The sequence below is a fragment of the Actinoplanes ianthinogenes genome (assembly GCF_018324205.1).
Taxonomy (GTDB): Bacteria; Actinomycetota; Actinomycetes; order Mycobacteriales; family Micromonosporaceae; genus Actinoplanes; species Actinoplanes ianthinogenes.
The window spans coordinates 4704770-4761507 of record NZ_AP023356.1 but is presented as its reverse complement, the minus strand read 5'-3'; the positions used below and the strand labels follow the sequence as shown (position 1 = coordinate 4761507).

At 69.9% G+C, this 56738-nt stretch carries 53 protein-coding genes and 3 tRNA genes (2 of these 56 running past the window's edge); 20 read left to right on the top strand and 36 right to left on the bottom strand.

The window, feature by feature from the left end; translation table 11 throughout:
* The 4 genes from Aiant_RS21410 to Aiant_RS21395 form a co-directional block, all read right to left on the bottom strand.
* A protein-coding gene (locus Aiant_RS21410; protein ID WP_189331971.1) for an FtsW/RodA/SpoVE family cell cycle protein crosses the window boundary here: on the bottom strand, positions 1–1042 show its 5' portion. Its footprint begins 416 nt before the window's first position; the window shows 1042 of its 1458 coding nt (coding positions 1–1042); it begins with the start codon at positions 1040–1042; the stop codon falls past the left edge of the window.
* A gap of 76 nt (positions 1043–1118) precedes the next feature.
* On the bottom strand, positions 1119–2489 hold the full coding sequence (locus tag Aiant_RS21405; RefSeq protein WP_189331972.1) for a PP2C family protein-serine/threonine phosphatase: 1371 nt from the start codon (positions 2487–2489) through the stop codon (positions 1119–1121).
* On the bottom strand, positions 2486–2968 hold the full coding sequence (locus Aiant_RS21400; RefSeq protein WP_185038479.1) for an FHA domain-containing protein FhaB/FipA: 483 nt from the start codon (positions 2966–2968) through the stop codon (positions 2486–2488). Before Aiant_RS21400 ends, Aiant_RS21405 begins: the two co-directional genes overlap by 4 nt.
* 5 nt (positions 2969–2973) lie before the next feature.
* Entirely contained in the window at positions 2974–3771 is a 798-nt protein-coding gene (locus Aiant_RS21395) for an FHA domain-containing protein (protein ID WP_185038478.1), read from the bottom strand.
* A 253-nt stretch (positions 3772–4024) separates the two neighbouring features.
* Between Aiant_RS21395 and Aiant_RS21390 the strand changes: the two genes are divergently transcribed.
* The 3 genes from Aiant_RS21390 (at position 4025) to Aiant_RS21380 (ending at position 6069) form a co-directional block, all read left to right on the top strand.
* Positions 4025–4107, top strand: a tRNA-Leu gene (locus Aiant_RS21390).
* Positions 4108–4440: 333 nt separating this feature from the next.
* A complete protein-coding gene (locus Aiant_RS21385) occupies positions 4441–5256 on the top strand; it encodes a WecB/TagA/CpsF family glycosyltransferase (protein ID WP_189332325.1) in 816 nt (271 codons plus the stop codon).
* Between the two features lie 189 nt (positions 5257–5445).
* Entirely contained in the window at positions 5446–6069 is a 624-nt protein-coding gene (locus Aiant_RS21380) for a hypothetical protein (protein WP_229830339.1), read from the top strand.
* A 364-nt stretch (positions 6070–6433) separates the two neighbouring features.
* Here Aiant_RS21380 and Aiant_RS21375 read toward each other — a convergent pair whose 3' ends face one another.
* Both Aiant_RS21375 and Aiant_RS21370 read right to left on the bottom strand, forming a co-directional pair.
* Positions 6434–6883: a hypothetical protein gene (locus Aiant_RS21375; RefSeq protein ID WP_189331974.1), complete on the bottom strand. Its 450-nt coding sequence runs from the start codon at positions 6881–6883 to the stop codon at positions 6434–6436.
* 192 nt (positions 6884–7075) lie between these two features.
* Positions 7076–7300 (bottom strand): DUF397 domain-containing protein, encoded by a 225-nt coding sequence (locus Aiant_RS21370; protein WP_189331975.1) that lies wholly within the window; start codon positions 7298–7300, stop codon positions 7076–7078.
* A gap of 703 nt (positions 7301–8003) precedes the next feature.
* On the opposite strand from Aiant_RS21370, the gene Aiant_RS21365 reads away from it, so the two are divergent.
* On the top strand, positions 8004–8306 hold the full coding sequence (locus Aiant_RS21365) for a hypothetical protein (RefSeq protein WP_189331976.1): 303 nt from the start codon (positions 8004–8006) through the stop codon (positions 8304–8306).
* A gap of 22 nt (positions 8307–8328) precedes the next feature.
* Here the strand turns inward: Aiant_RS21365 and Aiant_RS21360 are convergent, their stop codons facing one another.
* Complete coding sequence (locus tag Aiant_RS21360; RefSeq protein ID WP_189331977.1) at positions 8329–9123, bottom strand: Stk1 family PASTA domain-containing Ser/Thr kinase; 795 nt, start codon at positions 9121–9123, stop codon at positions 8329–8331.
* 152 nt (positions 9124–9275) lie between these two features.
* On the opposite strand from Aiant_RS21360, the gene Aiant_RS21355 reads away from it, so the two are divergent.
* On the top strand, positions 9276–10652 hold the full coding sequence (locus tag Aiant_RS21355) for a Hansenula MRAKII killer toxin-resistant protein 1 (RefSeq protein ID WP_189331978.1): 1377 nt from the start codon (positions 9276–9278) through the stop codon (positions 10650–10652).
* Positions 10653–10658: 6 nt separating this feature from the next.
* On the opposite strand, the gene Aiant_RS21350 is transcribed toward Aiant_RS21355, so the two are convergent.
* Both Aiant_RS21350 and Aiant_RS21345 read right to left on the bottom strand, forming a co-directional pair.
* Positions 10659–12131, bottom strand: a complete 1473-nt coding sequence (locus tag Aiant_RS21350) for a glutamate-cysteine ligase family protein (protein WP_189331979.1) — start codon at positions 12129–12131, stop codon at positions 10659–10661.
* 163 nt (positions 12132–12294) lie between these two features.
* Entirely contained in the window at positions 12295–12867 is a 573-nt protein-coding gene (locus tag Aiant_RS21345) for a YceI family protein (protein WP_189331980.1), read from the bottom strand.
* Positions 12868–12975: 108 nt separating this feature from the next.
* On the opposite strand from Aiant_RS21345, the gene Aiant_RS21340 reads away from it, so the two are divergent.
* Complete coding sequence (locus Aiant_RS21340) at positions 12976–13461, top strand: MarR family winged helix-turn-helix transcriptional regulator (RefSeq protein ID WP_189331981.1); 486 nt, start codon at positions 12976–12978, stop codon at positions 13459–13461.
* Between the two features lie 251 nt (positions 13462–13712).
* Here the strand turns inward: Aiant_RS21340 and Aiant_RS46575 are convergent, their stop codons facing one another.
* The 12 genes from Aiant_RS46575 to Aiant_RS21280 all read right to left on the bottom strand — a co-directional run bounded on the left by Aiant_RS46575 (position 13713) and on the right by Aiant_RS21280 (position 29743).
* On the bottom strand, positions 13713–15041 hold the full coding sequence (locus tag Aiant_RS46575) for an ATP-binding protein (protein WP_268248767.1): 1329 nt from the start codon (positions 15039–15041) through the stop codon (positions 13713–13715).
* An 84-nt stretch (positions 15042–15125) separates the two neighbouring features.
* Positions 15126–16280, bottom strand: a complete 1155-nt coding sequence (locus tag Aiant_RS21330; protein WP_189331982.1) for an acyl-CoA dehydrogenase family protein — start codon at positions 16278–16280, stop codon at positions 15126–15128.
* A gap of 20 nt (positions 16281–16300) precedes the next feature.
* Positions 16301–17824 carry an acyl-CoA carboxylase subunit beta gene (locus tag Aiant_RS21325; RefSeq protein ID WP_189331983.1) on the bottom strand — a complete coding sequence of 508 codons (1524 nt, stop codon included), beginning with the start codon at positions 17822–17824 and terminating at the stop codon, positions 16301–16303.
* Positions 17825–17946: 122 nt separating this feature from the next.
* Positions 17947–19188 carry a chaplin family protein gene (locus Aiant_RS21320; protein ID WP_189331984.1) on the bottom strand — a complete coding sequence of 414 codons (1242 nt, stop codon included), beginning with the start codon at positions 19186–19188 and terminating at the stop codon, positions 17947–17949.
* 251 nt (positions 19189–19439) lie between these two features.
* Positions 19440–20363 (bottom strand): hypothetical protein, encoded by a 924-nt coding sequence (locus tag Aiant_RS21315; protein ID WP_189331985.1) that lies wholly within the window; start codon positions 20361–20363, stop codon positions 19440–19442.
* A 152-nt stretch (positions 20364–20515) separates the two neighbouring features.
* Positions 20516–21394, bottom strand: coding sequence for a hydroxymethylglutaryl-CoA lyase (locus Aiant_RS21310; protein WP_189331986.1), 879 nt, complete (start codon positions 21392–21394; stop codon positions 20516–20518).
* The gene (locus tag Aiant_RS21305) at positions 21394–22728 is read right to left on the bottom strand and encodes an acetyl-CoA carboxylase biotin carboxylase subunit (RefSeq protein ID WP_189331987.1); all 1335 of its coding nucleotides are present in this window, start codon (positions 22726–22728) and stop codon (positions 21394–21396) included. The genes Aiant_RS21310 and Aiant_RS21305 overlap by 1 nt, the downstream gene beginning before the upstream one ends.
* Positions 22729–22837: 109 nt before the next feature.
* Complete coding sequence (locus Aiant_RS21300) at positions 22838–23443, bottom strand: TetR/AcrR family transcriptional regulator (RefSeq protein ID WP_189331988.1); 606 nt, start codon at positions 23441–23443, stop codon at positions 22838–22840.
* A 32-nt stretch (positions 23444–23475) separates the two neighbouring features.
* Positions 23476–26241, bottom strand: coding sequence for a tetratricopeptide repeat protein (locus Aiant_RS21295; RefSeq protein ID WP_189331989.1), 2766 nt, complete (start codon positions 26239–26241; stop codon positions 23476–23478).
* The gene (locus Aiant_RS21290; protein ID WP_189331990.1) at positions 26238–27977 is read right to left on the bottom strand and encodes an HSP90 family protein; all 1740 of its coding nucleotides are present in this window, start codon (positions 27975–27977) and stop codon (positions 26238–26240) included. Before Aiant_RS21290 ends, Aiant_RS21295 begins: the two co-directional genes overlap by 4 nt.
* 75 nt (positions 27978–28052) lie before the next feature.
* The gene (locus tag Aiant_RS21285) at positions 28053–28952 is read right to left on the bottom strand and encodes a sulfurtransferase (RefSeq protein ID WP_189331991.1); all 900 of its coding nucleotides are present in this window, start codon (positions 28950–28952) and stop codon (positions 28053–28055) included.
* Positions 28953–28972: 20 nt separating this feature from the next.
* Positions 28973–29743, bottom strand: coding sequence for an SGNH/GDSL hydrolase family protein (locus tag Aiant_RS21280; RefSeq protein ID WP_189331992.1), 771 nt, complete (start codon positions 29741–29743; stop codon positions 28973–28975).
* Positions 29744–29876: 133 nt separating this feature from the next.
* Between Aiant_RS21280 and Aiant_RS21275 the strand changes: the two genes are divergently transcribed.
* From Aiant_RS21275 to Aiant_RS21260, 4 genes are read left to right on the top strand one after another with little or no spacing between them, the layout of a single operon-like run.
* Complete coding sequence (locus tag Aiant_RS21275) at positions 29877–31610, top strand: proline--tRNA ligase (RefSeq protein ID WP_189331993.1); 1734 nt, start codon at positions 29877–29879, stop codon at positions 31608–31610.
* A gap of 28 nt (positions 31611–31638) precedes the next feature.
* Positions 31639–32028 (top strand): CBS domain-containing protein, encoded by a 390-nt coding sequence (locus Aiant_RS21270; protein WP_189331994.1) that lies wholly within the window; start codon positions 31639–31641, stop codon positions 32026–32028.
* A gap of 36 nt (positions 32029–32064) precedes the next feature.
* On the top strand, positions 32065–32493 hold the full coding sequence (locus Aiant_RS21265) for a SufE family protein (RefSeq protein ID WP_189331995.1): 429 nt from the start codon (positions 32065–32067) through the stop codon (positions 32491–32493).
* A gap of 54 nt (positions 32494–32547) precedes the next feature.
* Complete coding sequence (locus tag Aiant_RS21260) at positions 32548–33189, top strand: DsbA family oxidoreductase (RefSeq protein ID WP_189331996.1); 642 nt, start codon at positions 32548–32550, stop codon at positions 33187–33189.
* 41 nt (positions 33190–33230) lie between these two features.
* Here the strand turns inward: Aiant_RS21260 and Aiant_RS21255 are convergent, their stop codons facing one another.
* Positions 33231–33782, bottom strand: coding sequence for a YbaK/EbsC family protein (locus Aiant_RS21255; protein WP_189332327.1), 552 nt, complete (start codon positions 33780–33782; stop codon positions 33231–33233).
* Between the two features lie 132 nt (positions 33783–33914).
* Here Aiant_RS21255 and Aiant_RS21250 point away from each other — a divergent pair, with 132 nt between their 5' ends.
* Both Aiant_RS21250 and Aiant_RS21245 read left to right on the top strand, forming a co-directional pair.
* A complete protein-coding gene (locus Aiant_RS21250; protein WP_189331997.1) occupies positions 33915–35111 on the top strand; it encodes an acyltransferase family protein in 1197 nt (398 codons plus the stop codon).
* A gap of 156 nt (positions 35112–35267) precedes the next feature.
* On the top strand, positions 35268–35705 hold the full coding sequence (locus Aiant_RS21245) for a hypothetical protein (protein WP_229830341.1): 438 nt from the start codon (positions 35268–35270) through the stop codon (positions 35703–35705).
* Here the strand turns inward: Aiant_RS21245 and Aiant_RS21240 are convergent.
* On the bottom strand, positions 35621–36115 hold the full coding sequence (locus Aiant_RS21240; RefSeq protein ID WP_268248768.1) for an NUDIX domain-containing protein: 495 nt from the start codon (positions 36113–36115) through the stop codon (positions 35621–35623). The genes Aiant_RS21245 and Aiant_RS21240 overlap by 85 nt on opposite strands.
* A 261-nt stretch (positions 36116–36376) precedes the next feature.
* On the opposite strand from Aiant_RS21240, the gene Aiant_RS21235 reads away from it, so the two are divergent.
* Positions 36377–37240: a calcium-binding protein gene (locus Aiant_RS21235; RefSeq protein ID WP_189331998.1), complete on the top strand. Its 864-nt coding sequence runs from the start codon at positions 36377–36379 to the stop codon at positions 37238–37240.
* A 54-nt stretch (positions 37241–37294) separates the two neighbouring features.
* Here Aiant_RS21235 and Aiant_RS21230 read toward each other — a convergent pair.
* The 6 genes from Aiant_RS21230 to gyrB all read right to left on the bottom strand — a co-directional run bounded on the left by Aiant_RS21230 (position 37295) and on the right by gyrB (position 43378).
* Positions 37295–37367: transfer RNA gene (locus Aiant_RS21230), tRNA-Ala, on the bottom strand.
* Between the two features lie 10 nt (positions 37368–37377).
* Positions 37378–37506 carry a DLW-39 family protein gene (locus Aiant_RS21225; protein WP_212847121.1) on the bottom strand — a complete coding sequence of 43 codons (129 nt, stop codon included), beginning with the start codon at positions 37504–37506 and terminating at the stop codon, positions 37378–37380.
* A gap of 219 nt (positions 37507–37725) precedes the next feature.
* Positions 37726–37799, bottom strand: a tRNA-Ile gene (locus tag Aiant_RS21220).
* Between the two features lie 76 nt (positions 37800–37875).
* Complete coding sequence (locus tag Aiant_RS21215) at positions 37876–38781, bottom strand: DUF3566 domain-containing protein (protein ID WP_189331999.1); 906 nt, start codon at positions 38779–38781, stop codon at positions 37876–37878.
* A 3-nt stretch (positions 38782–38784) separates the two neighbouring features.
* Positions 38785–41199, bottom strand: coding sequence for a DNA gyrase subunit A (gyrA, locus tag Aiant_RS21210; protein ID WP_229830435.1), 2415 nt, complete (start codon positions 41197–41199; stop codon positions 38785–38787).
* Between the two features lie 226 nt (positions 41200–41425).
* Positions 41426–43378, bottom strand: a complete 1953-nt coding sequence (gene gyrB, locus Aiant_RS21205; RefSeq protein ID WP_189332000.1) for a DNA topoisomerase (ATP-hydrolyzing) subunit B — start codon at positions 43376–43378, stop codon at positions 41426–41428.
* A 526-nt stretch (positions 43379–43904) separates the two neighbouring features.
* On the opposite strand from gyrB, the gene Aiant_RS21200 reads away from it, so the two are divergent.
* Entirely contained in the window at positions 43905–44471 is a 567-nt protein-coding gene (locus Aiant_RS21200) for a hypothetical protein (protein WP_189332001.1), read from the top strand.
* Between the two features lie 275 nt (positions 44472–44746).
* Here Aiant_RS21200 and Aiant_RS21195 read toward each other — a convergent pair whose 3' ends face one another.
* From Aiant_RS21195 to dnaA, 7 genes are all read right to left on the bottom strand, one after another.
* Positions 44747–44896, bottom strand: a complete 150-nt coding sequence (locus Aiant_RS21195; protein WP_189332002.1) for a hypothetical protein — start codon at positions 44894–44896, stop codon at positions 44747–44749.
* Positions 44897–45351: 455 nt separating this feature from the next.
* Entirely contained in the window at positions 45352–45870 is a 519-nt protein-coding gene (locus Aiant_RS21190) for a hypothetical protein (RefSeq protein ID WP_189332003.1), read from the bottom strand.
* A 141-nt stretch (positions 45871–46011) separates the two neighbouring features.
* Positions 46012–46575 (bottom strand): DciA family protein, encoded by a 564-nt coding sequence (locus Aiant_RS21185; protein ID WP_189332004.1) that lies wholly within the window; start codon positions 46573–46575, stop codon positions 46012–46014.
* Between the two features lie 503 nt (positions 46576–47078).
* Positions 47079–48209 carry a DNA replication/repair protein RecF gene (recF, locus tag Aiant_RS21180; RefSeq protein WP_189332005.1) on the bottom strand — a complete coding sequence of 377 codons (1131 nt, stop codon included), beginning with the start codon at positions 48207–48209 and terminating at the stop codon, positions 47079–47081.
* Between the two features lie 3 nt (positions 48210–48212).
* Entirely contained in the window at positions 48213–49085 is an 873-nt protein-coding gene (gene gnd, locus Aiant_RS21175) for a phosphogluconate dehydrogenase (NAD(+)-dependent, decarboxylating) (protein ID WP_189332006.1), read from the bottom strand.
* Positions 49086–49124: 39 nt separating this feature from the next.
* Entirely contained in the window at positions 49125–50258 is a 1134-nt protein-coding gene (gene dnaN, locus Aiant_RS21170; RefSeq protein WP_189332007.1) for a DNA polymerase III subunit beta, read from the bottom strand.
* A 1444-nt stretch (positions 50259–51702) separates the two neighbouring features.
* Positions 51703–53508, bottom strand: coding sequence for a chromosomal replication initiator protein DnaA (gene dnaA, locus Aiant_RS21165; RefSeq protein WP_189332008.1), 1806 nt, complete (start codon positions 53506–53508; stop codon positions 51703–51705).
* A gap of 556 nt (positions 53509–54064) precedes the next feature.
* On the opposite strand from dnaA, the gene rpmH reads away from it, so the two are divergent.
* From rpmH to rsmG, 6 genes are all read left to right on the top strand, one after another.
* Complete coding sequence (gene rpmH, locus Aiant_RS21160; protein ID WP_014695313.1) at positions 54065–54202, top strand: 50S ribosomal protein L34; 138 nt, start codon at positions 54065–54067, stop codon at positions 54200–54202.
* A gap of 36 nt (positions 54203–54238) precedes the next feature.
* Positions 54239–54595, top strand: coding sequence for a ribonuclease P protein component (gene rnpA / locus Aiant_RS21155; protein ID WP_189332009.1), 357 nt, complete (start codon positions 54239–54241; stop codon positions 54593–54595).
* Positions 54592–54849 carry a membrane protein insertion efficiency factor YidD gene (yidD, locus tag Aiant_RS21150; protein ID WP_189332010.1) on the top strand — a complete coding sequence of 86 codons (258 nt, stop codon included), beginning with the start codon at positions 54592–54594 and terminating at the stop codon, positions 54847–54849. The genes rnpA and yidD overlap by 4 nt, the downstream gene beginning before the upstream one ends.
* Position 54850: 1 nt before the next feature.
* Positions 54851–55879: a membrane protein insertase YidC gene (gene yidC, locus Aiant_RS21145; RefSeq protein ID WP_189332011.1), complete on the top strand. Its 1029-nt coding sequence runs from the start codon at positions 54851–54853 to the stop codon at positions 55877–55879.
* A gap of 138 nt (positions 55880–56017) precedes the next feature.
* On the top strand, positions 56018–56620 hold the full coding sequence (locus Aiant_RS21140) for a Jag family protein (RefSeq protein ID WP_425322683.1): 603 nt from the start codon (positions 56018–56020) through the stop codon (positions 56618–56620).
* Between the two features lies 1 nt (position 56621).
* On the top strand, positions 56622–56738 hold the beginning of the coding sequence (gene rsmG / locus Aiant_RS21135) for a 16S rRNA (guanine(527)-N(7))-methyltransferase RsmG (RefSeq protein ID WP_212847119.1). The gene runs 834 nt beyond the window's last position; only the first 117 of its 951 coding nucleotides appear in the window; its start codon is at positions 56622–56624; its stop codon lies off the right edge, out of view.

Below are 56738 nucleotides of genomic sequence, written 5' to 3'. Positions count from 1 at the left end.
CGGGCACGGACAGCGGCGAGCCCGCGCCCGGTCCGGTGCCGAACAGGCCGCCGGTGCCCAGCCCGAGCAGGCCCTGGACCAGCTGATAGCTGTTGCCGCTGACCCGCTCGTAGTTGGCCTGCGAGAACGGGTCCAGCCAGATCTGGGCGCGGTCGTAGAAGTTCGCGAACGGGCCGCCGACCGAGGCACCCAGAAGATATGCCAGGTAGACGCCGCCGAAGAACAGCAGCAGGCCGATGATCAGCCAGCTGGACCGCTCGGTGGCGACGTAGAGCGTCACCACGAACAGGCCGAAGTAGAGCAGCGCGGTGCCGAGGTCTTTCTCGAAGACCAGGACCAGGAGGCTGAACAGCCACACCGTGACGACCGGGCCGAGGTCACGGCCGCGCGGGAAGTCGATGCCGAGGAAGCGCTTGCTGGCCAGCGAGAGCACCTCGCGCTTGCGGACCAGGTAGTACGCGAAGAAGGTGACCAGCATCAGCTTGGCGAACTCGCCGGGCTGGATCGAGAAGGCGCCCAGCTTGATCCACAGCTTGGCGCCGTTCACCTCGGAGAGGCTGCCGGGCAGCACGGCCGGGATCATCATCAGCACGATGCCGGTGAGACCGAGCGTGTACGCGTACTTCGACACGTTGCGGTGGTCGCGGATCAGCAGGAGCAGCGCCGCGGCCAGGATCAGCGCGATCAGGGTCCAGGCGAGCTGGCGACCGCCGATCCCGGAGAAGATCCCCGGCGGGCCCTCCTTGTCGTTGATCGCGTTGGCGATGTCGATGCGCCGCAGGAACGCCACACCGATGCCGTTGATCAGGGCGACCATCGGGAGGAGTACCGGGTCCGCGTAGGGCGCGACGTAGCGCACCACCAGGTGCAGGCCGAGGAAGAGGATGCTCAGCAGTGCGGCCGGGACCCAGAAGTTCGGCTGGAGCTTGTCGTACTTGTTCGCTTCCACGGTCGCGCCGAACGCGGCGACGAGCAGCATGGCCAAGGCCAGCAGCCCGAGCTCGGCATTACGGCGAGTCTTCAACCCCGGGATACGCGACATCTCACCCGTGGAGGCGGGTGAAGGAGCCGGTACGGCGGGCGCTGTCAAGAAAATCCCCAGACGTTGTAGGCCGTGCTCAGTCAGCGGTCCGGCAGCCGTTGTCGGCAGCCGTCGACCCGCTCTCGGACGGTTGAACGCTCGGCGCGGTTCCCGGAGCTGACGTGGCGGTGGTCACGGCCGGCCGCACCGGGGTCGACGCGGTCGGCGTGGCACCGGCCACCGCACAGACCGGCTTCAGGTTCGGATTGGACGGCTCGTCGTTCGTCAGGTCGGTGAGCGTGTTGCGCGCCTCGACCTGGCTGCCGGCGTGAATACCCTCCTTGACCCGCTCCTGGGCGACCGTGGTCAGGTCGTCGAGGCGGACGGTGCTGGTCTCGCTCACCGTGGAGAGGTCGAGTCCGGCGATCTGTCCCGGCACGCCGCGGAAGATGGCCAGCTGGCCGCCCTCGGTCGCGCCGACGTAATACTGATCCTGGGTGTACTGCCAGCCGGCCCAGAGGCCACCGCCCAGCACACCGAGCAGCACCAGGACCAGCAGGGTGGTCCGGACCGGATGACCGGCCGGCTCCGGATCACGGTCGAAGGTCTCGGTCTCCGGCTGGGCCGGGCGCGGCGGCGGCTGTTTCAGCGCGGCCGCCCGGGATGCCGGGGTGGAGGCGTCCGCCACGGTGGTGTTGCCCCGGTCGAGGGAGGCCGCACCGCCGACGATCGGCGCCTGCTCGACGATGTCCGCGTCGGTCGCGTCGGCGATCACCACGGTGATGTTGTCCGGGCCGCCGCCGCGCAGGGCGAGCTGCACCAGCCGCTCGACGCACGCTTTCGGGTCGGCGATCTCCCGCATCGTCTGGCCGATGGTCTCGCCGCTGACCACGCCGGACAGGCCGTCGCTGCAGATCAGGTACCGATCGCCCTTGAGCACCTGGCGCACCGAGTACTCCGGGTCGATGTCGCGGCCGTCCAGCGCCCGGGTGAGCAGCGACCGCTGCGGGTGGCTGCTCGCCTCCTCGGGACTGACCCGGCCCTCGTCGACCAGCATCTGAACGTACGTGTCGTCCTTGGTGATCTGCGCGAACTCACCCTTGCGGAGCAGGTAGGCCCGCGAGTCGCCGATGTGCACCATGCCGAACTTGCTGCCGGTGAAGAGCACCGCGGTCAGCGTGGTGCCCATCCCCTCCAGCTGAGGGTTGGCGTCGACGGTGTCCCGCAACTGCTGGTTCGCGGTGCCGACGGCGTGCCGCAGCGCGTCGACCAGCGCGTCCCCGGGGACGTCGTCGTCGAGTGGCGCCATCGCGGCGATGACGATGTTGGAAGCGACATCACCGGCGGCCATGCCGCCCATGCCGTCCGCGACAGCAAGCAGCCGCGGCCCGGCGTAGACGGAGTCCTGGTTCAGGTCTCGGATCAGACCGCGGTCGCTCTGAGCGGCATAGCGCAGGGTCAGGGTCATGGCCGTAACTCGAGAGACGTGCGTCCGATCCGGATCGGGACGCCAAGGGGGACTGGGGTGGGTCCGGAGACCTTACCGCGATCGAGGTAGGTGCCGTTGGTCGAGCCGAGGTCCTCGACGAACCACTGACCGTCCCGAGGCACCAGCCGGGCATGCCGGGCCGACGCGAAATCGTCGGTGATGACCAGGGTCGAATCCTCGGCGCGACCGATAGTGATCGGGGCCTCGCCGAGGGTGATCCGCGTGCCGGCCAGCTGGCCGGCGGTCACCACCAGTTGCCGTGCCGCCTTACCGCGCTTGGCCTTCGCCGGCCGGCCCTGGAGGATCGCGCCACCCACCCCCCGAGGGCTGGCGACGATGCTCTTCGACCGGGCCCCCGCGAAGAGGTCCCGCCGGATCACCCCGACCACTGTGAACACGAAGATCCACAGCAGGATCAGGAAGCCGAACCGGGCGACGGTGAGGACGAATTCGGGCAAGACCGCTAGCCGTCCACTCGGAAGGTCAGCGTGGTCGTGCCGAGCTGGATCATGTCGCCCGGGTTCAGCGCCACGGCGGAGACGCGCTGGCCGTTGACCATCGTCCCGTTCGTGGAGCCGAGGTCGGTCAGCACGACCTGGTTGCCGTCGTAGTCCAGTCGGGCGTGACGACGCGAGATGCCGACGTCCGGCAGGCGCAGGTTCGCCTGGTCGCCTCGGCCGATCACGGTCGAGCCCATCTGGAGCGGGTAGGTCCGGCCGTCGCCGGAGACCAGGCCGACGCTGCGCGGGCCGCCGTGACCACCGTGCGGCGGCGGGTAACCACCGTGACCGCCGTGCTGGTCATAAGGCGAGTACTGCGGGCCGGCGTCGTAGGCCGGCTGCTGCACCGGGGCGACCTCGCCACCGGTGTAGACCTCCGCGGTCACCCGGAACATGCCGGTGTCCAGGCCGTCACCGCGCTCGATCTCGACGATCACGTCGCCGTAGACCGTCCAGGCCTGCTCGCCGATGAACTCGGCCTGCGACTGCGCCAGCTCCTGCGCCAGGGCAGCCGCGTAGGGCGCCAGACGACCGTGGTCGTAAGGCGACAGATCGATCACGTAGCGGTTGGGCACGAGGGTGCGGCCACCGGCGAGGATGGCCTTGTGTGCCTCGGCCTCCCGCTGCATGGCATTCAGGATCTCCACAGGGTGCACGACACCCTTGAACACCTTGGCGAAGGCCCCCTCGACCAGGCCTTCCAATCGCTTCTCAAAGCGCTGCAGCACGCTCACCGGCTCCTCCTCGGGTTCCGAGGACATGATGGTATCCGGCGACCGCTTGCGCATCTGTAGCCCAAGAGCAGCCGGCACTTCTGACCCTCGTATGACGCCCCACAGCGTCGTGCTAGTGTTTCCTCCGTCGCGGGGCGATATCAACTCGCTTGGTACTCAACTCGCTTAGTGACGTGCGACAGCGTAGTCTGTCGCAGGCAGTAACCAGAAACAGCCCCGCAGGGGGCGGTTTCAAAGGTCACCGAGACCAGCTATATGATCTTAGGCGACCAAGTCACATGGGGATGTGGCGGAATGGCAGACGCGCACGGTTCAGGTCCGTGTGTCCGAAAGGACGTGGGGGTTCAACTCCCCCCATCCCCACGAGAAGGCCGGGGGCCCTCTGTCCGCGAACAGCGCGGACCGGGGGCCTCTCGTCATATCTGCTCCGGGGGCCGAGCCCCCGGAGACCCCGCGTCACGGTGGGCGCGGCGGGTGGCGATCGTCACGGTCCGCTTCGGTGGGGGCTCGTCCTTCGGACATCGAAATCTTCGATCAAGATCCGGTTTCCGTACGGCCTGGGCGCACGTTTCTGGCTCTCTTTCGTGAGGTCGTCCTTTGGTGGGGCGTCAACGATGGGGTGAAGTTGTGGGCGGCGGTATGCTCGCCCGCCTGTCGGGAAGTTCCGTTCGAGCGTGGGGTGTGGTCGTGTCCGCTGTGCCTGCTGGAGTTGACCAGGGGAAGCGCAACGTCCTTGGGGTGCTGGTGGATGCGACGGACTATGCGTCGGCCACCGAGCGGATCATCGCGGCGGCCCGCGAGGGGCGGCCGTACGCGGTCACCGCGCTGGCCGTGCACGGGGTGATGACCGGGGTGCAGGATCCGGCCCACGAGGCCCGGCTGAATTCGTTCGACCTGGTGACGCCGGACGGGCAGCCGGTGCGCTGGGCGCTGAACCTGCTGCACGGGGCCGGGCTGACCGACCGGGTCTACGGGCCCACCCTGACCCTCAAGGTGGTCGAGCAGGCGGCGGCCGAGGGGCTGCCCATCTATCTGTACGGCTCGACCCAGCCGACCCTGGACCGCCTGGTGCCGGCGCTGCTCGGGATGTTCCCGGCACTGAAGATCGCCGGGGTGGAGGCGTCCAAGTTCCGGGGCGCCCAGCCGGGTGAGGAGGTCGAGATCGCCGAGCGGATCAAGGCGTCCGGCGCGCGGGTCGTGCTGGTCGGGCTCGGCTGCCCGCGGCAGGAGGTCTTCACCTACGCGATGCGGCCGCTGCTGGACATGCCGCTGCTCGCCGTCGGCGCCGCGTTCGACTACCACGCCGGGCTGCTGAAGAACCCGCCCGCGTGGATGCAGAAGTACGCCCTGGAGTGGCTGTGGCGGCTCGGCCTGGAGCCGAAGCGCCTGTGGAAGCGATACGTGCTGCTGAACCCGGCCTATCTCTCCCGGCTGGCCGCGCAGAAGACCGGCCTGTGGAAGGCGACCCCGGCCGCGCCGAGCGGCGAGCAGGTCCACGGCTTCGCCGTCTGATCAGAATCGTCCGGGAACCGACACTGGGGCGCTGATCACACCCCCGGTTGCCGGTTCGTCCACAAAGGCCGTTCGGACGGTGGCGCCGAGTGCTCGGATGCTTACTGTCCGCAGCACGTAACCCCTACGGGTAGGTGCTGGGGGCATATCCCGGTTTCGCCGCGGGCCCGCCGGGTGAACGCTGTCGATGTGGACACCGCTGTGGACGTGACTCTGATCGGCACTCTCGCCGTCGTCTGGCTTACCGCCGGACTGCTGGCCGACGGGCTCTCGACGGCCGGCACCGCGCTGCACATGCGTCGCCGGGCCCGGCTGCTCACCGGCCTGATCGCCGCGGGCGCGGCGGTCTTCGTCGCGGTGCCGGTGGTCACCGCGCTGACTCCGGGGGTCTCCGCGGCGCCCACGGCGGCACTGCTCCCGGCCGTGCCCGCGCTGATCGTGCTGACCGCCGGACTGCGCCGGCTGAGCCGGGTGCGCCGCGGGGCGGGCGCCTTCGCGACCGCGCCGCTGGCGCCGGTGCCGCCGGGCCTGCGGGCCGCCGCGGCGCACCCGCTGATCGCCGCCCCGCTGCAGGTCGCCGGCCTGGCCGCGGTGGTCGGTCTGCCGCTCGCGGCCGGCCTGGTCCACCTGCCCGGCGACGGCGTCCCGGCCACCACCGGGTTCACCGGCTTCGCCGGCGTCGCCATCACGCTGGTCGCCGCCGCGGTCGTCACGATCGGCGTCCGTGCCGTCCTGCGCCACAGCCGCCTCGCCCCGCTGGTGCTCGCCCCGATCGACCGAGCCCGCGAACGCGTGCGAGCCGGCGCCTTCTGACGGACTCGCCGCTGGTGCCGGCCCTGATCGAACGCGTTCGCGTCGACGCTTGCTGACGCGCGGGGTTTGGTTTTGGCGGATCGTGACCACCCGCGGACGTCGCCCTTTCGGGTCGGGCGTCCTGGACGCGCCAGCGGCCAGCCCGGCCCGGAAGGGTCTGTGCCTACTGGCTCCGCTTCGCTCCGCGGCAAAACGCCTAGTAACCGGTGAGGAGGCAGGCAAGTTTCCGCCACCGGCACACCCCGCCGGCGTCGCAAACTCACTTGCCTCCTCACCGGCGGCGTTTTGCGGCGGGAGCGACGATCAGTGATCAGCGCGGATCCGAGTCAGCATGTCCTTGATCTTGAATCTTTGACCGGCGCGGTCAGTGCTGCTTCTTGGCCTCTTGGACATAGAGGAGCTCCAGGATGGACCGCGCCGCCTCGAACCAGCGGTCCAGCCAGTCCGACTGCGGCAGCGTGCCGCGCGCCGGCAACTCCAGGAGCAGGCCGCGGAGCAGCGGGTGGTCGGCCATCGAGCTGTTCGGCGAGCTGTCGCCCCAGCTCGCCGAAGCGAAGACCGGTTCGGTCAGACCCTGGAGGTCGAGGGAGGGCAGCTTGGCCGCCCGGTCGAGGGCGCTGGTCGGCTCGATGCTGTGTGATCGCCCGGGCGACCGGGTCGGCAGGCCCGAGCTGCCGCGCGAGAGAAGCTCGCCGTCCCCGTGATCGCCGTTCAGCGCTTCGCGCCGGCCCTGCCGGTACGCACTGACGCCCCCGCTGAATCGGTCCTGCGCCGTCGACGAGCCGTTGCTGAGGTTCTCCGAACCAATCGTCATCTGTCTGCCTTGCCTCGTGGAGGATCTGTCCCGGCCGTCAGCGCGGTCCGGTCCGCGCTTGGAACATTCAACGAGGCGCGCCGCTCAGGGCGACGGGAAAATCGGGCAAATAGCCCCACCCGACGCGTCGGCGCAGGTCAACGCGCCGACGCGGAAGGCTTCGAAAAGATCGAACCAGACAGGTCCGGCGGTTCAGAGGTCGAATTCGCCGTCTTTGGCGCCGCCGACGAAGGCGTCCCACTCGGCCTGCGTGAAGATCAGCGCAGGACCGGCCGGGTTTTTGGAGTCTCGCACCGCGATGGCGTCGTCGACGAACGCCACCTCGACACAGTTGTCGCTGTCCGCCCCGCTGCGGGTGCTCTTGAACCACTCCGCCCGGCTCAGGTCGATCCGCAGCCCTTTGACCTCGAATTCCACGATGGCTCCTCATGTCGGGGGTGGGTACCGATCTCGGCGGGATACGGAGTCGTCCGATCCGCCTCCATCGAGTCCCACCAAAAGATCGATGGGACCGTTCTGAATGGCGTAACGAACGGGGGTACGCCGAGACGCGCCGGAGGGTTGAGGTTCTCCGAACGGGGTAAACCCATCGGACAAGTTGGATCCTGGCAGCTCAGCCGCGTTTGGACAGTGATTGTCAGCGTTTGACGGTTATTGTCCGAAATGCTCCGAGCAATGTGGATCATGCGGCCAAAACTGTACACATCGGCGCCACCAGCGGAAGCTCCTAGATCACCCAGCGAGATGCCATGATCACGGACGATCACCAAAGTGGGACATGCAACTTGCATCGACGACACTGGTGGTGCAATCTTTCCGTACGGCTTGCATCACGCAACGTTCTTGCGTGAGGCGGCCAAGTCCGACGAAACACACCAAAGCGACGTCCAACATGGGGCGCCGAGCCACCGGAGGTCTCACGTGGACTTCCCCCGAGACAGGGTGGCGGGATCGGCGATGGTGACGTTCCGCAACTCCCTTCGATGGTTGGCACCGTTGAAGGCTTGCAAAGGTGCATGAGCCGGGCAGACTGGTGCATCTGTGTCACAAGTCCATCCCGCTGGGGTCTGCCGGGCAGACCTCAGACCATCAGGCAAAGATTCTCAGGGCAGGAGATGACGTGCTACTTCCTCGGTCCGGTGATGTCATTCACGTGACGAAGGCGGCGAGCGTCCAATTCGTCTCACCGATGCTGTTCCGGGTCATCCGGGTACACGACTGGCCGACGTACGAGGGTTGGGTCTGGCTCGACGGCTACGAGCTCAATGCGGCGGGGGACGCCGTGGAACGCCGCTCCATCTTTGTGCAGGTCAACGGCCTGCGACCGGTCGGCAAGGCCCCGGATCCCCGGGCCCGCAACGCCCGTCAGCCCGCCGCGCGTACCAATGCGGCTCCGACCCGATCGGTCCGGGCACACCGCTGAGCCGACCCGACGACGAGCGACCTTAGTCCTCGCCGGGCCCGGCGGTGGCGTCTCCGTTCGGCGCCGTCGTCGCCGTGGTCGGGCTGTCCGTCCGCTCGGCCGCGACGACGAGGGTGATCCGGGTGTCCGGCGGGACCACCTGGCCCTCGGGCGGATCACTGTCGATCACCGTGCCCGGCTCCGCGTCGCTGGGCCGGAAGATCACCCGGTAACCCAGTCCGGAGCGGGCCAGCGCCGCCTTCGCGTCGTCCACCGGCATGCCGCGCAGCGCCGGCACGGTCGCCTCGGTGGCGGCCGGCTCGGTCGTCGCGACGGTGCTGACCGTGGTCGTGGTCGTGGTCGCGGCGCTGGTGGGCTCGGTCGTCGGCGCGGTGGTCACCGGCTGGGTCCGTGTCGGAGTGGGCTGCGGCGTCTCCACGTCGGCGGCGGAGTTCCGCACGATCAGGTAGATGCCGAACCCGAGCAGCGCGAGCAGGATCAGCCCGACGACGCCCACCACGATCGGCATCCACCAGCGGCCGGCCGGCTCCTCCTCCGGCGCGATGACGCTCCAGTCCTCGCCGGGGTAACCGTTCTCGTCCGGGCGGGGCGGGCGTACCGCGGCGCGGCCGGTCCAGGCGCCGTCGTCCGCGGCGCGCGGGTCCGGATCCCAGTCGCCCACCGGCGGCATCGGCGTGGTCGAGGCCGCCGCGGCTTCCCCCGATCGGGTGGCATCGGCCGCCGGGCCCGCCTCGACCCGGGGGGTGTCGGCGACGGTCTCGTCCGCAGCCGGCATCGGACGGGTCTCGTCCGGCCGGGGCTCGCGCTCGTCCGGCATCGCCACTCCCTCCGCTCCGTACACCCACACTCGTCGCAGCGTCAAGGTATCGAATCTTGGTGTACCCGGGGGAGACGCACACGCAACGCCACCCTCGCGCTGACCAGGATGAGCAGTTCGCGGACATCGGCATCGGCCAGTACAGTGCGCGCATGGCCGAGAAGGGCTGGACAGCACAGACCGCCGCCGCGGCCGGGACAGCCGCCGGCGCCGGCGCCGCACAACTGGGTCTCGGCTACGGCCTGGGCGTCATCGAATGGCCGACCACGATCGCGGCTGCCGACAGCACCTGGCTCAACAGCCTCGGCTGGGCCACCTGGATCACCGCGAGTGCCACCGTGCTCGGCGCGGTGATCGCCGGCCGGCTCCGCCCGGATCGCGCGGGCCGGGGTCGCTGGCGCGTGCTCTGGCGACTCGCGCTGGCCGCGTCGGCCGGCCTGGGCGCCCTGGTCTCGGTGGCCCTGGTCGCCCTGCCGGCCCGGTCCGCCGCCCCGGCGCACAACCTGTTCTCCCACTCGCCCCAGCTGGTGGCCGTCGGCTATTCACTGATCGGCCTGTTCACCGGCATGGTCGTGGCGTTCTGGGCGGTCTCGTCGGCGCCGGTCGCCGCGAACCTGCTGGGCACCGCGGCCTGGCTCTGGGCGCTGGCCATCGCCGGGGTGGTGGCCGAGCTGATCACCCACCGCGACCTGGACACCTACCTGACCAGCTGGCAGTTCACCGAGTCCGGTGCGCCCACCCAGTACGGCGGCGTCTACTGGCCGAGCGCCCTGCTGACGCTGGCGGCCGCGTTCCTGATCGGGCTGGTCGCGGCCTGGCCCGCGACGCGCCGCGGTGACCTGGGTGTGGGGACCGCGACCTCGGGGGCGGTCGGCCCGCTGCTGGTGGCGCTGGCCTTCCTCGCGCTGGCGCCGCTGCTGACGAAGGCGACCGGGCCGCTTCAGTCGGCCTATCTGATCGCGCCGTACGCGGTGCTGGCCGGGCTGGGCGGGTCCGCGTTGATCGTGGCGCTCGGGCAGGCTCGGCAGAACCGGGCCGGAGCCGCGTCGCCGACCGGTCCGCGGGAGCTGGGGCCCGCACCGGGTGCGACGCCGGACGAGTCGGGTGCCGCGGTCGGCGTGGCCAAGCCCACCGGGCGGGTCATCCCCAAGCCGGCCCCGGCTGCAACCCCGGCCCCGGCCCCGGCACCGACCCCGGCCTCGCCGAGTCCGAAGCCCGCTCCGAGACCCGAGCCCTCGGAGGAGCCCTCCGACCAGCTCGGCCGTCGCAACTGGGTGCTGTTCGGAAAACGGCGTGCCGTCGAGAGCATCGCGGAGTCCGTGCCGGAGCCGACGCCGCCACCCCGGCCGCGTAAGGCCCGGCCCGCTCCGGCGCCCGGCGACTCTTTCGACGAAGAACTCGCCGCCGCGGCCCGGCCCAGCAAGTCTCCGGCGAAGCGCGCCACCGCCCGCAAGGAAGCGGCGGCTCGCCCCACCATCACGCCTCCGCCGGACAACCCGCCGGTCGCCCGGATCAACCCCAAGGACTGACCGGGCTCACCGCGGCCAGGTGTGCACCGGCTCGTTGAGCACGTGCAGGTCGAGGTAGAGCCGAGTCATCTCGCGCAGGGCGGCGGGCCGGGACAGCCCCCGGTGCTCCGCCGCGCAGACCGCCGCCGTCTGCCAGGTCGCGCCGTTGCGCCCGGTCCGGCAGCGGCCCTCGATGATCCCGAGCAACCGGTCCCGGTCGCCCGCGTCCACGCCGAACCGGTCCAGCCCCTCGTAGGCCATCGGCAGCAGGGTCTCCAGCACCAGTTCGGCGATGGGGACCTCGCCGAGCCCGGGCCAGCAGACCATGGCGTCGAGTCCGTCCCGGGCGCCGGCCCGGAAGTTGGCTCCCGCCGTGCCGAAGTCGAGCTGGGACCAGACCGGCCGCTCGGCCTCGGCGAGCCGGCGGACCACCCCGAAGTAGAAAGCGGCGTTGGCCAGCAGGTCGACCACGGTCGGGCCGGACGGCAGCACCCGGTTCTCGATCCGCAGGTGTGGCCGGCCGTCCATGACGTCGTAGACCGGCCGGTTCCACCGGTAGACCGTCCCGTTGTGCAGGCAGAGCTCGCCCAGCCGGGGCACCGCGCCGGATGTCCGGACCTGGTCCGGGTCCTCGTCGCTGAGCAGCGGCAGCAGCGGCGGGAAGAACCGGACGTTCTCCTCGTAGAGGTCGAACACCGAGGTGATCCAGCGCTCGCCGAACCAGACCCGGGGCCGCACGCCCTGCGCTTTCAGCTCGTCCGGGCGGGTGTCGGTGGCCTGCTCGAACAGCGCGATCCGGGTCTCCGCCCAGAGCCGGCGGCCGTGCAGGAACGGCGAGTTGGCGCCGAGCGCGACCTGTGCCGCCGCCACCGCCTGGGACGCGTTCCAGTAGCGGGCGAACCACTCCGGGGCGACCTGGAGATGGAACTGTGTGCTGGTGCAGGCGGCCTCCGGCACGATCGTGCCGCTGACGCTGCGCAGCCGTTCCACCCCGCGGATGTCGACCGGGAACTGCTCGCCGCGGGCGGCGACGATCTCGTCGTTGAGCGCGCGGAACCGTTCGTTGTCGGAGAGGTTCGCCAGGGTGAGGTGCTCCGGGGTGAGCGTGGGCAGCATGCCGATCAGGGCGAGGCGACTGTCTGCCTTGCCGGCGCGCTCCCCCGCCGTACGCAAAGCCTCTGAAATGTCTTTTTCGAAAGCGCCGAAACCGTCCGGGGCGATCTGCCGCGGGGGGACGTTGAACTCGATGTTGAACCGTCCGAGCTCGGCCTGGAACCGGGGGTCGCCCAGGTCGGCGAGCACCTCGGCGTTGCGCATCACCGGGCCGGCGTCCGCGTCGACCAGGTTGATCTCGATCTCCAGTCCGGTCATGCCGGTCCCGGGATCGAACACGTCGGTGTCCAGCAGCCCGCCGAGCACGTCCAGGCAGCGGCGCACCTTGTGCCGGTAGCGGATCCGATCCTCGGGCGAGAAGACCGCGTGTGCCAGACCTTTGCCCATGTGCCCTCCCGTGACGGTCGGGGACGAAACGGACGCCGATCACCACGCTGTGAACGAGCGGATACGTTCGGTCCACCTTCCCATCCCGGGGCGGCTACCGCCAGACGAGTCGAGGCGCCGCCCGGAGAACCGGACGGCGCCTCGACTGTGGACGGTGCGGGGATCAGCCCTGCTGGAGGACGGCCTCGCCCTCGATCTCGATCTTGATCTTCTTGCCGACCAGGACGCCACCGCCCTCGAGCGCGACGTTCCAGGTCAGGCCCCAGTCCTCGCGGTCGATCTCGGTGTGCGCGGTGAAGCCGAAGACGTGCTGCCCGTAGGGGCTGGTGGCGGCGCCCTCGAACTCGACGACCAGCTCGACCGGCTTGGTCACACCCTTGATGGTGAGCTCGCCGTCGAGGACGAACTCGGCGCCGGCGTGCGACTTGATCCCGGTGCTCCGGTACTCGATCGTCGGGTACTTCTCGGCCTCGAAGAAGTCACCGGTGCGCAGGTGGTTGTCCCGGTCGACCTGGCCGGTCTCCACGCTGGCGGTCTTGATCGAGGCGACGACCGAGGACTCCAGCGGGTTCTCCGCCACGGTGATGGTGGCACTGGCCTCGGCGAACTGACCGCGGACCTTGCTGACCATGAGGTGCTTGGCGACGAAGCCGACCCGCTTGTGTGCCGCGTCCAGCTCGTAGGTGCCGGCCGCCGGGAACTGGAGGCCCTCGAACTCACGAGTGCTGACGGTCATGACTGATTCCTTCTCTCCGAGGCGTTGGCTCTGCGGGATGCTTGTCTGACGGAACAACTATATGCTTGGCAATATTCCTCCTGTCAAGTGCCTGTTAGAGTTGACGACGTGAACACCGATCTGGACGACCCTCGTCTCACCGCGGTCGGCCTGCTGGCCGAGGCGTACACGGGTCTGATGAACCGCCTCGCCGCACAGTTCGAGGAGCACCGCCTCTCCACCGTCGAGTTCGAGGTGCTGATGCGCCTCGCCCGCTCACCCGGCCACCGGCTGCGGATGACCGATCTGGCCGGCCAGACCACCCTCTCCACCAGCGGGGTCACCCGGGTCGTGGACCGGATGGAGCGCGACGGCCTGGTCCGCCGCGAGGCCTGCCCGAGCGATCGGCGCAGCTCCTACGCGGTGATCACCGAGGTCGGGCAGGAGCGGCTCGCGCAGGTCCTGCCGGGGCACCTGGAGCTGGTGCAGAGGTGGTATGCGGGGCTGCTCCCGCAGGACCGCTTCGACCAGCTGCTCGACTCGCTCCGGACGATCCGGGACGCGGTCAACCCGTGCGCCACTGCGGGGAGTGCAGAAACGGTCACTCAGGCCTGACCTGAACCGGACTGACCGGCAGAACAACCGGCAGAAGGTACGAATCTTTTCGGTCGTGTGCGCGCCCCGGATACTGTGGCGGCCCAGGGGGATGCGGCGCGATCGAGGCGACATGCGGGGCTTATGGGGGAGTCTCGTTCTCGCCGCGTATGGGCGCGGCGTCAGCAGCGATCGGCGTTACGTGGGGGGCACGATTCACGCCGGTTAGCGCACGTCGCGCCCTGCCCTCTGTCCCGGCCTCCTGACCCACGTCAGAACACCGCTTCGGGTCCCGGGACGGCGCGGTCGGCCAGCAGGCGGGCATGGCGTTTCCGGGCGTCCTCCAGCTCGCCCTCGGCGGCGGCCCGCTCGGTGGCGAAATCGCGGACCGCGGACGGCAGCCGGAAATGCACCGCGTGGTCGCCGCTCACGCTGAGCAGACCGAGCGCCACCAGCCGATCCAGCAGATGCACCACGTCCGCGTCGACACCGTCCGATGTGTCCAGCAGAACCTCGGCCAGATCCCGCGACCAGCGGTGCCGGAAGACCGCGAGCAGCCGCAACGCCCGCTGCTCGGCGGGCGCCAGCACCCGATAGGTCTCGGCCACGACCGCCCGCAACGAGACCACGGCCGGCGGCTCGGCCGGCTCCTTGGGCGCGGCCGGGCCGGCGTACCGGTCCAGGATCTCCGGGACGGTGAGCACCCGGCCGCGGGCGGCGGCCAGCTCGATCGCCAGCGGCAGGCCGCCGAGCCGGCGGACCAGCGCCGCAAGCGGCGCGATCTCGTGCGGCGCAAGGCGGGTGCGCCGCACCCGGCCCAGCCGTTCCAGGAAGAGACCGACTGCGGGGTACGCCATCAGCTCCCCGACCGTGTCCACCGACAGGTTCACCGGCGGCGTGGCCAGCGGCACCACCGGCCACACGCGCTCCTCGGCCAACCCGGCCGGCTGCCGCCCGGTGGCCAGGAACCGCAGCCGGGGCACCTGCTCCAGCAGCCCGGCCAGTGCCTCGCCGACCGCCTGTGGCGCGCGGTCCACGGCGTCCACGAAGATCAGCGCCGGCCGCCCGTCCAGGTGCCCGGGCAGTTCCCGCGGCCCGGCCACCCCGAATCCGGCGGCCACGCTGCTCAGCAACTCCCCGGCGGCGATCTCGTCGGCCACCGCGACGCCGGCCACTCCGCCCGGATACACCCCGGTCAGCCGGTGCGCGACCACCACGGCGAGGCTGGTCTTGCCCACCCCGGCCACACCGACCAGGGTCACCCCGCGCGGCCCGTCGGTGGCGGCCAGCCGGGCCACCAGCTCGGCGATGTCGGTGTCCCGGCCGATCAGCTCGTCGAGCGGCGCCGGTGGGAGGACGACGGTGGGCCGGCCGCGCGCCGCCGCCAGGAACGCGTCGCGATCAGAACCGGTCAGCCGCAGCGCGCGGGCGAGCAGCTCGACGGTCGTCCGCTGCGGCCGGGAGGAACGGCCGCGCTCCAGGTCGCGGACCGTGCGCACGCCGATGGCGGCGTGCGCGGCCAGCTCCTCCTGAGTCAGGCCGGCCCGCCGCCGATGGGCACGCAGCACGGCCCCGAACTCGGGACGCTGATCGGACGCCATGCTGCGAAAATAAGCATCACGATCGATCGGGGTGTACCCGAGAGCCCGGTTTGTCGGGAAGTGGACTTCGAGGTTTGGGCTGCGTCAGAGGCCGAGACCGCGGGCGATCAGCATGCGCTGCACCTCCGAGGTGCCCTCGCCGACCTCCAGGATCTTGGCGTCCCGGTAGAACCGGCCGACCGCCGACTCGTTCATGAAGCCGTATCCGCCGTGCACCTGGGTGGCGTACCGGCTGTTCTCCATGGCGGCGTTGCTGGCGTTCAGCTTGGCGATCGCGGCGAACCGCTTGAAGTCCTCGCCGGCCAGCATCCGGGCGGCGGCGTCGTAGTAGCCCAGCCGGGCCACGTGGGCGCGCAGGTCCATGTCCGCGATGAGGAACTGGACGGCCTGGTTGTCGCCGATCGGGCGGCCGAAGGCGGTGCGCTGTTTCGCGTACGCCACCGACTCGTCGACGCAGCCCTGGGCCAGCCCGACGGAGAGGGCGGCGATCGCGATCCGGCCCTCGTCGAGGATCCGCAGGAACTGGGCGAACCCGCGGCCCCGCTCGCCGACCAGGTTGTCGGCCGGCACCCGGACGTCGTCGAAGGAGAGCTCGTGGGTGTCCGAGGCGCACCAGCCGACCTTGGAGTACCCGGGTGCGACGGTGAAGCCGGGCGTGCCGGACGGGACGATGATCGTGGAGAGCTCGCGGCTGCCGTCCGGGTTCGTCCCGGTCACCGCCATCACCGTGACCAGCACCGTGATGTCGGTGCCGGAGTTGGTGATGAACGCCTTGCTCCCGTTGATCACCCACTCGTTGGTCGACTCGTCGAGCACCGCGCGGGTCTTGATGCCGGCCGCGTCCGACCCGGAGCCCGGCTCGGTGAGACCGAACGCGCCCAGGGCCTCGCCGCTCGTCAGCTGGGGCAGCCACTGCTTGCGCTGGGCGTCGGTGCCGAACCGGAAGATCGGCATGGCGCCGAGCGAGACCGCGGCCTCCAGGGTGATGGCCACCGAGCTGTCCACTCTGGCCAGTTCCTCGAGGGCGATGCAGAGGGCGAAGTAGTCACCGCCCATGCCGCCGTACTGTTCCGGGAAGGGCAGGCCGAACAGACCCATGGCGCCCATCTGGCGAATCAGATCGTACGGAAAAGTCTTGTTCTCATAATGCTCGGCGATGACCGGAGCCATCTGCTCCTGGGCGAAGCGCCGGACGTTGTCCCGCAGCTCTGCCAAGTCGGCATCGAGCCGGAAATCCACCACTGCCTCTTCCCCTGTCTCTAGACCGGAGTGACGCCGTGCCGACGGCGGGAGAACGCGCGGTCCTTGTTCCGCGCGGCGGCGAGACGCCGGATCAGCTCGCCGCGCAGATCGCCGGGCTCGACCACGGCGTCCACGACGAGTTCGCTGGCCAGGCGCATGATGTCGATGTCGCGCTCATACTCCGCGCGGCGCTCGGCGACGAAGGCGGCGCGCTCGTCCGGATCCTCGATCGCCGCGATCTTGTTGGCGTACACCGCGTTGACCGCGGCCTCGGCGCCCATCACCGCGATCTTCGCGGAGGGCAGCGCGATGGTGGCGTCCGGCTCGAATCCGGGACCGGCCATCGCATAGAGCCCGGCGCCGTAGGCCTTGCGCACCACCACACAGATCTTCGGCACCGTGGCCTCGGAGATCGCGGTGATCATCTTGGCCCCGTGCCGGATGATGCCCTGTTTCTCCACCGCGGAGCCGACCATGAAACCGGGCACGTCGGTGAGGAACAGCAGCGGGATGTTGAAGGCGTCGCAGAGCTGCACGAACCGGCTCGCCTTGTCGGCCGAGTCGACGAAGAGCACGCCGCCCTTGAACATCGAGTTGTTGCCGAGGACGCCGACCACCTCGCCGTCGAGCCGGGCGAAACCGACCGTCAGCTCGCGCGCCCAGAGCGCCTGGATCTCGAAGAACGACCCCTCGTCGACCAGGCCCTTGATGTACTTGCGCATGTCGAAGGCCTGCCGCTCGCTGGCCGGGACGAGCGCGCCGAGGTCGGCACCGGACGAAGCGGACGCGGGCTGCGACGGGGGACGGTGCGTCCAGTTCTGCGGCACATAGGACAGATAGGTCCGGACGACGTCGAGCGCGTCCTGCTCGGTCTTGCAGAGGAAGTGCCCGACGCCGGACTCGGCGCAGTGCACCCGGGCGCCGCCCATCGCCTCGAGCGTGGTCTTTTCCCCGGTCACCATCTCGACCATGCGGTCGGAGCCGAGATACATGCTGGCGTTGCCCTCGACCATGGCGACCACGTCGCAGAACGCCGGGATGTAGGCACCGCCGGCCGCGGACGGGCCGAACAGCGCGCAGATCTGCGGGATCGAGCCGGAGGCCCGGACCTGGGTGTGGAAGATCTTGCCGGCACCGCGGCGGCCGGGGAAGAGGTCGACCTGGTCGGTGATCCGGGCGCCGGCCGAGTCGACCAGGTAGATCATCGGGACGCCGGTCTGGTAGGCCCGCTCGATGACGCGGACGATTTTCTCCACCGTGCGCGCGCCCCAGGAACCGGCCTTGACCGTGGAGTCGTTGGCCATCACGCAGACGTCGCGGCCGTCGATCCGGGCAGCTCCGGTGATCACCCCATCGGCGGGCAGTCCATCAGCCAGACTGTTGGCATAGAGCCCGTCCTCGACGAACGAGCCCTCGTCGGTCAGGAGCGCGATCCGTTCCCGGGCGAAGAGCTTGCCCTTCGCCGCATTCGCCGCGTGGTACCGCTCGGCGCCACCGGCCAGCACACGCTTGCGGACCTGCGCCAGCGCGTCCCCGTCCATCGACTCTCCCCCGCTCGGGCCCCAACTTTAACGATCGTTAGGTTATCCCAAAGAGTGGACGGACGGCAACGGGAGCCCCCGCGATGCGCGAGGGCTCCCGTCGTGGTCGTGCCGGGCGGAGATCAGCTCAGGCTGTCGAGCAGGTCCAGGCCACCCAGGCTGCCGGTCAGGCTGCCGACCGCGGTGCTCTCGGTCGACTTGCGGCCGCCGGTCTTGTCGCCGTACTTGTCCGGGCTGACGTCGCCGTAGCCCTTGTCGTCGTTCACGGCCGGGGCCTCGTCGCCGTAGCCGTTGTCGTCGCCCTTGACGTCGCCGTAGCCCTTGTCGTCGTTCACGGCCGGCGCCTCGCCGTTGTAGCCGTGGTCGCCGCGGACGTCACCGGTGTTGTCGTCGTCGCACTTCTTGGTGCAGTCGTCGCCGTCGTAGCCGTTGTCGCCCTGGACGTCGCCGCCCTGGTCACCCTTGTGGTGGTGCGGCTTCTTGACCCAGATGCGGTCGTCGCCGCCGCCGATCCGGTTCACGCAGAACGCCTGGGCGCTGGACGCGCCGAGCAGGCCGCCCAGCGAGTTGCCGCAGGCGTTGATCGGGGCGATGACCGGCGCGGCGAACTGGGAGCCGTTGAGGAACCCGATGTTGCCGAAGCTGCTCTGGTTCACGCCGTTGTCCCAGCCACCGTCGCCGCGGACGATCCGGCGCTGGCCCTCGACCTGGAAGCCACGGCCGCTGCCACCGACGAAGTTGGCACAGGTGGCCCGGGCCTGCGAGACCCCGAAGACCGAGTCCGCGTTGCCGCACTGGTTGATCGGGATGGTGATCGGCACGGCGATCTGGGTGCCGTTCAGGAAGCCGACGTTGCCACCGGTCGCCTGGTTGATCCCGTCGTTCCAGCCGCCGCCGGAGACCCGGCTGTGCTCCTGGACGTGGTTCACGCCGGTGCCACGAGCGTCGCTGATGCCGAACAGGCTGTCCGCGTTGCCGTTCTGGTTGATCGGCATGGTGATCGGCACGGCGATCTGGGTGCCGTTCAGGAAGCCGACGTTGCCGGCCGAACGCTGGGTGATGTCGTTGCCGCCGCGCGAGCGGTGCCCGCCCTCGACCCGGTTGACCCCGGCGCCGGTGGCCCGGGAGATGCCGCCGAGCGCGATGGCGTTGCCGTTCATGTTGATCGGCGCGGTGACCGGGGCGGCGAACTGGGTGCCGTTGAGGGCGCCGAGGTTGGTGTACGAGACCTGCGTGACCCCGTCCTGGCCGGCCGACGGCGCGAACCCGGCCTGCCCGGCCTGGGCCGCGACGGGCGCCATGAGCAGGGCGCCGGCAGCCATGATCCCGACGCTCAGCGTCTTACGAACCCACGTCTTCTTCATGAGGAAAGTGATGCCTTTCAAAAATGGTCAGCAAGGATTTCCGCGTATTCAATTGGCTGGTTCCGTTTTTGGGCGCAGCGGTGCCCTGGCTCGTTTTCTCCGGCCCTGACTCCGCGCGTCGACGTTGCGCCCGCAGCGGTGCAGTGATGGTTTTCCGGGCCACTGTGCGATTCGCCGCTTGTTCGCAAACGGTTCGGGAATCGTCGGCCCGTTACCGGGCGGCGGCCAGATGCGCGCCGCCGGGACCATCGTCAGTCAGGTGAGACGGTCGGCGCCTCGGCGTCGTTGCGCCGGGCGTCGACATCGGGCGCGACCGGGCAGCGGTGGCAGGCCACCGGGCCGTTCACGATCCCGGACGGAGGAACGGCCGACGAGCCGCCCTCCGGAGAACCTCCCGACCCACTACCGGCCGGGATACCGCTGACTGCCCCGAGGTTCGTCCGCGCCGGCGCGGGTCCGTCACCGCCGGGCACGTCCTCCCGGATCGTCTCCGGCGCTACCGGCCGGGCGGCCGGGGCATGCCGTTGGAGATGCGATCGGGAGTGGGCCTTGAGGCGCCGGACCGGGATGTACCGGGTCCGGGCCGACGTGGCCCGGGTGCTTCGGCTCGCCTTGGCCTTACCGGCCTTGACCTTGCCCACCTTGACCACCCGGGTCACGGCGGGCCGGGCCGGCTCGGCCACGGATTCAGCCTTGTCCGCCTCGGCGACCGGCTGCTTCTCGTCGTCCGCGTCCTCGCTGCTGGCACGCAGCGGGGCGGCCGCCTCGGGCAGCACCTCGTCGAGGGGCTCCTCTGCCGAGGAGTCGTACTGCGGGATCTCGGGTACGGACTCCAGCGGCTGGACGGCCGCCTTCAGGAGTTCGCCAACCACGGATTCGTGCCCGGTCGCCCGCTCCACGTTCTCCGTCACGGCCCCGAACCAGGAGCCGGTGATCGGCTCGGGCCCGGGACCGGCGGCGTGTGCGGCGGCGCCGGTGAGCAGCCAGGCCGCTCCGGCCAGGCCGCCGACGACGAGTGCACGCAGGACCCACCGGGAACCGGCACGTCCGGCGCGGCGCTCCGGCCGCCGCTCCGCCCCCTGGCTGTGGGGCGGCATGAGCGGGGAGCCGCCGGGGGTGACCGGCACGGAGCGGGACGCCGTGCGCGGCGTGCGCTCGACCCTCCAGCCCGGCATCGGATCCACCCCTCGTCGTCGACCTGATGGCCTTCTTGACCTCTTTATGTGAGATCAGGCGATATCGGCCACTCGGTATTGGTAACGACGTGAGCGAGCGGAAAGTCACGCGAACAAATCAGAAAAATGATCGCGGGAATCGGATCGGAAAATCACACCAGGCGGGTACGCGGACCGGCTCGCAGCACACCGGACGGAAGGGAGCGGCTCACCAGACGTTCGGCCAGTTCGGCGGCCTCGATCAACCGGTCGAGATCGATTCCGGTATCGAAGCCCATGTCGTGCAGCATGTGCACGACCTCCTCGGTGGCCACGTTGCCGGAGGCGCCGGGCGCGTACGGGCAACCCCCCAGCCCGCCGGCGCTGGCGTCGAACTCGGTCACGCCGAGCTCCAGCGCGGTGACGATGTTGGCCAGTCCGGTGCCCCGGGTGTTGTGGAAGTGCAGGAGGTCCGGGCGTACCTCGGAGAGCAGGTCGCGAACCCGGCGCGGCGTCGCCATCCCGGTGGTGTCGCCGAACGCGATGCGGTCCGCGCCGTCGGCGCGGACCCGGGCCACGATGCCCGCCACCCGCTCCGGCGCGATGTCGCCCTCGTACGGGCAGCCGAAGCTGGTCGCCACGATCACCTCGAGCGTGCCGCCGGCCTCGTGCACCAGCGGGATCAGCCCGGCGATGTCGTCGAGCGACTCGTCGGTGGAGCGGTTCAGGTTGCGCCGGTTGTGGGTGTCGCTGGCCGAGACCACGACCTCGATTTCCCGGAAGCCGGCGGCCAGCGCCCGCTGTGCGCCGCGGGTGTTCGGGATCAGCGCGGAGTACCGCACGTCCGGGTCGCGGGTGATCCGCGACCAGACCTCGTCGGCGTCGGCCATCTGCGGGATGGCCTTGGGGTGCACGAACGAGACCGCCTCGATCCGGCGCACCCCGGTCCGGCTGAGCGCGTCGATCAGCTCGACCTTGCCGTCGGTGGGCACCGGGTCCTCGTTCTGGAGGCCGTCGCGGGGGGCCACCTCGCGAATGCTGACAAAGCTCATCACTTCACCCCTTTCCGCATCCGGGAGACGATCGCGGTGTCGTAGTCGCCGGAGAGGAACTCCTCGTTCTCCAGCAGCTCGGCGAAGAACGGCAGGTTGTTCTTGGGGCCGGCGATCGCGAAGCCGGCGACCGCGGCGCGGGCCTTGGCCAGCGCGTCCTGGCGGTCGGCGCCGAAGACGATCAGCTTGGCCAGCAGGGAGTCGTAGAACGGAGTGACCGTGTTGCCCGCGGTGTAACCGGAGTCGACCCGGGCACCCTCCGGCTCGACCCAGGTCGTGATCTTGCCGGGGCCGGGAAGGAACCGCTTCGGGTCTTCCGCGTTGATGCGGAGCTCGATCGCATGCCCGGCCGTTTCCGGTTTCAGGGTGACGTCCTCACCGCTGGCGATGCGCAGCTGAAGCTCCACCAGGTCGATGCCGTGGATCAGCTCGGTGATCGGGTGCTCGACCTGGAGCCGGGTGTTCATCTCCAGGAAGAAGAACTCGCCGGTGGCCGGGTCGAGCAGGCACTCGACGGTGCCCGCGTTGCGGTAACCGACCGCCTCACCGGCCTTGACGGCCGCCGCCAGGATCCGCTCCCGCAGCTCCGGGCCGACCGCCGGCGACGGGGCCTCCTCGACCAGTTTCTGGTTGCGCCGCTGCACCGAGCACTCCCGCTCGGAGAGCGCGACCACCCGCCCGTCGGCCAGGCCGAGGATCTGCACCTCGACGTGCCGCACCCGGGGGAAGAAGCGCTCCAGCAGCACCGATCCGTCACCGAACATGCGCTCGGCGAACGCCTGCACCTTGCCGAGCTCGGTACGCAGCGCGTCCTCGTCGGCGGCGACGCCCATGCCCATCCCGCCGCCACCGGCCGCGGCCTTGACCATCACCGGATAGCCGATCGTCTCGGCCGCCGCGATCGCGGCGTCGACGCCGGCGACCGGCTCGGCGGTGCCGGGCGCGACCGGCACGCCGGCCGCGGCCATCAGGTTGCGCGCGTTGATCTTGTCGCCCATCGCGGTGATCGCGTCGGCGCCGGGTCCGATCCACACCAGGCCGCTCGAAGCGACGGTACGCGCGAAAGTCGCGTTCTCGCTCAGGAAGCCGTACCCCGGGTGGATCGCCTGCGCCTTGCGTTCCTTGGCGGCGGCGAGGATCGCGTCGGCGTTGCGGTAACTCTGCGCCGGATTGGCCGGTCCGATGCACACGGCCTCGTCGGCCTCCGCCACGAACGGCAGGTCGGCGTCCGCCTCGGAGTACACCGCGATCGTGCGGATCCCCAGGCGGTTGGCGGTACGGATGATCCGGCGGGCGATCTCGCCCCGGTTCGCGACGAGCAGCGACTCGATCATGAGGCTCCCTGTATGTCGGCATGCCGGCGTGCCCGGTGGGGCGGCCGGTGTTCCGTGGCCACCGGGAACCGGTGGGCTCCCGCGAGGCCTTTTGTCCTATTTGTAGAGTCTATCGCCCAGTGAGGGCATGCATGGTGGCTTCGCGCAGCAGGTCGGCCCGCCGGCGCCGCTCCACCTCGCCGCCCAGGAACGGCGTCGAGTTCATCAAGCCGAACGCGGCGTGCGCCAGCACCCGGGCCTCGGCCGCCTCCAGCTCGGGACGCAGCAGGGTGAGCACACCGACCCACTCCTCCACATAGAGCCGCTGCAACCGGCGGATCTGCCGGCGCGGCTCCTCCGGCAGCCGGTCCAGCTCGTGCAGGTGCAGCGCGATCACCGCGGGGTTGGCCAGCGCGAAGTCGACGTGGAAGTCGATCAGGTCGGCGAGCGCCGCCTCGGCCTCGGCCGGGTGCCGGGCGACCCGCTCGCGGCCACCCTCCAGCAGGCTCTCGCTCACCGGGATCAGCGCGGCGACCAGCATCGCCTCCTTGCCGGCGAAGTGGTGATACAGCGCCGGGCCGGTGACGCCGGCCGCCGAGCCGATGTCGTCCATCGACACGCCGTGATAGCCGCGGGCCGCGAACAGGCCCACGGCGATCTCGAGAATCTCATCGCGGCGCGACCGCCGCCGAGGCGCCGGCGGGGTGGTCCGGTGCCGCTGATCTACCGTCGTCACCTCGCCACTTTAACGCGTCGTCAAGTGGTTGCTTAACGGTCGTTCAGCCGATCGACGGCCTCCCGGGTGTCGGCGTACACGTCCGGGTGCCGCGCCTCGGCCGCCAGCGTGTCCAGCAGCGCCAGCGCCTCGGCCGGTCGGCCGGACCTGAGCAGCGCCTCGGCGCGCATGTTGGTAACCCGATCGGCGTCCTCGGTCGCCCCGATCGCCCGCAGCCGTTCCGGGGCGCCGTCCAGGTGCGGCAACGCCTCGGCCCAGCGGCCGCGGCGCATCAGCAGGTTGCCGACCTCGAAGGCGAAGACCCCGCGCCCCCACTGCACACCGGGATCTTCGGCCAGTTCGGCGGGGAGTTCAGCGTATTTGCGGGTGACCTCCGGGATCAGCCGCTCGGCCTCGTCGACCTGGTCGGCGTAGTTCAGCGCCATCAGCCGGCCGCGGAGCACCCGCAGCTCGCCGCCGAGATCGCCGGCCTCGCGCAGCGCCTCGGCCGCGGCCTGGAAGGTCAGCGCCGCCTCGGCGTCCCGGTCCACTTTGTAGAGCAGCTGCGCGGCGTCCTCGCCGACCCGGCCACGGCCGTGCGGGTTGTCGGTCAACGCCTCGATCAACCCGCGGTACAGCTCCAGCGCCCGGTTGCTGTCACCAAGATCACGATAGATGCCGGCCAGCATGTACCGGGTGTCGTTGAGCGGCTCGTCGAAGCCCAGTTTCTCGAACCCGAGCGCCGCCTCCTCGGCCACCTCGGCGGCCTCCGGCAGCCGGTCGGCCTGGAGATAGGCCTGCGCCAGGTCCTGCCGGGCGAAGACTCCGGGCTGCTCGGCATCCTGCTCGGCGCAGATCGCGACCGCCTCGACGAAGTCCTCGATCGCCTCCTCGGGACGGTCGAGGGCCATCAGCGCCCGGCCACGCAGGGCGTGCGCGGCCATCTCGGCCCCGGGCACCCCGGTGGTCAGCGACTCGGTCATCGTCGCGACCACCTCGGCCGGATCCTCGGCGAGCTGCCCGAGGATGGTGGCCGCCTCGGCGCTGGTCTGCGCCGGACCGTGCTCGCGGTAGAACTGCCAGGCCTCCCGGGCCGCCTCGCGCGCCTCGTCGTGCCGGTGCGCGGCGCCGCGGTTCCGCGACCGCATCAGCGCGTGGTACGCCACCCGCCGCGGCTGCCCCCACTCGGCGGCGTACTCGTCGGCCCGGTCGCCGGCCTCGTTCGCCTCGTCCAGGCGGTCCGCCATGAAGTACATCGTGGACAGTCGCAGCCAGGCGTTCGCCTTGTCCCGTGCGGTGCCGTGCTCCTCCTGGTAGGCGACGTCGGAGCGGACCAGGGCCACGTCCTGGACCGGGTCGCCCCGCTCGGCCCGGGCCCGCTCCATTGCGATCCGGGCACGCAGGGCGCTCACCCTGCCACCGTCGCCGGCCTGGGCGAACGCGACCACGGCCCGCTCCCAGGCGGCGATCGTGCCGTCGTGGTCGTCGCCGGGGAGCACGATGCCGCGGAAACTCCAGAGCCGGCCGCCCAGCAGCGGGTCGCCGGGCTCCGGGAACCGCTCCGAGTACGCCGCCAGCACCGCCCCGAACGCGTCGTGCTCGTCCTCGTCGAGGTGTTTCTCGGCGAGATCGAGCAGCTCGGTCTCCGTGAGGCCGTCCGGGATCTCGGCCGCCTCCGTCACGGACGGCGCTGCCGGAGCCGGAGCCGGAGCACGGCGGGCCGTCGGGGCGAGGGGCAGATCGATCCCGTACGGCTCGGCGGCCATCGTCTCGGCGACCAGCTCGCTCTGGTGCGCCGTGCCGTTGCGCGCGTCGAACCGGGCGGCCAGCTCGGTCGCGTACCCGGCCAGCTCGTTGGCGAGCGCGGCGGCGGTGACGTCCGGCCGGCCGGTGCGGCGGATCGGCGAGTCGCCGTGGCCCAGCGCCACCAGCCGGCGCAGCAGCGCCACGCACGAGGCCGCGAAGGTCATCCCGGCGGCCGGCGACGGCGCCCGGTCCAGCCAGTCGAGGTGCCGCTGCACGATCTCCAGGCCGCGGGCCTCGTTGCCGGTGCGCGCGCAGAACAGGATGTGGTCGCCGATCCCCGGCAGGTCGGCCAGGTTGCCCCGCTCGACCAGGTACGACCGGCGGTGGGCGTCGGCCGCCTCGGCGGGCAGGCCGGATTTCAGGTACGACACCATCAGCTCGCTGAGGATGGTGTGCGGCTGCTCGGTGCAGGACAGGTCACCGGCCAGCACCGGGCCGGCCAGCTCGACGGCCTCGGCGTGCCGGCCCCGCTCGTTCAGGTGGACGACCAGGGTGGTCGGGTCGCAGCCGGCGCAGTCGGAGAGCGGCGTGCGGGGCGCGGCGCGCCATTTCTCGAACCAGTCGTCGGCCTCCGCGTCGGCGCCGATGTGCCGGGCGACCAGATACCGATGCTTGTACACCGGCTGCATGCCGTGGCCGCCCTCGCGGTAACGCCGCTCCATGTCGTCGAGCACCGCGTAGGTCCGGGCGAGCGGAATCTCCGGGAACTTGGTGAGCGCGTTGACCATGGTCTTGAACAGCCAGAGCAGGTTGTGCGTCCAGCGCTCGTGGTACGGCTGCGGGTTGCGATCGAAATCGGCCACACACCAGGAGAAGGTGGCGAACGCCTTCACCGACTCGCCCCCGTAGATGTACGCCGTGGTGGCGAACAGCCGGGTGTAGAACGCCAGCGCCGGGTCACCGGCCCCGTCGGCGTGCCGCAGCACCTGCTCGACCAGGGCGATCTGGGCCGAGCCGTACGGCAGGTGGTGGGCCTCGTCCAGGACGCCCCAGAGCTCCTCGGCCGTCTTCATCGGGTCTCCTCCTCGGGGACGGCCCGGTCCAGCAGGCCCAGGAACGACGTGGTGAGCAGGGCGGCGTCGGCCGGCCGGATCGGGTGGTGGCCGAGCAGCAGCGCCTGCCCGTACAGCGACTCGACGGCGAGGGCGGCGAGTTCGGCGTCACCGAGCGCGGCCACCCGGCGGATCAGCGGATTGCGATGATTGAGCACCAGCTGGGGACGGTCGTTCGGCACCGTCGAGGAGAGGGCGTCGAGCACCCCGCCCCACAGGTCGTCGGCCTGGTCGCGGCTGGCGGTGAACTCCTCGTGGAAGGCGGCCGAGCGGCTCACCAGGTAGAGCGCGGGCAGGGTGACCGGGTCGAAGGCGCGGACCACCACCTCGCAGCCGAGTTTGTCCAGGCGGCGCTGGGCGGCCGAGAGGAACGGGCGCAGCCGCAGCTCGGCCTCGGCGTCGACGGCGGTGAACCGGGTGGTCAGGTCGGTCGGGTCGAGGCGCTCGGCACGCACCTCGGGGTCGGTGGCGGCCAGCCGCTCGATCAGGTCGGCGTCGTAGACGTAACCCCCGTTGATCAGGCCCACGTCCTGCGCGGCGGCGACCGCGGCGAGCTGGCGGAACTCGTCGGCGGTCGCGGCGTACCGCAGCACGCCGAAGCGGGCCCGGAACTCGGCCAGGGTCAGCTCGCCCACGTTGGTCTGCATCGGGTACCACTGCTCGACCAGGCGCAGCATCTCGGCGTCGTGCAGGGCCAGCGCCTTCACACCCAGGTGGTGGATCTGGAGGAACTGGGCGAGCCGGCGCGGGTCGGTGGTGGAGAGCCGGACCAGCCAGCCGCGCAGCTGGTCGGCGATCGCCTCGCGGGTCTCGGCGAGCATGCCGTCGTCGTAGAGCGCCTCGCGGCTCGCGGTCGGGCGCAGCTCGGTGCTGTCGACCACGCAGCGGGCGAAGAACGCCCAGTCCGGCAGCAGGCCCTCGACGCTCTCGGAGAGCAGCATCCGCTTGAGGTAGACCCGGTGGCCACCGCGGCTGGCCGGGTTGACCGGGGTGGGCAGCACGAAGGCGGCGCCGGACAGACCGGCGCCGGGCACGTTCAGCTCGATCACGTCGAAGGGACGGAAGCCCAGCACCGATTCCGCGTACGCCATCCGCTCGGCGGCCGGGAGCGCCCAGGGCACCGTCCCGGTGGTGACCCGGCGGCCGTCGACGCTCACCTCGACCGGCAGCAGCGAGCCGTAGAGCTCGGCCAGCTCGGTCACGGTCGCGCCGGTCAGGTAGTGCTCGGCGCCGCGGCGGGGCAGCAGGGTGACCGTGGTCCCCGGCTCGCGCTCGTCGCCGGGGCCCACCGCATAACGCCCGTCGGAGTAGCCGGTCCACAGGACCGGGTCGGCGCCGGCGCGCCGGGTGTGCACCCGGATCTCGTCGGCGACCAGGAAGCAGGAGAGCAGGCCGATGCCGAACTGGCCGAGGAACTCGTGCCGGGCGAAACCCAGCTCGTCACGTTTCGAACTGCGGCCGATGGTGGCGAGCAACTCGTGCACCTGCGCCTCGGTGAGCCCGATGCCGTTGTCGGTGATCCGCAGCGTGGCGCCGGTGGTGATCTCGACCCGGCCGGCGTGGTCCGGCCCGACCGCGGTGATCGCGTCCACCGCGTTCTGGAGCAGCTCGCGGACATACACGCGGGGGCTCGCGTAGAGGTGGTGACTGAGCAGGTCGACGATGCCCCGTAGATCGACCTGGAACGTGTTGCTCACGGCGTCGCACGGTACCGGGTCCGTCCGACAAAAACGGGAGACTTTCGGGGCGGCTTTGCGAGCCGCCCCGAAAAATCAGTGCAGGCCGCCCGGCTCCCCGCCCTTGACGATCGGCGCCCGGACCAGGTTGCCCCACTCCGTCCACGAGCCGTCGTAGTTACGGACCTGCGGGTAGCCCAGCAGGTGGTGCAGGACGAACCAGGTGTGGCTGGACCGCTCGCCGATCCGGCAGTACGCGATGATGTCGTCCGCCGTCTCCAGGCCTAGCTCGTCGCGGTAGATCTTGATCAGTTCGTCGTGCGCCTTGAACGTGCCGTCGTCGTTCGCCGCCGACTTCCACGGCTTGCTGACCGCTCCCGGGATGTGCCCGCCGCGCAGCGCGCCCTCCTGCGGGTACGCCTCCATGTGCGTGAGCTCGCCGGTGTACTCCTGCGGCGAGCGCACGTCGACCAGCGACCGGCCGCTGGCGATGTGTCCCATCACCTGGTCGCGGAACGCCCGGATCTCCGCGTCGTTGCGGACCGGCACCGGGTACTCCGCGGTGGCGCGGGTGGTCTTGTCCCGGGTGACCGGGCGCCCCTCGGCCACCCACTTCTGCCGGCCGCCGTCGAGCAGCCGCACGTCGCGATGCCCGAAAAGACTGAAGACCCACAGGGCGTACGCCGCCCACCAGTTGAAATTGTCGCCGTAGAACACGATCGTGTCGTCACGGCCGATGCCCTTGGCCGCACACATCGCGGCGAACGCGGCCGGGTCCAGGTAGTCCCGGGTGACCTGGTCGTTCAGTTCCAGGTGCCAGTCCACCTTGACCGCTCCCGGGATGTGCCCGGTGTCGTAGAGCAGCACGTCCTCGTCCGACTCGACGACCACCAGGCCGGGAGTGTCCAGGTTCGCGGCGAGCCACTCGGTGGTGACCAGTTTGTCGGGGTGCGCGTACGCCTGAAGCGCCTGCGCCGGATCGTTCGATACGGACATGCCTGTCACGCTAGCCCTCCCTAGTCGGTCACCGGGGCCAGCACCGGGCGCTTCGCCGTGATCAGGTCACCGGAGGAGCGGCCGCGCAGGTGCCGGCTCACCCAGGGCGCCAGGTGCTCGCGGGCCCAGCGCAGATCCGCGCTGACCGCCAGCCGCCACGGGGTGGGCTGCGGCGCGGGCGGGACCAGCATCCAGTCCTCCTCGACGCCGACGCCGAGCGCGGTCAGCACGTGCCCGGCGACCCGCCGGTGCCCGGCCTCGGACAGGTGCAGCCGGTCGTCGCTCCACATGTCGCGATGCAGGTAGGCATGGTCGGCGAAGAGGTCGATCAAATACGCGCCGTGCCGCTCGGCGATCTCCTGGAACCCGTCGTTGAGCACCGCCGCGCGGGCGCCGATCATCCGCTGGCCGCCGGGGATGTGCACGGCGACGTCGGCGAACCGGAACATGATCACGTCGGCGCCGGTCGCCCGGATCCGGGCGATCACCGGGTCGATCTTCTCGACCAGCGTGTGGGGGTCGACCCGGGGCCGGAGGATGTCGTTGCCCCCCGCCGCGAAACTCACCAGGTCGGGCCGCATGGCCAGGGTCGGCTCGAGCTGCTCGGCGATCACCTGGTCCAGGAGCCGGCCGCGGATCGCCAGATTCGCATATCCGAACTCGGGGCCGGAATCGACCGCGAGCCTGGTGGCGACCAGGTCGGCCCACCCGCGATAGGTCCCGTCCGGATACTCGTCGCACATGCCCTCGGTGAAGCTGTCACCCATCGCTACGAAGCCACGCCAGGCCATTCCGCCCCCTAACGTCTGTTCAGCTTTGGTGCCGGATCAGTCTCCACCGGACAGCGAGCGAACGGAACGTGACGCTGGCGACACCTAGATAAGCAGGTGATTCAGTCACACCCGTTCTCTAGGCTCGGGGGTCATGCTGCTTCGGATGTCCACCCTGCTGCTCAAGACCTTGCGTGAGGAGCCGGCGGACGCGGAGGTGCCGAGTCATCGGCTCCTGGTGCGCGCCGGATTCGTCCGCCGCGCCGCCCCGGGCGGCTACACCTGGCTCCCGCTCGGCAAGCTGGTGCTGGACCGGGTCGCCGCGATCGTCCGGGCGGAGGTGATCGCCGCCGGCGGCCAGGAGGTCGCCTTCCCGTCCCTGCTCCCGCGCGAGCCCTACGAGGTGAGCGGCCGCTGGACGGAGTATGGCGACGACATCTTCACCCTGCGCGACCGCCGCGACGCCGAGCACCTGCTCGCGCCCACCCACGAGGAGATGTTCACCCTGCTCGTGCAGGACATGACCAGCTCCTATCGGGACTTCCCGGTGCTGCTCTTCCAGATCCAGACCAAGTTCCGCGACGAGGCCCGGCCGCGCGGCGGCCTGCTCCGCGGCCGCGAGTTCCTGATGAAGGACGCTTACTCCTTCGACCTGGACGACGAGGGCCTGCAATTTTCGTACGGCGTGATGCGCGCCACCTATCAACGCGTCTTCGAGCGCCTCGGCCTGCGGCACACCGTCGTCTCGGCGGTCTCCGGTGCGATGGGCGGCTCGGCGTCCGAGGAGTTCCTGGCCACGGCCGAGGTCGGCGAGGACACCTTCGTCGGCTGCACCGGTTGCGACTACGCGGCGAACACGGAGGCCGTGGTGACCCCGGCGCCGCCCATCCGGGAGGTCACCGCACCCCCGCTCGCCGTGCACGACACCCCGGACACCCCGACCATCGCCGCCCTGGTCGAGCTGGCCAACGAGCGCCGGCTCGGCGACCGATCCGACTGGACCGCCGCCGACACCCTGAAGAACGTGGTGGTCACCGTGCACCACCCGGGCCGCGGGGACGAGGTGGTGGCGATCGGCCTGCCCGGCGACCGTGAGGTCGACCTGAAACGGCTGAACGGGGTGCTCGCCCCGGCCACCGCCACCCTCTTCGACGACTTCGCGTCCCGTCCCGACCTGGTGAAGGGTTATCTCGGCCCGCAGGGCATCGCGGTGCGCTACCTGGTCGACCCGCGGGTCGTGTCCGGCACCGCCTGGCTGACCGGCGCCAACGAGGCCGGCAAGCACGCCACCGACGTGGTGGCCGGCCGGGACTTCACGCCGGACGGCACGATCGAGGCGGCCGAGGTCCGGGCCGGCGACCCGTGCCCGTCCTGCGCCGACGGCTCGCTGACCATGCGGCGGGGCATCGAGATCGGGCACATCTTCCAGCTCGGCCGGCGCTACACCGACGCGTTCAAGGTGGACGTGCTGGGCGCCGACGGCAAGCCGGTCCGGCCGACGATGGGCTGCTACGGCATCGGCGTGTCCCGGGCGGTCGCCGCGATCGCCGAGCAGCACCATGACGAGCGGGGACTGTGCTGGCCGGACGCGGTCGCCCCGGCCGACGTGCACCTCGTGGCGGCCGGCCGGGACGGTCAGGTGGAGGCGGCGCTGGCCCTGGGCGAGACCCTGTCCCGGGCCGGGCTCCGCGTGCTGGTCGACGACCGGCCGAACGTGTCGGCCGGGGTGAAGTTCACCGACGCCGAGCTGATCGGCATCCCACGGGCCGTGGTGGTCGGCCGTCGCCTGGCCGAGGGTTTCGCCGAGGTGCGGGATCGCCGCACCGGCGAGCGACAGGACGTGCCCCTTGTGGACGTCCCGGGGGTCATCGCGGCAACACTGGGATAGGGACGGATCGACGGCGGGAGGCGATGGCATGGCCAGGCTGGTGGCGGACGCGATGACCCGGCGGGTGGTCTACCTGCCCGAGGACACGGCTCTCGACGAGGCCGCGCAGGCGATGCGCGACCAGGGCATCGGCGACGTGGTGGTGACGCACGGCCCGACCATGGCCGGCATCGTCACCGACCGGGACATCGTGGTGCGGGCGATCGCCGAGGGCCTCCCGCCGGCCGGCACCACGCTCGGGGCGATCGCCACCCGTGAGCTGATCATGATCGAGCAGAGCGCCACCGTGGAGGAGGCGGTCCAGGCCATGCGCTCCCGCTCGGTCCGCCGCCTCCTCGTCTGCGACGCCGACCGCCAGGTGGTCGGCCTGATCAGCCTCAGTGACGTGGCCCTCGTCACCAGCTCGGCCGCCGCCTGACCCGGTCCGCCCGGTGACGGCGCTAAGTTGGTCTTCGTGACCGACATGCCGCCGAAGCTGGCCGAGATCGTCGAGGATTTCGCCTCCGCACCCCGTGAGGTGGTCCTGGAGATGCTGCTGGAGTTCTCCGACGCGGTGCCACCGCTGCCCGCCGAGCTGGCCGGGCACGACGGCATGGAGCAGGTGCCGGAGTGTCAGACCGCGTTCTTCCTCCGCGCCGAGGTGCGACCGGACGCCACGGTGACCACCTGGTTCGACTGCCCGCCGGAGGCGCCCACCACCCGGGCTTTCGCCGGCATCCTCGCCGAGGGGCTGGCCGGGGCGTCGGCGACCGAGATCCTGGCCGTGCCCGACGATCTCTACGCGCGGATGGGGCTGGCCCAGGCGATCAGTCCGCTGCGCGTCCGCGGCGGCACGGCGATCCTGGCGCGGCTCAAGCGCCAGATCGCGGACCAGGTGAACTAGGCCTCGGCCTGTCGCATCGCCCCCGAAGCTCAGAACCACCCTGAACGGAGAAGCGTGGATATCCAAGTCTGGTCCGATGTCATCTGCCCGTGGTGCTACATCGGCAAGCGGCGCCTCGAGGAGGCGCTGGCCGAGTTCGGCGGGGACGTCACCGTCACCTACCGGGCGTACCAGCTGGACGCCTCCCCGGTGCCGCAGCCGTTGCCGATCAAGAAGGTGATGGCCGAGAAGTTCGGCGGGCCGGAGCGGGCCGAGCAGATGTTCGCGCACGTCGCCGGGGTCGGCGCGAATGTCGGGCTGACGCTCGACTTCGACCGGGCGATCGCGGCCAACACGTTCGCGGCGCACCGCCTGATCGCCTGGGCCGCCGGGCAGGACCGGCAGGCCGACATGCTGGACGCCCTCCAGCGGGCGCACTTCACCGACGGGGTGGACATCGGCTCGCTGCCGGCGCTCGCCGAGGTGGCCGCCTCGATCGGACTGGACCCCGCGGCCGCGCTCGCCTACCTGGAGTCGGAGGCCGGCACCAGCGCCGTCCAGGTCGATCTGACCGAGGCGCGGGAGCTGGGCATCACCAGCGTCCCCACCTTCGTCATCGACGGGAAGTACGCCGTGCAGGGCGCCCAGGAGCCGGCTGCCCTGATCGCCGCCTTCGAGGAGATCGCCCGCCGCGAGGCCGTCGACGCCGGTCTATGACGTTTCACGTGGAACGGTATTGATACCGGTCCACGTGGACCTCAGCCGATCTCTTTGGCCAGCCCCTCGATCACCTGGGCGCCCGGGAGGGCACCCAGGGCCGGCCCGGCCACCGCGATCTTGCTGTGCCGGACGCCGGAACCGACGATCACGTGCGGGGTGGCGACCACCCGGGAGTCGACCAGGATCGGCCAGTCGGCGGGCAGGCCGATCGGCGTGATCCCGCCGTACTCCATCCCGGTCAGCGACACCGCCTCGTCCATCGGCGCGAAGCTGCATTTGCGGACGTCGAGAAGCCGCCGGACCACGCCGTTCACATCGGCCCGGGTGGTGGCGAGCACCACGCAGGCCGCGTACTTCGTCACCTCGCCCCGGCGCCCGGCCACGATCACACAGTTGGCCGACTCGGCAGGCGTGACCCCGTACGCCTCGCAGAACGCCGCGGTGTCCGCCAGGCTCGCGTCGATCGGCGCCACCAGCACCTGATCTCCGTCGACCGGCGCGTCCTCCGGCCAGACCGCCAGTGCCTTGGCCACCGGAGCGGCGAGCAGATCGGTTCGCGACTGAGCAGGTTCGGTCTGAAGGCTTCCCATCACGCCCGCCATCATTGCTCCGGAACCCGTCCGGCGGCCACCGACTCGCGCCGGTTTCCGAAGAGTCGATCTTTGTACTAGCGTGCTCAGCCCTGCCGCTAAACAAAACTAGTAGAGGCTGAACCCCCAACTATGTTGATACGACAGGCCGACACCACGGCCGTACTGCCCAAACGCCTGGACGCGCTGACAAGTTTGCGGTTCTTCGCCGCTCTCGCGGTTTTCGCCCACCACTTCACCGGACTCGGTGGAAAGACCGGCTTTGGGCGTTCGCCGTGGATCTTCCCGTATTCGCAGATGGGCGCGCACGGCGTCACGTTCTTCTTCGTGCTCTCCGGGTTCCTGATGATCTGGGTCTTCAAGCCCCAGGAGAAGGCCGTCTCCTTCTGGTGGCGGCGGGTCGGCCGGATCTTCCCGGTGCACCTGGTGACCCTGCCGCTCGCCATCTACGCCTTCTACATCGCCGCGCACGCCGACATCCACTGGGGCAGCCTGCTCTCCGCGGTCTTCCTGGTGCAGGGCTGGTTCCCGGGCATCACCCCGACCCTGCCCGGCAACCCGGTCACCTGGACGCTCAGCGTGGAGCTGCTCTTCTACGCGCTGTTCCCGCTGATCGCCCCGATCGTCGTCCGGATCCGGACCCGCTGGCTGGCCTGCGCGTCGCTCGCCGGCCTGGCCGCCATGTGGGCGATCAACTGGTACTCCGTCGAGAACTTCACCCCGGCGACGGCCAGCTGGGTGATGCGCCACCCGGTGCTGTACCTGCCGGTCTTCCTGCTCGGCATGACGCTGGCCCTGGCGATCCAGCGCGGCCGGCGGGTGCCGCTGCACCCGATCGTCCCGATCGGCGCGCTGGCGCTCTACACCTACGGCTACTACCAGGTCACCCTGCGGGTGCCCAAGGGCGTGCTGCGCGAGCAGCTGGACTACACGCTGCGGCCGACCATCGCGCTGCTGGCCGCGCTGATCATCCTGTCCTTCGTGCAGCGGGAGATCGTCGGCCGGCGCGGCATCCTGAACAAGACGCTGCTGATCAATCTCGGTCTCTGGTCGTACAGCTTCTACCTGATCCACCACGCGGTCAGCCGGCTGTCGACCTATGAGTGGGGCCGGATGCCGGACAACAACGCGGTCCTGTTCACCCTGCTCGGCATGGCCCTGGTGATCAACATCCTCTCCTGGGCGCTGTTCACCTACGTCGAGGAACCGGCCGAGCGGTGGTGGCGTACGCACATGCCGAAGTCGTGGCGCACCCCGCGCGACGCGGCCGGCGACAGCGCGCTGCCGCCCCGCCCCCGCGAGCGCGAGGCGGAGCCGGCGCAGGTCTGACGGCACCCCGGCACGCATGACGGCCGGCGACCGAGCTTCCCGCTCGGCCGCCGGCCGTTCCTGGTGGTGACGGTCGCCAGCCGCTCGGTCCCGGGATGCATCCGCCGCGACCGGACGCGCTCAGATTTCGGCGAATCATGCCGAATTTCTGAAACTGTGGAGGAAGGGTTCGCGCAGGAGCGCCGCAAGCCCCGCGTCGGCACGGTCAGCGGGCTTGCGCTGATGACCGGCGCCACCGCGATGACCGCGGTGGCGGGCGGGCATCACTCCGTGTTCGCGACGATCCTGCTCGCCCTGCTGGCTCTTGGCATGGCGCACGCCTTCACCGTGGAGATCCAGCGGCAGGCCCATCGCCGGGCCGGCCGCTGGGGCCGGCATGACGTGGTCAACACCGTGCTGCTCGCCGGATGGGCCGTCGGCGCGCTGACCGTCGCGGCCCTGCCCTACCCCTCCGGACCGGTGCGGATCATGGGCCTGCTGCTGACCTTCAGTTACACCGCGGCCTGCGTCTACTTCGTCGCGGAGCGCCGCCGGGCGATCGTGGCCCCGGCCTCGTCGGCCACCTCATCGGTGTCGGAGTCCTCGCCGGTCTGACGCTCGCCGGGTGGCATCGCCGGCAACACCACCATCAGCGGCGGGACCGGCACACCGCCGGTCTCGATGGGCAGCTCCGGCATCGGCAGCCAGTCCAGGCCGAGCGGCTCCGGTCCGCTGCCGTCGTCGCGCCCCACTCGTGGCTCACCGTCGGCCACCGCGACCGTGAAGACCGACGTCATACCCGACGGATACGGCATCTCCAGCACGTAGCGCAGGTCGCTGACCACCAGCCCGGTCTCCTCGAAGACCTCGCGCCGCACCGCCTCCTCGGCCGTCTCGCCGGGTTGCAGCCCACCGCCGGGCAGGGTCCACCACTCGCCGCCACCGGATCGCCGGCTGCGCTCGTGCACCATCAGCACCCGGCCGTCACGCACGATCACGGCGGCGGCGCGTCTTCGTTCGCTCACGGTCGCAGGCTAACGGTCGGGAAGTCCGCGCGCAGGATCCCCTCATTCCTTTGTGGATAACTGACAGACCACAGAACGGGCAAATGCGCAGGTACGGTGACCAGCGGGAACACCGTGACCCGCCATCGTGCGGCACATCACGTCCTCAACGCTGCGTGACGTGACACGAAACCGGGAGTTACCTCACCCGTCCGTCTTCATAGGATCTTGGCACGACGGCAAACGATGCTGCTCGATCGAAGCAACCACGGGGGAAGTCTGATGTTCCTGGTCAACCGCAAGGCGCTCGCCGCCATCGGGGCGGCCGCCGCCGCTGTCGCCGCCACCGCCCTGTTCGCCGCCCCGGCCCAGGCCGCCGCCACCACGGCCAAGGCCGAGGTTCTGGGCTCGCACAACAGCATCGTGAAGTTCGTCGCGGCACCGGGCCAGCGGAACAACCTGGTCATCACGATCTCCGGGAACACGGTCACGCTCAACGACCGGGTCGCCATCAAGGCCGGCAAGGGCTGCAAGGCGGTCAAGGGCGACCGGACCAAGGTGCGCTGCCACACCTCCCGGAAGCCGACCGAGCTCGCCGTCCAGCTCGGCGACAAGAACGACAAGGTCTACAACAAGACCTCGAGCCACATGATCGCCGAAGGCGGGGCCGGCAAGGACCTGCTCAGCGGCGGCTCGACCGGGGATCGGCTGTTCGGCGGCACCGGCGACGACACTCTCGTCGGCGGACCGGGCCGGGACACGCTCGACGGCGAGCAGGGCAACGACGTCCTCCACGGTCAATCCGGCAACGACTGGATCAGTGGCAGCTTCGGCGACGACACCGTCCTCGGCGGATCCGGCGACGACGAGATCTGGGGCGGCTACGGCGACGACGAGCTGCACGGCGGCTCGGGCAACGACGAGATCCATGGCGACGAGGGCCGTGACGCGATCGCCGGCGGATCGGGCCGCGACCGGCTTTACGGCGACGCCGGGAACGACACGCTGGTCGGCGGTGAGGTGGACGGCGACGTCCCGGACAGCGCCGACACCATCTACGGCGGCACCGGCGACGACATCCTGATCGGCCAGGCCGGTAAAGACAAGCTCGTGGGTGGCCCCGGCAAGGACCGGATCACCCAGTAACCCGCGGCAACGACGAAGCGGCCCCCACCCATCGGGTGAGGGCCGCTTCTCACGTGGAGCCCAGGGGACTTGAACCCCTAACCCCCGCCTTGCAAAGGCGGTGCTCTGCCAGTTGAGCTAGGGCCCCGGCTCGCGCCTCAGCGCAGGTCAGGAGCCGTGGTCGCCTCGTGCCACAGGGCCCGCTCGTCACTGGAGGCCTTAACCTTCTTGACCACCAGCGCGGCAGCACCGACGACGGCCGCAACAATCAAAAGCTTCTTCAGCATCGACTACCCCCAAGTCCGGGACCGCAGACGCACCAACCGTACCGTCAAAGCAGCAACTGCGAGAGCCCCGCACACCGTACCGTCAAAGCAGTAACCGGAAGAGGACTGCTCACCGCAACCACCGTAACGCGGGGTTTCCGGGGGCTCGGCCCCCGGAGCAGACAAGACGGGCGATCCATGGTTCGCGCTTTCCGCGAACAGGGATCGCCCGATCGTCCGTGGGGCTAGATGGAATCGAACCATCGACCTCAGAGTTATCAGCTCTGCGCTCTAACCGACTGAGCTATAGCCCCTCACCTGCGGACAGAACATTACCGCACCGGGTTGCGAGCCACCAAAGCGGGGGTGGCCCACAACCCGATCACATCGTCAGTCCCGTTCCGCGAGCGTCAGCTCGATGCCGCCGACCAGGTCGGCGCAGACGTTGTAGATGAACGCCCCGAGCGTCGCCAGCGCGGTGAACAGCACCACGTTGACCGCGCCGATCAGCATCGACGTCCCGATCACGCCCCAGGCGGTGATCCGGAAGGTGTTCGCGGTGGCGGCCTCGGAGCCGCCGCTGGCGTTCACCAGGTCCTTCAGGCTGTCGTTGACCGAGGTCCAGACGCCCATCGTGTCCAGTGCCAGGTAGAGCACCGAGGTCGCGACGACCACCACGATGAAGAGCACGATCGAGACCGCGAACGAGAACTTCATCACGGACCACGGATCGATCCGCTTGAGGTTCAGCCGGGCCCGGCGCGGGCCGCGCGCCGCGGCCGAGGAGACCGTGGAGCGGGCCGAGCGGACCGCTTCGGAGACCCGGGCGGCCCCCACCGCCGACGTTCCACCCGGACCGGACGAGGCCGCGGCCGGCCCACCGGCGGGCGCGGTGCGCTGCTTGGCGGCCCCGGGCGGGGTCACCGTGGGGGCACTGCCCGCCGGACGCGCAGCGGCGCCGGAGACGGTGCCCGGCGCCGCCGCGGGACGCGCCGAGGCGGCCCCGGGCGCGGCGCCCTTGCCTTTCGTCACGATCGGAACCGCCGCCGAGGCCTTGGCCACGGCCGGACCGCCGGGCCGCTTGGCCTCGGCGTCCGATGCGGTAGCGGATGGCTCACCGGGCGGCGGGGCCATGCCCGGCGCCCTGGTGAACTTCGGCGGGGACGGGGCATCGGCGGGGACAGCGGCGCGCCCAGCGGTCTCGCGTCCGTTCGATGCGGCACCGTCCTTCTTCGCCGCATCGTCCGGAGTCGCTGAGGTTCCCTGGCCCCCCGACTTCGCCTGTGTCTCCGGCATCAACTAGTCCTGTTCGTCAGGCTCGTCGGCATTGCGAGCAAGCGCCACGATGGTTACACCTTCAGGGAGGTCCATCAGCTTGACCCCCATTGTGTTCCGATCCCGTGTGCGCCGTACAGGCTTCACGGGAGTCCGGATGACACCACCATTGCTGGTGATGGCAAACAGTTCATCCTCCGGGCTGATCACCAGAGCGCCGACAAGTCCACCACGACGTTCCGTGATCTTCGCGGTGAGCACCCCCTTGCCGCCGCGCCCCTGTACCGGATACTCCTCGATCGGCGTGCGTTTGGCATACCCACCGTTGGTGGCAACCAACACATCGAGGCCCTCGCGGACGACCTCCATGGCGAGAAGCTCGTCGTTGTCGCCGAACCGCATGCCGATCACACCGGACGTCGCCCGTCCCATCGGCCGCAGCGCCTCGTCGGTCGCGTTGAAGCGGATCGCCTGGGCGTGCTTGGACACGAGGAGGAGATCCTCCTCGGGTGCCACCAGCGCCGCGCCCACCAACTCGTCATCCTCCCGCAGGTTGATGGCGATGATGCCACCGCTGCGGTTGGAGTCAAACTCGTCGAGGCGGGTCTTCTTCACCAGACCATTCTTAGTGGCGAGCACAAGGTATGGCGCGACCTGGTAATTCGGGATCTGGATGACCTGGGCGATGTGCTCGTCCGGCTGGAAGGCCAGCAGGTTCGCGACGTGCTGGCCCTTGGCCGTCCGGTTCGCCTCGGGCAGTTCGTACGCCTTCGCCCGATACACCCGGCCCTTGTTCGTGAAGAACAGCATCCAGTCGTGCGTCGAGATGACGTAGAAGTGCGAGACGATGTCGTCCTGACGCAGGGTCGCGCCGCTCACGCCCTTGCCGCCGCGCTTCTGCGATCGATACATGTCGACCTTGGTGCGCTTGGCATAACCCGTACGTGTGATGGTCACCACAACGTCCTCGCGCGCGATGAGGTCCTCCATGGAGACCTCGCCGTCGAACGGGATGATCTGGGTACGCCGCTCGTCCCCGAACTTCTGCACGATCTCGCCGAGCTCCTCGGAGATGATCGCCCGCTGCCGCTCGGGTTTCGCCAGGATGTCCTTGAAGTCGGCGATCTCCAGCTCGATTTTCGCCAGCTCGTCGATGATCCGCTGCCGCTCCAGGGCGGCCAGCCGGCGCAGCTGCATGTCGAGGATCGCGGTGGCCTGGATCTCGTCGACGTCGAGCAGCGTCATCAGGCCCTGGCGGGAGTCCTCCACCGTCGGCGAGCGCCGGATGAGGGCGATGACCTCGTCGAGCATGTCCAGCGCCTTGGCCAGACCGCGCAGGATGTGCGCGCGCTCCTCGGCCTTGCGCAGCCGGTACGCCGTCCGCCGTCGGATGACCTCGATCTGGTGCTCGACGTAGTACCGGATGAACTGCGCCAGGTTCAGCGTCCGCGGCACCCCGTCGACCAGTGCCAGCATGTTGGCGCCGAACGTCTCCTGGAGCTGGGTGTGCTTGTAGAGGTTGTTCAGCACCACCTTGGCGACCGCGTCACGCTTGAGCACCAGGATGAGCCGCATACCGGTACGCCCGGACGACTCGTCCCGGATGTCCGCGATGCCGGTGAGCTTGCCCTCCTTGACCAGCTCGGCCACCCGCTCGGCGAGGTTGTCCGGGTTCACCTGGTACGGCAGCTCGGTCACCACGAGACACGGCCGGCCCCGCTGGTCCTCCTCGACCTCGACCACCGCGCGCATCCGGATCGAGCCGCGGCCGGTCCGGTACGCGTCCTGGATGGCCTGCTGGCCCACGATCAGGCCGTAGGTCGGGAAGTCCGGGCCCTTGACGATCTCGAGGAGCGCGTCGAGGGTGGTGGCCTCGTCCGCGTCGATGTTGTCCAGGCACCACTGGACGGCGGCCGCGATCTCCCGCAGGTTGTGCGGCGGGATCTTGGTCGCCATCCCGACCGCGATGCCCTCGGAGCCGTTGACCAGCAGGTTCGGGAAGCGAGCCGGCAGGATCGTCGGCTCCTTGGTCCGCCCGTCGTAGTTGTCCTGCATGTCGACGGTGTCCTCGTCGATGTCCCGCAGCATCTCCATCGCCAGCGGGGACAGCTTCGACTCGGTGTAACGCATGGCCGCCGGCGGGTCGTTGCCCGGCGAGCCGAAGTTGCCGTTGCCGTCGATCAGCGGGTACCGCAGCGACCAGGGCTGACCCATCCGGACCAGGGCGTCGTAGATCGACGAGTCACCGTGCGGGTGGTAGTTGCCCATCACGTCGCCGACGACGCGGGCGCACTTCACGTACCCACGGTCGGGCCGGAAGCCGGCGTCGTACATCGCATAGAGGATCTTGCGGTGCACCGGCTTCAGGCCGTCCCGGACGTCCGGCAGGGCCCGCCCGACGATGACGCTCATCGCGTAGTCGAGGTACGACCGCTGCATCTCGACCTCGAGACCCACCGGCTCGACGCGCTGGGTCACACCGCCGCCGGTCTCCTCCGGGGAAGCGTCGCCGTCAGGGGGTTCGGGAATGTCAGTCACTGTTAACCCTTACTCAAGGTGAAGCCAGACAAATTCGGCCAAAGACCCGCGAATTGCTGTGGATAACACTGTGGAAAGGTGCCCTCATCTGTGGACACGTGACCATCGCGTCAGGACCACCGCACGATCAGATGTCGAGGAACCTGACGTCTTTCGCGTTGCGCTGGATGAAGGACCGCCGGGCCTCGACGTCCTCACCCATCAGCACGCTGAACAGCTCGTCGGCCACCGCGGCGTCGTCCAGGGTCACCTGGCGCAGCGTCCGCGTCTCCGGGTCCATCGTGGTGTCCCACAGCTCGTGGAAGTTCATCTCGCCGAGACCCTTGAACCGCTGGATGTCATCCGGCTTGGCGTTCGGCTTCTTCTGCTGCCGCAGCGCGATCAGCCCGTCCCGCTCCCGGTCGGAGTAGGCGTACTGCGCGTCGTCGCCCCGCTTGTTCCACTTGATTTTGTAGAGCGGCGGGGCGGCCAGGTAGACATGCCCCTGCTCGACCAGCGGCCGCATGAAGCGGAACAGCAGGGTCAGCAGCAGCGTCTGGATGTGCTGGCCGTCGACGTCGGCGTCGGCCATCAGGATGATCTTGTGGTACCGCAGCTTGCCGATGTCGAACTCGTCGTGGATGCCGGTGCCCATCGCGGTGATCAGCGACTGGACCTCGTTGTTCTTCAGCACCCGGTCGATCCGGGCCTTCTCCACATTCAGGATCTTGCCGCGGATCGGCAGGATGGCCTGGTACTTGCTGGACCGGCCCTGCTTGGCCGAGCCGCCGGCCGAGTCGCCCTCGACGATGAACAGCTCGGTCTCACGCGGGTCGGTGGACTGGCAGTCAGCCAGCTTGCCCGGCATCGAGCCGGACTCCAGCAGCGACTTGCGCCGGGCCAGCTTGCGGGCCTGCTGCGCGGCGATCCGGGCGCGGGCCGCCTGGTCGGCCTTCGTGATGATCAGCTTGGCGTCCGCCGGGTTGCGGTCGAACCAGTCGGCGAGCTGCTCGTTCGCCACCTTCTGCACGAAGCTCTTCATGTCGGTGTTGCCGAGCTTCGTCTTGGTCTGACCCTCGAACTGCGGCTCACGCAGGGTCACCGAGATGATCGCGGCGAGACCCTCACGAATGTCCTCACCGGACAGCTTCTGGTCGCCCTTGAGGAACTTCTTCTCGATGCCGTACTTGTTGACGATGGTCGTCAGCGCGGACCGGAAGCCCTCCTCGTGCGTGCCGCCCTCGTGCGTGTTGATCCGGTTCGCGAAGGTGTAGACCGACTCGCCGTACGACTCGTTCCACTGCATGGCGATCTCGACGCCCATGCCGGCCTCGTTGTCCTCGGCGCCGAACTCGATCACCGTCTTGTGGATCGCGCTCTTGGTGGCGTTCAGGTGCCGGACGAAGTCCGAGATGCCGCCCGCGTACATGAAGGTGACCTTGCGGGGCTCACCGTTCTCGTCCGCGTAAGCCGGGCGGCTGTCGGTGAAGTTGATGGTGAGGGCGCGGTTCAGGAACGCCATCTCCTGGAGCCGGCGGTAGATCGTCTGGAAGTCGAACTCGACGGTCTCGAAGATGTCCGGGTCCGGCCAGAACTGGACGGTCGACCCGGTGGTCTCGGTGGGCTCGCCCTTGACCAGCTCGTCGGGGACCGAGGCGGTGTACTTCTGCCGCCAGACGAATCCGTTCTTGTGGATCTCCACGGCCATCTTGGTGGAGAGCGCGTTCACCACGGACACGCCCACGCCGTGCAGACCGCCGGAGACCTTGTAGGCCTGGTTGTCGAACTTGCCACCCGCGTGCAGCACGGTCAGCGCCACCTCGACACCCGGCTTCTTCAGCTTCGGGTGCAGGTCGACCGGGAAACCCCGGCCGTTGTCGGTGACCGAGACACCGCCGTCGGCCAGCAGGACCACGTCGATCGTGTCGCAGAAGCCGGCGAGCGCCTCGTCGACGGCGTTGTCCACGACCTCCCAGATCAGGTGGTGCAGACCCCGCTCGCCGGTGGAGCCGATGTACATGCCGGGACGTTTGCGAACCGCTTCAAGGCCTTCGAGAACGGTGATGGAATCGGCACCGTACTCCTGATTGTTCTCTGCCACCCTCGGCCGCTTTCTCGCACCGGACCCAACGGGCCCCGCACGGGGTTGGCAGGCGACCAGCGGCGATCAGCGCGCACGACGCACCGGAGATGACACCGCGGGAAGAGCGGACCACCGGTGGAACCGTGCACGCCGGTCGCCGCGGACAGCCCGCGGATCGTGATCGGCTGGAAAAACCGCGTAGCGTGACGAACGTGGCTGCGTGTGACAGCCCCGGCACCGTCAAGCACAGTTTTCCCGGTCGCTGTCGATTCTACTCCGCCGAAGCGAGTTGGCGAGGGTCCGGCACCCCTTCCGGGTGCCTGAGAGTCCCGTAGCGCGATTGAGCCTGCCTCCCACGTCTCCCCCTACACGGAACAGCCCCTCCGCACAATGGCAACGCTGCGGGCCGGGCGCGCCTGCCGGGCGAGGCGCGAACTCACTGCCACACTGCCTGTCAGCGGCAGGCGACGGTGTCGTAACCTCGCCCGCGCGGGCCGTGCACGGCCGAACAGATCGCTTGGTCAGGTCGAGGAAGGGTTGCCCGATGGCGCACGACAAGGGCCTGGACAACGTCGCGGTGCACTGGCCGCGCACGGGTCAGTACTACGACCCGGTGGCTCCCGCCGAGTTCGTCGACTTCGGCGCGATCGCCGACGCCTCCGAGATCGCCGCGCCGACCGGCGCGCTCGCGCTGCACATCGCCAAGACCGGCACGGTGCGCGCGACCGCCTACACCGAACTGGTCGACCTGCTGCTCGGCCTGGAGGGCGTGCTCTACGCCACCGACGCGGCCGCCGAGGACGAGGACCCGGTGATCGACCCGGACGGCTGCGCCTGGATCGCCGGCGGCCTGGAGCGCTTCGTCGAGGGCCACGAGCAATTCGGCGACCTGGTCACCTTCGACACGGTCGCCGCGGTGATGCGCACCGCGATCGCCGGCGGCCGGCTCCCCGAGCAGCAGCTGCGCTGGCTCGACCACCGCCTGGCCGCCCTGCGCGACGACGCCGGCAACGCCCCACACTGGAGCTTCGCCCGCACCGAGCTGGCGATCCTGGCCGGTTTCTATCGCCGCTGCGCCGAACGCGGTTTCGCCGTCTTCGCTGACTATTAAAAACGGAAGATCAACTTCAAGATCCTCTTTTACGCGGGTCCGCTCGGGTGCGGATCGCATGCTCCCGCGCGGGCCGGGCACGGAGATCTGGCCGCTGGCGCGTCCAGGGCGATCTCCGCACCCTTCATTGTCCGCGGGTGGTCACCGAACCCCCGTGCCCTGCCAGCCCAAGCTCTCGTTCCGCCCACGGCCGGCCGCGACGGCCTCGCCGACCGTGACCAGCCGCAGTCCCCGCTCCGCCTGCATCCCCGCCGCGACGGCCTCGCCGACCGCGATCAGCCGCAATTCCCGCTCGGCCCACGGTCGGCCGCGACGGCCTCGCCCACCGCGACCAGCCACAGTCCCCGCTCCGCCTGCATCCCCGCCGCGACGGCCTCGCCGACCGTGACCAGCCACAATTCCGCTCGGCCCACGACCCGCCGCAAGGGCCACGCCCACCGTGACGAGCCGCAATTCCCGCTCCGCCTGCGGCCCGCCGCAACGATCGCTTCAACAGTGGCCAGCTGCAATCTCCGCTCCGCCTGCGATTCGCCGCAACGGTCGCCCGGTCGGTGACCGGCTGCGATCCGGCCGCCCCACGATCGACCGCAGCGGTCGAATCCTCTGCAGCCGATCACGACGCCTGCTGCGCCTTGCGATCGGCCACAATCATCGCTCCGCGCACGGCCGCCTGTAATTCCCGCTCCGGCTGCGACCGGACGCAACGGTCGCTCTGCCGCAACTGCCACCGCGGCCGCGCTACTCCTCTCACCGGCCGCGCTTCTCCCTCTCACCGGCCGCGCAACGACCCGCTCCACCAGCCGCGCAAACGGTCGTGCGGTCAGCCGCGCAAACGGTCGTGCCGGCGGCCGCGCAACGGTCGTGCCGGCGGCAGAGCTCGTCAGGCCGGGCTGGAGGCTCGACGACCTGGTTCGGCGAGAACCTGGGGCTGGCGGGAGAGCCACCACAGCTCGCCGCCGATCACGAGGAGCAGGACGCCGGCGCCGAGCGCCAGGATGATCGGCCACCGCATCGCGCTGCGGGCCGATGGCCGGTCGCCGCTGTGGAAACCGGTGCTGACCATCTGATTTCCGCTGCACAGGTTGGTCCGGCCGGCCTCGGAGAACACCTCATAACGGCCGCCCTGGGCGAATTGGACCCCACACGCCGCCGACTCGGTCTCCGCGGTCCGGACCGTCGCGACGTCGCCCGCCGAGCCCTTGAGCACCGACTCCACGGCGAACTCGACCCGCTCCCCGCGACCGGCCGCCTGCACCGAACGCACCACGCCGACGAAAGCCAGGTCAGCGCCGTCCAGCCCTCCGGACACCCCGCACGAACACGCCCAGGCCGGACTCGACGCCACCGGCACCGCGCCCAGCACGAGGAGTAGCAGCACCAGCAGCCGTCGTATCCCCATGTCTGTTACGACGCATCCCACTCACTTCTGGTTTCACACCAGCGAAAACTTCCTCATGAAGTTCGCCGAAAACACAATAATCGTGGCCAACTGTGCGGGGATCGGCACACAGCGTGTAACCGTGAACGCGCCAGGGGCCGGTCAGCCGTAGGTGTCTCGGGGCCCACGGCCCTGGACCCGGCGAGGACCCCGGCTCCAGGACGGCGCCGCCGGACCGTGGATGTTCAGCCGGGTGACCACGTTGTGTCCCACCTCGCCGGCGATCTGCTGGAGCAGCTTGCCGGTCAGCATCCGCAACTGGGTGGCCCAGGCCGTCGACTCCGCCTCCACGGTCAGCACCCCGGCGTCGAGTCGCACCGGGCGGCTGTGTGCCGCGATGTCCGGCCCGACCACCTTCTCCCAAGAACCGAAGACGGTGGCCTCGGCGCGCGGCCTCTCCCACCCACGGGTCTTCATCAGGCGCTGGAGCACCGCCCCGAACAGCTGCGGGTCCCGCGGATCCGGCCCCGGCCCGGAGTAACCCCGCAGCCGCCGCTCACCACCGCCGCCCCCGGTCCGCTTACGCGGCTGCCGGGCAGCCTCCCGCCGTCGCGCCAGAGCCGCATCGAGCACCGCCCGAGCCAACTCCGGCCCGGCCTTCCCCGCTTCCAGCCCCGGCGCCCCGCCGTCCGCACCCGCTCCCGCCCCGGACCCAGCTCCCGGCACAGCCTCAGCCCGGCTTGCAACTCCCGGTACAGCCTTGGCCCCGGCCGGGCTCCTGATCCAGCACCGCTCCGGCTCGCGGCTCCTGATCCAGCACCGGCCCGGCTCGCGCCTGCCGGTCCAGCCCCGGGCCCGGCTCCCGGCCCGGTGGGTGATCCGCTGTCGGCTGCGGGCTTGCCGTGCGTATCCCCCGGCATCACGCCACCCCCTGTGGATAACCACGATCTCCGCCGTCGGCCGCCAGCCCGTCAACAGGCGCACCAGCCCCGCCGGAGTCGCTCGCCCCTGGCCGACCCACCTCGTCGCCCGTCACCGCGCCCAGCGGCCCGCTGAGACCCTCGAAACGGCAACTAGATCTCCGCCGGAAGCCTACGCCCACGCCAACCCGCGCCGCATTCTCCGCAAAGGATTGCGGTTCCCCGCAAACCGCCCACACAGTTGTCCACAGGCTGTTCACAGAGGTCTCAGAACGCACGGCGGCAACCGGCTCGGCAGCAACAAGCGTTTCAGGAGGCACGGCTCACCGTCCCGGTGGTCACGTCGAAACGCGCCCCGCGCAGCGCCGCCGGCACGTCCTCGGCCACCGCGCATGTCACCAGCAGCTGAGCCGCATCGGACACCAGCGCGGCCAGCCGATCCCGCCGCCCCGCATCCAGCTCGGCAAAGACGTCGTCGAGCACCAGCACCGGCTCGATCCCGTCCGAGCGCAGCAGGTCGTAGGCCGCGAGGCGCAGAGCCAGCGCGAACGACCAGGACTCCCCGTGGCTCGCATACCCCTTGGCGGGCAACTCACCGAGCGACAGCAGCAAATCGTCACGGTGCGGGCCGACCAGCGTGGTGCCGCGCTCCACCTCGGCCGTCCGGCGCTCCTGCATCTTCGCGAGCAGCGCCGCCTCCAGCGCCGCACGATCGGTGGTCAGGTCGTCGCCGAGCCGCGACGCGTAGGCGATCGAGGCCGCCGACTTGCCGGCCGCCACCGCGTCGTACGCCTTGGTCAGGTGCGGGCCCAGCGCCGCGGCGAGTTCCAGGCGGCCGGCCAGCAGCTCCGCCCCGTACTGAGCCAGATGGTGATCCCAAACGGTCAGCGTGGAGAGGTCCTGGCCACGGTTGCCGCCCACCTTGCGGGTCAGGTACGCCGTACGCAAAAGGGCGTTCCGTTGTTTGACCACCCGGTCGTAGTCGGCCCGCACCCCCGCGTAACGGGGCTGCCGGGCGACGAGCAGGTCGTCGAGGTACCGGCGGCGCTCGGACGGATCGCCGCGGACGAGTTCCAGATCCTCCGGGGCGAACAACACCATCCGCAGCGCGCCGAGCACCTCACGCGGGCGGCGTACCGGCGACCGGTTGAGCCGGGCACGGTTCGCCCGGCCCGGGACGATCTCCAGCTCGACCAGCAGCTCGCGTCCGTCGTGGACGATCGCGCAGCGGATCACCGCCGAGGTCGCGCCGAACCGCACCAGCGGAGCGTCGGTGGCCACCCGGTGACTGTCCAGAGTGGCCACGTAGCCGAGCGCCTCGATGAGGTTCGTCTTACCCATGCCGTTCTGCCCGACCAGCACGGACACGCCGGGATCGAGGTCGACGGCCACCCGCTCGTAGGAACGGAAGTCGACGAGCTCGACCCGGCGTACGTGCATGGGTCAGCGCTTGACGGCGTGGCCGCCGAACTGATTGCGCAGCGCGGCCACCGCCTTCATCGCGGGCGAGTCGTCCTGCCGCGAGGCGAACCGGGCGAACAGCGACGCCGAGATGACGTGCGCCGGCACGGCGAGACGAACCGCCTCGTCGACCGTCCACCGGCCCTCGCCGGTGTCGTCCGCGTAGCCCTTGATGCCGGCCAGTTTCGGGTCCTCGTCGAGGGCCCGGTCCAGCAGGTCGAGCAGCCACGACTTGACGACGCTGCCCTCGCGCCAGCTCTTGATGATCGCCGGCACGTTGTCCACGTGCTCGGAGGCCTCGAGGATCTCGAAGCCCTCGGCGTACGCGTGCATCAGGCCGTACTCGATGCCGTTGTGCACCATCTTGGCGTAGTGACCGGCGCCCGGACCGCCCGCGTGGGCGAAGCCGAACTCGCCGGCCGGCTTGAGCGCCTCGAAGATCGGCATGCAGTGCGCCACCGTCTCCTTGTCGCCGCCGACCATCAGGGCGTACCCGTTGGTCTTGCCCCAGACGCCGCCGGAGACACCGACGTCCATGTACTTGATGCCCTTCTTGGCGAGCCGCTCGGCCCGCGGGGCGTCGTCGGTGAACTTCGAGTTACCGCCGTCGATGATGATGTCGCCGGGGGACAACACCTCGGCGAGCGCGTCGATGGTCTCCTCAGTGATCTTGCCGGAGGGCACCATGGTCCAGACCACCCGCGGCGCGGCCAGCTTCTCGGCCAGATCGGCCAGGCTGGTGGCGTCGCTTACATCCAGGTTCTGGTCGAATCCGACGACTTCGTGCCCGGCAGCACGAAGTCGTTCCCGCATGTTGCCACCCATCCGGCCGAGACCGATCAGGCCGAGTTGCATGGTCTTCCCCCTAGAAGTGCGAATGTTCCTCGCTCAGTATCAGCGCGTTACCCGGATCGGCATGATCAGATAGCGGTATCCCGGGATGATTTCGCCGGATTCGCCAGCGGGGGAGATCACAGCGGGCTTGAACGCGTCGACGAACGAGAAGACCGCGGTGGGAGCGCCGAGGTTCTGCAAGCCGTCGATCAGGTACTGCGGGTTGAAGCCGATGGTCAGCGCCTCGCCGGTGAACTCGGCCTCCATCGCCTCGCTGGCGCGCGCCTCCTCGGTGGTGCCGGCCTCGACCACCAGGCCGTCCTCGCTGAAGCTGAGCAGCACGGGGGTGGTGCGCTCGGCCACCAGGGCGACCCGCCGGACCACCTCGACCAGGGCGGAGACCCCGATCCGGGCCTCGGCGTTGTGCGAGGTCGGGAAGAGCGAGCGGACCGGCGGGTAATTCGCCCCGTCGAGCAGGCGGCTGGTGGTGCGCCGGGTGCCACCGGCGAAACCGATCATGCCCTCGCCGGCGTTGCCCTGCGCCAGTGCCAGCGTCACCGAGCCGCCGAGCGGGCCGAGCGCCTTGGCCGTGTCGTTCAGGGTTTTCGCCGGGACCAGCGCGTTCAGGCTGATCTCCGGGTCGTCCGGGGTCCACTCGATCTCGCGCATGGCCAGCCGGTAGCGGTCGGTGGCCAGCATCGCCATGGTCGAGCCGTTCAGCTCGATCCGGACGCCGGTCATCATCGGCAGCGTCTCGTCCCGGCCGGCCGCGATGGCGACCTGGGAAACCGCTGAGGCGAACGTAGCGGCGTCGACGGTGCCCGCGCTGGACGGCATGTCCGGCAGGGTCGGATAGTCCTCCACCGGCATCGTGGGGAGGGTGAAACGCGCACTGCCGCAGACGAGCTCGAGGTGCGCGCCGACGGCGGCGATGTCGACCGGCTTGCCGGGCAGCGCCTTGGTGATCTCGGCGAGCAGGCGGCCGGAGACCAGCGCGGCGCCGTCCGCGTCCGCCTGGACCTCGACGGAGACCTGGCTGGAGACCTCGTAGTCGAAGCCGGAGACCTGCAGGCGGCCGTCGGTGACTCGCAGCAGGACACCGGCGAGAACCGGCACTGACGGCCGGCTGGGCAGGCTCTTGGCTGTCCAGGCCACGGCGTCGGCGAGCGCGTCTCGCTCCACCCGGAACTTCATGCTGTCCTCCGCGATGCTTCCTCTAGGGGTGTCGACCCCACTGAAACTCTATGGCGCTGACGGTGTTCACGTGTGCCCGACCCCGTCTCGTCGAAGCGAACCGGCCCCGGCGGCCGAAGGCGAACCGCATCGCCGGAACGAGGCGGATCCCGCCACCGGAGAGGGATCCCATCGCCGGAACGAGGGAGGCGGGGTCTTCGGTGCGATCCCGGCCGCGGTGGTGAGCGGATCGAGACATAGCTTCCCGGTATTCAGGCGTAGCCGGTAGTCACATCTTCGGCAAGCGGCGGTCCGGTCGGCGACAGGCCGGTTTCCCGTCCTGCCCTCCCGGGTACCGGGCGCTCCGCGCTCCAGGGCGAGGCCGTCCGCGAAGGACGGAGCGGTCTGGTGCTCTCGCTGCGAGGCGACAGCTCGATCAGCCCTTGCTTCTGGTGCTGCTCTGTCCCTGACCTCAGCGAGCCGGAAGGCAGCCAGCAGACCTTCCACACGCTGATGATTGCTTTTTAGTCCTCTTAGAGAAATAACTAGTCGTCTTCATAGGTCCTGTGCATAGTGTGGAAAACCAGCGTTTTCGCTGGTGACGGGGTTATCCACCGGTGATTCACATGTGGGAAACCGGGGTACAAACCCGGGTGCGCATCCACAGTCACGTGCCGCGCACAGGGTTATCCACCGTTGTCCACAGGCTATCCACCGGTAATCCACCGGTTTTATCCCCCGACCTGTGGACAGCGCGGCGGGGTCGGCGGTCCGTTGTCCCCAGAACCTTCAACAGGTAATCCACACTCCTCCACAGGCAGCTGACTAACGAGTCACCCGTCTGGGTTTATCCACATCGATATCCCCAGAAGTTCTCCACATCTGTGGGGTACGGGCGAGGCGTTGTCCACTGTCTGGGGAGAACGCCTGTGGATGCCTGTGGATTAGTGTGGATAACGTTGGCACGAAACGGGTCCGTTCTACCGTTGACAACTTCGAGTTTTGCGCCCTAGAAAGTTGGCATTGAGGAACGGCAATATCCCCAGCTCGGGCGCGAAACTGGGGACGGTTCTGTGGAAAAGCCGGGGTAAAACAGTGGATAACCGGTGTGTAAAGTGCGTTTTCCCAGCTCAATGCCGTTGACAGGTGCCTGTGGGTAACTCGATCCGAACGGGTGACGGGCGCGGCGGCCGGTTCGGCGGCGAATGATCTTTGTGGAGCGGCGCGGCGGCTGTGGAGAACGGACGTGCCGGTGCCGGCGAGGGCGGCGGCTCGCGTGGCTGTGGACGGTGACTCCGGGGGCGGGGCGGGGATCGTCCGTCGACGGGGCGTGCGAGGGCGGGACCGGAGCGACCGGGGGTGGGGATTCAGCCCGGCGGCCGGAAGCGATCCGGGGGCCGCCGGGCCGGGGTGGCTCGGCGGGACGTGGACGCTGCGGGTGGGGCGGGCCCAGGGCGTACGGAAATCAGGTGTTTTGCTGTTTGATCCGGTTGGTCAGCTCGGCGATCTGGTTGTAGAGCGAGCGGCGCTCGGCCATGTGCTGACGGATCTTGCGGTCGGCGTGCATGACCGTGGTGTGGTCGCGGCCGCCGAAGGCCTGTCCGATGCGGGGCAGGGAGAGGTCGGTCAGCTCGCGGCAGAGGTACATGGCGACCTGGCGGGCGTTGACCAGGACCCGGCTGCGGGAGTGTCCGCGCAGGTCCTCCAGGGAGACGCCGAAGTAGTCGGCGGTGGAGACCATGATCTGGTCAGCGGTGATCTCCGGGCCGGCGCCGTCCGGCATGAAGTCGCGCAGCACCTCCTCGGCCAGCGAGAGCTGCACCGGGGAGCGGGTGAGGCTGGCGAACGCGGTTACCCGGATCAGGGCGCCCTCGAGCTCGCGGATCGAGTTGGAGACCCGGGACGCGATGAACTCCAGCACGTCGTCCGGTGCGTACATCCGCTCCTGGGCGGCCTTCTTCTGGAGGATCGCGATACGCGTCTCGAGGTCGGGCGGCTGGATGTCGGCGAGCAGGCCCCACTCGAAGCGGGTGCGCATCCGGTCCTCCAGCGTCGCGAGCTGGCGCGGCGACCGGTCGGAGCTGATGACGATCTGCTTGTTCGCGTTGTGCAGCGTGTTGAACGTGTGGAAGAACTCCTCCTGCGTCCGCTCGCGGTTCTCCAGGAACTGGATGTCGTCGATCAACAGGATGTCGACGTCGCGGTATCGGCGCTGGAACGCCTGCGTCTTGTCGTCCCGCAGGCTGTTGATGAAATCGTTGGTGAACTCCTCGGTCGAGACGTAGCGCACCGAGCGCGCGTGGCCCAGGGTGGTGGCGTAGTGACCGATGGCGTGCAGGAGGTGCGTTTTCCCCAGCCCGGAGCTGCCGTAGATGAAGAGCGGGTTGTACGCCTTCGCCGGCGACTCGGCCACCGCGACCGCGGCGGCGTGCGCGAACCGGTTGGACGAGCCGATGACGAACGTCTCGAACATGTACTTCGGGTTGAGCCGGTTGCCGTCCTGCCCGCCGGGACGCGGCGAGGCGCCGGGACCGCGCAGGTCGACCGGCGGGCGGCCGGGCCCGTTGTCGCCGGCCCGGCTCGGCATCGGGTCGTCCCGGCGGTTGTTCTGCATCGGGGCCGGACCGAGCTCGTTGGGCAGCTCGTTCTTCTCCGGGGTGCGCGGCGGCGTCGACCGGTTGACCGGCGGCGGCGTGTGCGCGGGCGGCATGGCCGGCATCGGGTCGGCGAAGAGCGCCTCCTGCCCGTCGTTGCGCACGAAGGGCGCCGGCGGCGGGGCGGAGTGCTGCGCGGATCCGGTCGGGTACTGCTCCGGTGCGTGCTCCGGCGGTCCGAAGGTGGGCGGCTGGTAGGGCGGCTCCGCCGGGTATGTCGGCAGCTCCGGCTGATACGGCCTGGGGTCGGCGGGGCGCGGCGCGTCCGAGTAGTGCATCGGCTGCGGCTCGGGGCGGACCTGCGGCTCCGGCTGGACCGGGGTGCCGTAGACCGTGCCCGGGATGCCGCTGCCGTCCTCCGGCGGGCGAACCGTGACGGCCACCTGGATCGGACGGTTCAGCCGGCGGGTGAGCGCCTCGGTGATCGCCGGGCGCAGGCGCAGCTCGATCACGTCGCGGGTGTACGCGTCCGGAACCGACAGCAGCGCGGTGTCCTCGACGATCGCCCGCAACCGGGTGAACCGGAGATAGGCACGCTGCTGCCGCGAAGCGATCTCCTCGGACAATTCGCTGAGCGTGTCCTGCCACAGCTTGCCCAGGTCGACCTGATCGGCCACCGCCGCGCCACCCCCATCGCCACCGACCCCCGGTGGACCTTGTGTCCGGCCTTCCGCTGTGCCTGTCGGCGCCCGTGCAGGCAAACCGATCGGCTCCCCAACCCCAGCACAGTCAACGCGCTGAACACGCACGGCGCCACCGGCTATCCACAGGTTATCCACAACCCGTGGCGATGCCGATGGCGCTCCCGGCCGGATGGTCGGCAGAATCACCGGAGCCTGTAGCGGCGCGGGCTTGAAACAGGCTCACCGTGGCGAACGATCCACCTGCTTGTCCGGTTTTGGCCGCCGCCACGCGGTATGCGAACGGCCGGGTAAGACCAGCAACCGCGCACGCTAACAGCGCTTGTGGGGGGACTACAACTGCTGTCCCGCCCGTCCCGGACGCGTGCGCAGGTCGGGGCTTGATGAATCGCCGGTGTCGGCGTGCCGATCCAGGATATGGTTGACCGCTGCAACCGCCCTGCGTAGGGTTGAGCGGTTGCTCCGCCGCGCTCTGATAAAGTGGCGTCTTGCAGCGGATGCCCCCTGACGTAGTTGAAGACGGAGTTCTGACGTGAGCAAGCGCACCTACCAGCCGAACAACCGCCGGCGCGCCAAGACCCACGGCTTCCGGCTGCGCATGCGCACCCGTGCCGGCCGTGCCATCCTTTCCGCCCGCCGTGGCAAGGGCCGCGACAAGCTGTCGGCCTGAGTCGGCGGTTAGTCGGGCCGGAATGCCCAGGTAGTCGTGCTGGCCGCGACGCAGCGACTGCGGCGTAGCGCGGACTTCGCCGCAGCGATCCGCGGTGGCCGTCGGGCCGGCCGCGGGACCCTGGTCGTCCACCTGCTTATCGACGAGCCGGCGCACGCCACCACGGCGCGCGCCGGCTTCGTCGTATCCAAAGCCGTGGGCAACGCGGTGGTCCGCAACAAGGTTCGGCGCCGGCTGCGCCACCTGGTCCGGCCGCTGCTCGCCGAGCTTCCGCCCGGAGCCTCACTGGTCGTGCGTGCACTGCCGCCCGCCGCCCAGGCCGGGTTCGCCGACCTCGCCACCGATCTGGAGGGCGCGCTGGCGTCCGCCCGTCGACCCCGGCGGCCGCGATGAGCCTGGCTGCCCGGCTCCTGAGCGCGTGCGTCGTCGCGTACCGTCGATACTTGAGTCCGGTGCTGCCGGCCCGTTGTCGGTTCTACCCCTCGTGCAGTGCGTACGCCCAGGAGGCACTGGCGCGGCACGGTGCTCTGCGAGGGACAGGCCTGACGATCTGGCGGCTCCTGCGTTGTCATCCCTTCCACCCTGGCGGGTTCGACCCGGTGCCTGACCCAAGCCGTCACCGTCCTGCCGATGTGACTGGAGCTTAGATTGAGTCTCGACTGGATCTACTACGCCATTTCGTGGATCCTCCTTCGCTGGCATGCCCTGTGGGACGCGATCGGCATTCCGGACGACCGCGTGCTCGGTACCAACTGGGCCTGGGTCCTCTCGATCTTCTTCCTGGTGGTGACGCTGCGCGTCATCCTCTTCCCGGTCTTCGTCAAGCAGATCAAGAGCCAGCGGGCCATGCAGGCGTTGCAGCCCAAGGTGAAGGCGCTGCAGGAGAAGCACAAGGGTGACCGGGAGACGCTCCAGAAGGAAATGATGGAGCTGTACCGGACCGAGAAGGCGAACCCGCTGATGGGCTGCCTTCCGATGGTCCTGCAGATCCCGGTCTTCCTCGGTCTCTTCCACGTGCTGCGCCACCTGAACCCGGCGCTCCCGGAGAATCTGAAGACGATCTACGGCTGGTCGCTGGAGCAGTTCAACAGCGCGTCGGCGGCGCACCTGTTCAACGCCCCGATCAGCGCCAAGTTCGGGTCGACCCCGGAGGAGCTCGCCGCGCTCGGCGCGAACGGCACCACGGTCAAGATCCTGGCCGCCATCCTGATCCTGCTGATGATGACCACCACGTTCCTCACCAGCCGGCAGATGATCCTCAAGACCGGCTGGGCCGAGGACCCGCAGCAGAAGATGATCCAGCGGCTGATGCTCTACGGCATCCCGTTCTCGCTGCTGATCTCCGGCTCGCTGTTCCCGATCGGTGTGGTCATCTACTGGGTGACGAACAACCTGTTCACCCTGGCCCAGCAGCAGTGGGTGCTGCGGAAGTTCCCGCCGCCGCAGATGGCCGGCAAGGCCGGTTCGACCGCCCGCCCGGCGAACGCGACCGCCAGCGACATGAAGGCGAAGAACCCGGTGCAGCCGGGCCGCAGCGGTGGCCTGTTCAGCCGGAAGAAGGACGCCGAGGAGCCGGCCGTCCCGGTCGTCGACACCAAGGCGCTCGCGCCCAAGCCCGGCGCCAAACCGGTGAATCCGAAGAAGGGCGCCCGGCCAGCGAACAAACCCAAGGGATGATCGCGGCGCGAGGCCCGGCTCACCGGGCCTCGCGCGCTCCCCTTGCTACCGACCTCCCCGCGACACGTCCCCATGGCGGCGGCGCGGGAAACAGCGGACCGCTCGCGGTCCGGCCCGAGTGACAACGGAGATGAGACCGTGACCGACACCAGTACTCCCCCCGCTTCCGAGTCGACCGCCGCGGCCGCCCCGGCCGCGGAAACGGCCGCATCGGCCGACTCGGCCGCATCGTCGGAGGAGACCTCCGCGGAGGCGAAGAAGTCGGAGACCGTCACGTCGGACAGTGACCTGTTCCGGCAGAGCGAGATCGCGGCGGACTACGTCGAGGGTCTGCTGGACATCCTCGACTACGACGGCGACATCGACGAGCTGGTCTCGGCCGGCCGTCCGATGGTCGAGGTGGTCGGTGGGCGGCTCCAGCCGCTGGTCGGCCAGCGGGGCGCCACGCTCGAGGCGCTCCAGGAGCTGACCCGTCTGGCCGTCTTCCGGGCCACCGGCTCGCCGAGCCGGCTGCTGCTGGACATCGGTGGGTACCGCGCGTCTCGGCGCAAGGAGCTCGCCGCGGTGGCCCGCAACGCCGTCGAGAAGGTCAAGGAGCACGGCGAGGCGGTCCGCCTGGAGCCGATGTCGGCCTTCGAGCGCAAGTGCGTGCACGACGTCGTCAACGCGATCGCCGGGGTGCAGAGCGAGTCCGAGGGCGTCGAGCCGAACCGTCGCATCGTGGTTCGTGCGGCGGAGTGAGATGACCGACCCACGCTTCGGCGCGGGTGACGACGGCCCGGGTGTCACGACGCCCGGGCCGTCGTCTGTCCCCGCCTCTTCCTCGTCCTATGCGGCGCGTCCCGGGCTGGCGCAGAAC

What these genes read in the sequence shown, in the direction of transcription:
- Aiant_RS21405 (WP_189331972.1), bottom strand. Translation starts at nt 2,489, where the DNA reads ATGACCCTGACCCTGCGCTATGCCGCTCAGAGCGACCGCGGTCTGATC.
- Aiant_RS21395 (WP_185038478.1), bottom strand. Translation starts at nt 3,771, where the DNA reads ATGTCCTCGGAACCCGAGGAGGAGCCGGTGAGCGTGCTGCAGCGCTTT.
- Aiant_RS21375 (WP_189331974.1), bottom strand. Translation starts at nt 6,883, where the DNA reads ATGACGATTGGTTCGGAGAACCTCAGCAACGGCTCGTCGACGGCGCAG.
- Aiant_RS21360 (WP_189331977.1), bottom strand. Translation starts at nt 9,123, where the DNA reads ATGCCGGACGAGCGCGAGCCCCGGCCGGACGAGACCCGTCCGATGCCG.
- Aiant_RS21355 (WP_189331978.1), top strand. Translation starts at nt 9,276, where the DNA reads ATGGCCGAGAAGGGCTGGACAGCACAGACCGCCGCCGCGGCCGGGACA.
- Aiant_RS21350 (WP_189331979.1), bottom strand. Translation starts at nt 12,131, where the DNA reads ATGGGCAAAGGTCTGGCACACGCGGTCTTCTCGCCCGAGGATCGGATC.
- Aiant_RS21345 (WP_189331980.1), bottom strand. Translation starts at nt 12,867, where the DNA reads ATGACCGTCAGCACTCGTGAGTTCGAGGGCCTCCAGTTCCCGGCGGCC.
- Aiant_RS46575 (WP_268248767.1), bottom strand. Translation starts at nt 15,041, where the DNA reads ATGGCGTCCGATCAGCGTCCCGAGTTCGGGGCCGTGCTGCGTGCCCAT.
- Aiant_RS21325 (WP_189331983.1), bottom strand. Translation starts at nt 17,824, where the DNA reads ATGGACGGGGACGCGCTGGCGCAGGTCCGCAAGCGTGTGCTGGCCGGT.
- Aiant_RS21320 (WP_189331984.1), bottom strand. Translation starts at nt 19,188, where the DNA reads ATGAAGAAGACGTGGGTTCGTAAGACGCTGAGCGTCGGGATCATGGCT.
- Aiant_RS21315 (WP_189331985.1), bottom strand. Translation starts at nt 20,363, where the DNA reads ATGCCGGGCTGGAGGGTCGAGCGCACGCCGCGCACGGCGTCCCGCTCC.
- Aiant_RS21310 (WP_189331986.1), bottom strand. Translation starts at nt 21,394, where the DNA reads ATGAGCTTTGTCAGCATTCGCGAGGTGGCCCCCCGCGACGGCCTCCAG.
- Aiant_RS21305 (WP_189331987.1), bottom strand. Translation starts at nt 22,728, where the DNA reads ATGATCGAGTCGCTGCTCGTCGCGAACCGGGGCGAGATCGCCCGCCGG.
- Aiant_RS21295 (WP_189331989.1), bottom strand. Translation starts at nt 26,241, where the DNA reads ATGAAGACGGCCGAGGAGCTCTGGGGCGTCCTGGACGAGGCCCACCAC.
- Aiant_RS21285 (WP_189331991.1), bottom strand. Translation starts at nt 28,952, where the DNA reads ATGTCCGTATCGAACGATCCGGCGCAGGCGCTTCAGGCGTACGCGCAC.
- Aiant_RS21280 (WP_189331992.1), bottom strand. Translation starts at nt 29,743, where the DNA reads ATGGCCTGGCGTGGCTTCGTAGCGATGGGTGACAGCTTCACCGAGGGC.
- Aiant_RS21275 (WP_189331993.1), top strand. Translation starts at nt 29,877, where the DNA reads ATGCTGCTTCGGATGTCCACCCTGCTGCTCAAGACCTTGCGTGAGGAG.
- Aiant_RS21270 (WP_189331994.1), top strand. Translation starts at nt 31,639, where the DNA reads ATGGCCAGGCTGGTGGCGGACGCGATGACCCGGCGGGTGGTCTACCTG.
- Aiant_RS21255 (WP_189332327.1), bottom strand. Translation starts at nt 33,782, where the DNA reads ATGGGAAGCCTTCAGACCGAACCTGCTCAGTCGCGAACCGATCTGCTC.
- Aiant_RS21250 (WP_189331997.1), top strand. Translation starts at nt 33,915, where the DNA reads ATGTTGATACGACAGGCCGACACCACGGCCGTACTGCCCAAACGCCTG.
- Aiant_RS21235 (WP_189331998.1), top strand. Translation starts at nt 36,377, where the DNA reads ATGTTCCTGGTCAACCGCAAGGCGCTCGCCGCCATCGGGGCGGCCGCC.
- Aiant_RS21225 (WP_212847121.1), bottom strand. Translation starts at nt 37,506, where the DNA reads ATGCTGAAGAAGCTTTTGATTGTTGCGGCCGTCGTCGGTGCTGCCGCG.
- Aiant_RS21215 (WP_189331999.1), bottom strand. Translation starts at nt 38,781, where the DNA reads ATGCCGGAGACACAGGCGAAGTCGGGGGGCCAGGGAACCTCAGCGACT.
- gyrA (WP_229830435.1), bottom strand. Translation starts at nt 41,199, where the DNA reads ATGCAGCGGTCGTACCTCGACTACGCGATGAGCGTCATCGTCGGGCGG.
- Aiant_RS21200 (WP_189332001.1), top strand. Translation starts at nt 43,905, where the DNA reads ATGGCGCACGACAAGGGCCTGGACAACGTCGCGGTGCACTGGCCGCGC.
- Aiant_RS21190 (WP_189332003.1), bottom strand. Translation starts at nt 45,870, where the DNA reads ATGGGGATACGACGGCTGCTGGTGCTGCTACTCCTCGTGCTGGGCGCG.
- recF (WP_189332005.1), bottom strand. Translation starts at nt 48,209, where the DNA reads ATGCACGTACGCCGGGTCGAGCTCGTCGACTTCCGTTCCTACGAGCGG.
- gnd (WP_189332006.1), bottom strand. Translation starts at nt 49,085, where the DNA reads ATGCAACTCGGCCTGATCGGTCTCGGCCGGATGGGTGGCAACATGCGG.
- dnaN (WP_189332007.1), bottom strand. Translation starts at nt 50,258, where the DNA reads ATGAAGTTCCGGGTGGAGCGAGACGCGCTCGCCGACGCCGTGGCCTGG.
- yidD (WP_189332010.1), top strand. Translation starts at nt 54,592, where the DNA reads ATGAGCCTGGCTGCCCGGCTCCTGAGCGCGTGCGTCGTCGCGTACCGT.